General features: G+C 51.4%; 31 protein-coding genes and 1 riboswitch (2 of these 32 cut by a window edge). Of the genes, 28 read left to right on the forward strand and 3 right to left on the reverse strand.

Features of this window, described 5'->3' with window-relative positions:
- Both BUB30_RS34300 and BUB30_RS34305 read left to right on the forward strand, forming a co-directional pair.
- Positions 1–546 carry the 3' portion of an ATP-grasp domain-containing protein gene (locus tag BUB30_RS34300; protein WP_073143569.1) on the forward strand. 444 nt of this gene lie to the left of the window's left edge, so only the last 546 of its 990 coding nucleotides appear in the window; its start codon lies beyond the left edge, outside the window; its stop codon occupies positions 544–546.
- On the forward strand, positions 543–1574 hold the full coding sequence (locus BUB30_RS34305) for an LLM class flavin-dependent oxidoreductase (RefSeq protein WP_073143570.1): 1032 nt from the start codon (positions 543–545) through the stop codon (positions 1572–1574). The genes BUB30_RS34300 and BUB30_RS34305 overlap by 4 nt, the downstream gene beginning before the upstream one ends.
- A gap of 34 nt (positions 1575–1608) precedes the next feature.
- Here BUB30_RS34305 and BUB30_RS34310 read toward each other — a convergent pair whose 3' ends face one another.
- Entirely contained in the window at positions 1609–2547 is a 939-nt protein-coding gene (locus tag BUB30_RS34310) for a DUF1684 domain-containing protein (RefSeq protein ID WP_073143572.1), read from the reverse strand.
- 267 nt (positions 2548–2814) lie between these two features.
- Between BUB30_RS34310 and BUB30_RS34315 the strand changes: the two genes are divergently transcribed.
- The 7 genes from BUB30_RS34315 (at position 2815) to BUB30_RS34350 (ending at position 16241) form a co-directional block, all read left to right on the forward strand.
- Entirely contained in the window at positions 2815–3429 is a 615-nt protein-coding gene (locus BUB30_RS34315; RefSeq protein ID WP_073143574.1) for a YceI family protein, read from the forward strand.
- A 173-nt stretch (positions 3430–3602) separates the two neighbouring features.
- The gene (locus BUB30_RS34320; protein WP_073143575.1) at positions 3603–4058 is read left to right on the forward strand and encodes an RrF2 family transcriptional regulator; all 456 of its coding nucleotides are present in this window, start codon (positions 3603–3605) and stop codon (positions 4056–4058) included.
- A gap of 78 nt (positions 4059–4136) precedes the next feature.
- Positions 4137–4244: riboswitch (SAM riboswitch) on the forward strand.
- 342 nt (positions 4245–4586) lie between these two features.
- Positions 4587–6893 carry an arylsulfatase gene (locus BUB30_RS34330; protein ID WP_073143579.1) on the forward strand — a complete coding sequence of 769 codons (2307 nt, stop codon included), beginning with the start codon at positions 4587–4589 and terminating at the stop codon, positions 6891–6893.
- 35 nt (positions 6894–6928) lie between these two features.
- On the forward strand, positions 6929–9247 hold the full coding sequence (locus tag BUB30_RS34335; RefSeq protein ID WP_073143628.1) for a sulfatase family protein: 2319 nt from the start codon (positions 6929–6931) through the stop codon (positions 9245–9247).
- 110 nt (positions 9248–9357) lie between these two features.
- Positions 9358–10797, forward strand: a complete 1440-nt coding sequence (locus BUB30_RS34340) for a sulfatase family protein (protein ID WP_221408841.1) — start codon at positions 9358–9360, stop codon at positions 10795–10797.
- A gap of 30 nt (positions 10798–10827) precedes the next feature.
- Positions 10828–12678: a sulfatase-like hydrolase/transferase gene (locus BUB30_RS34345; protein WP_084138559.1), complete on the forward strand. Its 1851-nt coding sequence runs from the start codon at positions 10828–10830 to the stop codon at positions 12676–12678.
- Between the two features lie 509 nt (positions 12679–13187).
- Complete coding sequence (locus tag BUB30_RS34350; RefSeq protein ID WP_084138560.1) at positions 13188–16241, forward strand: lantibiotic dehydratase; 3054 nt, start codon at positions 13188–13190, stop codon at positions 16239–16241.
- A gap of 18 nt (positions 16242–16259) precedes the next feature.
- On the opposite strand, the gene BUB30_RS34355 is transcribed toward BUB30_RS34350, so the two are convergent.
- Positions 16260–16658, reverse strand: coding sequence for a LytR/AlgR family response regulator transcription factor (locus BUB30_RS34355; protein ID WP_073143585.1), 399 nt, complete (start codon positions 16656–16658; stop codon positions 16260–16262).
- A gap of 271 nt (positions 16659–16929) precedes the next feature.
- On the opposite strand from BUB30_RS34355, the gene BUB30_RS34360 reads away from it, so the two are divergent.
- Positions 16930–17982 carry a sensor histidine kinase gene (locus BUB30_RS34360; RefSeq protein ID WP_178377257.1) on the forward strand — a complete coding sequence of 351 codons (1053 nt, stop codon included), beginning with the start codon at positions 16930–16932 and terminating at the stop codon, positions 17980–17982.
- Between the two features lie 75 nt (positions 17983–18057).
- Positions 18058–18753, forward strand: a complete 696-nt coding sequence (locus BUB30_RS34365; RefSeq protein ID WP_245804224.1) for a LytR/AlgR family response regulator transcription factor — start codon at positions 18058–18060, stop codon at positions 18751–18753.
- Between the two features lie 35 nt (positions 18754–18788).
- Here BUB30_RS34365 and BUB30_RS34370 read toward each other — a convergent pair whose 3' ends face one another.
- Positions 18789–19391, reverse strand: coding sequence for a hypothetical protein (locus tag BUB30_RS34370; RefSeq protein WP_143165200.1), 603 nt, complete (start codon positions 19389–19391; stop codon positions 18789–18791).
- Positions 19392–19482: 91 nt separating this feature from the next.
- Between BUB30_RS34370 and BUB30_RS34375 the strand changes: the two genes are divergently transcribed.
- The 17 genes from BUB30_RS34375 to BUB30_RS34455 form a co-directional block, all read left to right on the forward strand.
- The gene (locus tag BUB30_RS34375) at positions 19483–19998 is read left to right on the forward strand and encodes a UpxY family transcription antiterminator (RefSeq protein ID WP_178377258.1); all 516 of its coding nucleotides are present in this window, start codon (positions 19483–19485) and stop codon (positions 19996–19998) included.
- A gap of 104 nt (positions 19999–20102) precedes the next feature.
- Positions 20103–20702, forward strand: a complete 600-nt coding sequence (locus tag BUB30_RS34380; RefSeq protein WP_073143594.1) for a D-sedoheptulose-7-phosphate isomerase — start codon at positions 20103–20105, stop codon at positions 20700–20702.
- Positions 20677–22140 (forward strand): D-glycero-beta-D-manno-heptose-7-phosphate kinase, encoded by a 1464-nt coding sequence (gene rfaE1 / locus BUB30_RS34385; protein ID WP_073143596.1) that lies wholly within the window; start codon positions 20677–20679, stop codon positions 22138–22140. The genes BUB30_RS34380 and rfaE1 overlap by 26 nt, the downstream gene beginning before the upstream one ends.
- Positions 22141–22164: 24 nt before the next feature.
- Complete coding sequence (locus BUB30_RS34390; RefSeq protein ID WP_073143597.1) at positions 22165–22713, forward strand: D-glycero-alpha-D-manno-heptose-1,7-bisphosphate 7-phosphatase; 549 nt, start codon at positions 22165–22167, stop codon at positions 22711–22713.
- Positions 22714–22748: 35 nt separating this feature from the next.
- Positions 22749–24962, forward strand: a complete 2214-nt coding sequence (locus BUB30_RS34395; RefSeq protein WP_073143599.1) for a bifunctional alpha,alpha-trehalose-phosphate synthase (UDP-forming)/trehalose-phosphatase — start codon at positions 22749–22751, stop codon at positions 24960–24962.
- An 11-nt stretch (positions 24963–24973) separates the two neighbouring features.
- Positions 24974–25804, forward strand: a complete 831-nt coding sequence (gene otsB / locus BUB30_RS34400; RefSeq protein ID WP_073143601.1) for a trehalose-phosphatase — start codon at positions 24974–24976, stop codon at positions 25802–25804.
- 54 nt (positions 25805–25858) lie between these two features.
- Positions 25859–28309, forward strand: coding sequence for an ABC transporter permease (locus BUB30_RS34405; protein WP_073143603.1), 2451 nt, complete (start codon positions 25859–25861; stop codon positions 28307–28309).
- A gap of 153 nt (positions 28310–28462) precedes the next feature.
- Positions 28463–29194: a class I SAM-dependent methyltransferase gene (locus tag BUB30_RS34410; protein ID WP_073143605.1), complete on the forward strand. Its 732-nt coding sequence runs from the start codon at positions 28463–28465 to the stop codon at positions 29192–29194.
- A 30-nt stretch (positions 29195–29224) separates the two neighbouring features.
- Positions 29225–30034 carry a cupin-like domain-containing protein gene (locus BUB30_RS34415; RefSeq protein WP_073143607.1) on the forward strand — a complete coding sequence of 270 codons (810 nt, stop codon included), beginning with the start codon at positions 29225–29227 and terminating at the stop codon, positions 30032–30034.
- Between the two features lie 62 nt (positions 30035–30096).
- Positions 30097–36576 carry a non-ribosomal peptide synthetase gene (locus BUB30_RS34420; protein ID WP_073143609.1) on the forward strand — a complete coding sequence of 2160 codons (6480 nt, stop codon included), beginning with the start codon at positions 30097–30099 and terminating at the stop codon, positions 36574–36576.
- Positions 36577–36636: 60 nt separating this feature from the next.
- Positions 36637–37632 (forward strand): 2,3-diaminopropionate biosynthesis protein SbnA, encoded by a 996-nt coding sequence (sbnA, locus tag BUB30_RS34425; protein ID WP_073143610.1) that lies wholly within the window; start codon positions 36637–36639, stop codon positions 37630–37632.
- Positions 37633–37679: 47 nt separating this feature from the next.
- On the forward strand, positions 37680–38642 hold the full coding sequence (locus BUB30_RS34430) for a 2,3-diaminopropionate biosynthesis protein SbnB (RefSeq protein WP_073143612.1): 963 nt from the start codon (positions 37680–37682) through the stop codon (positions 38640–38642).
- A 72-nt stretch (positions 38643–38714) separates the two neighbouring features.
- The gene (locus tag BUB30_RS34435) at positions 38715–44624 is read left to right on the forward strand and encodes a non-ribosomal peptide synthetase (RefSeq protein WP_073143614.1); all 5910 of its coding nucleotides are present in this window, start codon (positions 38715–38717) and stop codon (positions 44622–44624) included.
- A complete protein-coding gene (locus BUB30_RS34440) occupies positions 44624–45988 on the forward strand; it encodes a hypothetical protein (RefSeq protein WP_073143616.1) in 1365 nt (454 codons plus the stop codon). The genes BUB30_RS34435 and BUB30_RS34440 overlap by 1 nt, the downstream gene beginning before the upstream one ends.
- 54 nt (positions 45989–46042) lie before the next feature.
- Positions 46043–49102, forward strand: a complete 3060-nt coding sequence (locus BUB30_RS34445; protein WP_073143618.1) for a non-ribosomal peptide synthetase — start codon at positions 46043–46045, stop codon at positions 49100–49102.
- Between the two features lie 21 nt (positions 49103–49123).
- Positions 49124–54790: a non-ribosomal peptide synthetase gene (locus BUB30_RS34450; RefSeq protein WP_073143619.1), complete on the forward strand. Its 5667-nt coding sequence runs from the start codon at positions 49124–49126 to the stop codon at positions 54788–54790.
- A gap of 38 nt (positions 54791–54828) precedes the next feature.
- Positions 54829–57671 carry the start of a non-ribosomal peptide synthetase gene (locus BUB30_RS34455; protein ID WP_073143621.1) on the forward strand. The gene runs 5107 nt beyond the window's last position, so 2843 of the gene's 7950 nt are visible here — the first part of the coding sequence; it begins with the start codon at positions 54829–54831; the stop codon falls past the right edge of the window.

Genomic DNA, 57671 nt, shown 5'->3' on the forward strand with positions numbered 1-57671 from the left:
GGCGCGGGCATCGTCCGGTTCGATACCCTTGATGGGTTGAAAAAAGCAGTAGACCAGGGCCAGATCAATTTGGGCATCGATCACACCGCGCTCGTGCAGGAGTACATCGCCCCCGCCGGTAATCATATTGTGAGGATTGAAACACTGAATGGAAAATTTCTATATGCCATCAAAGTGCATACGACGGGCGAAAGTTTTAACCTGTGCCCGGCAGAACTTTGCCAGGTTCCCGATCCAAACGATGCCCAGGCATGCTTAACGGAAGCTCCTAAAAAAGGCATCCAGGTGGAGGGCTACACACCGCCCGCGGAGTTGGTGCAAAAGGCCGAAAAGATTTTTAAGACGGCAGGCATCGACGTGGGCGGCATCGAATATTTGGTGGACGGCCGCAACGGGCAAGCGTATTTCTACGACATCAACGCGTTATCCAATTTTGTGGCCGATGCCGTGAATGTTGTCGGCTTTAACCCGTATAAAAATTTCGTCGACTACATTGAATATCGCCTTCAAAAACATTATCAAACTCAACCCGCCTACGCCTTATGAAATTTGGATATTGGTTACCCGTATTTGGCGGGTGGCTTCGCAATGTCGAAGACGAAAACATGACGCCCACCTGGGACTATGTGAAAAAATTGGCGGTACGGTCCGAAGAGCTTGGCTACGACACCACGCTGATCGCCGAGCTCAACCTCAACGACATCAAAGGCGAATCCGCCCCATCGCTGGATGCCTGGAGCACGGCGGCGGCCCTGGCGGCCGTGACCAGCACGCTTGAAATCATGGTGGCGGTCCGGCCCACGTTTCATTCGCCCGCGTTGCTGGCCAAGCAGGCGGCAAACATCGATCACATCAGCAACGGACGGCTCACGCTCAACGTGGTGTCGTCGTGGTGGCAGGATGAGGCGCGGAAATACGGTGTTCATTTTGAACAGCACGACGACCGCTATGCCCGCACGGCCGAATGGCTTCACATCGTGGACCACCTGTGGAAGCAGGATAACTTCACCTTTGAAGGCAAGTACTACAAAGTGGATGACACGATCTTGCAACCCAAGCCCATATCCAAACCACGGCCGTTCCTATATGCCGGCGGAGAATCTGAAGCCGCCAAGGAACTGATCGCACAGCGTTGCGATGGGTATGTCATGCACGGAGATGCTCCCGAGGTGATCGGCAAACGGATCGACGACATGCGCCGGAGAAGAGAGAAACATGGACTGCCTCCCATGAAATTTGGTGTGGCCGCCTATTCCATCATCCGGGATTCTGATCAGGAAGTAAAGAAAGAACTGGAACGCATCACGAACGTGAACAGCTTTGCCGCGGGCTACAAGAATTATCAGCAGTGGCTGGCCGGCACACAACTGGAGAAGCAGGTTTCTCTGGAGGAATATTCGGTGTCCAATCGTGGGTTGCGCACCGGTTTGGTGGGCTCACCCGGATTTGTGGCGGACCGGATCGGTCAATACGAAGACATTGGTGTCGATTTTTTCCTGCTGCAATGCAGCCCGCAGTTGGAAGAAATGGAACGCTTTTCCAAGAGCGTTATTCGTGTTCCGTCCTATTCATAAAAAATAAAACACAACGGCCTTTGTCCACCCCAGATCAGTGGACAGAGACCGTTGCGTTTCCGGAGTGGCTCCCGGCTGAATAATTTTTCTCGCCGGCTTTCACTTCCACCGTCAACGCGTTTTGGCGGGGCGGCAGGGGACATGTGGCATAGGGCGTAAATACGCACGGTGGGTTGTAGGCCTTGTTGAAGTCGATGTAGACCGCTTCGCCCGCTACGGGCTTTTTCACATAAACAAAGCGGCCTCCTCCATAGGTTTCATTGCCGCTGGTGACGTCCGCGAAAATGACAAAGAACTCGTCTTTGTTTCCCTCCAAAACATCCAGCCGATGTTTTTTACCCAGTAAGTCAAACACCAGCGTGCCGGGCGACCGTTGGGCGGTCGTTTGCCCCACGATGTTGGTAATGTCGATGGTGCGCGACGAATCCGCTTTTTCGAACCCAGCCTCTACGCGAAAAGCCGGATCGACCGGGTAGCGCTCGATACCGGCGAAGGATTTTGTTGCTTCACTATCCAGGTCGCGCAGGCGAACGGCGAGTTTGGTGTCGCGCCGGATAATGTTCCACCGCAAGGATCCACTTTCCACGATGATGGCACTGGAGTCGGGATGAAAGACAACTTGTTCTGTGGTTATGGGCTTTCCGTGCACCGTAATGGTCACGTTATTATCTGCCCGCAGGATAACACGATTGTCTTGCACAATGAAATAACCGGCATGCTCCGCGATTTTTCCACTCGGAAAAACGATGTTGTTCTTTTCGCTGCTGCCAAATGTATTCGGACCGGGTTCAAGCCAGTAGAGTCCGACGAGGTTTAGCCATCCGTCCGGTGCCTTTACATCTTCCAGCCGCCGCGTGTGCCAGGCGTTGAGCGAAGCCTCATAAGCCTGGCGTTCCTCCGGCGTAAATTCTTTCTTTGGTGAACAACCTGCGATCCAGGCCAGCAGTGCCAGCCCTAAAAATTTTCTTTTCATGCGTATAAATACATCAACCCGATGGTTCCGAAAGATAAGAAGTTTGTTAAAAAATATAAAATCTATAGAAATAATAGATTTTATATTTTGAAAATAAAATTTAGTACTATTTTTGTCTTATTCTTTGACGACAGTCTCTGACTGTTGTTGTTAGTTACACCACCAATTTTTATTCAATGGACGTATGGCCACGGCAATGTGGGTGAAAAAAAATTGCCTCAGTATTTATTAATGACTCAATGAAATTTTAACCTAAACCTAAACACTATGAGAAACAAGCTCTTTAAATTCGGCGCCTTGGGCGTAATGGCTTTTGCGGCATTTTCGTTCGCAGAACGTCCAGCCGTTCAGGCGTACAAAGTAAACCCCAAGGAAAGTTCATTACAATGGAAAGGAAAGAAAGTGACGGGCGAGCATTCTGGGAAGATCAACCTCGCCTCCGGCTCCCTCAACTGGGACGGGAAGACTTTGAAAGGAGGAAATTTTGACATCGACGTCACCTCCATAACGGTAACCGACATTACAGACGCAGAAACGAATGCTAAACTGTTGGGGCACTTAAAGTCCGACGATTTTTTTGGCGTGGAGAAATTTCCCAAAGCTTCTTTTGTCATCACATCGGCCACGCCGACTGGAGATAACAGCTACCTGGTGAAGGGCAAACTCACGATTAAAAGCATTGTGAACGACGTAGAGTTTCCGGCCCAGGTGAAGGCTGAAGGAAAAAAAGTAACGGCGACCGCAAAGATCACCGTAGACCGCACGAAGTATGACATAAAATTCAGGTCGACAAATTTTTTCGAAAATCTTGGGGATAAGGCAATTGCCAACGATTTTGAATTGGATGTCAAGTTGGTTGCGTCTTCTTCGGACGGGGTATAAGGCTTTGGATGGGGTTGGATAAGTAAGAGGGAAGGGAATTCATCGCGCTGTCTGGTTGCGTTTTTGAATTTCCTTCGCCTTTTATTGATCCATTATGCGAATACCAGAAGGATGATATCCGATGGCAGCGTGCCCTTTGCTGCAGAAGAATGTGTCCACTATAAAATATCGTTATGTTATCAAAAAAATGTCAATACGCGTTGCACGCGTTAAAGTTTATGGCGCAACATCCGGTTGGCCAACTCCTGCACATAAAGGAAATTGCCAGCCAGGAGCATATCCCTAAAAAATTTCTTGAGTCAATATTGCGGGATCTAAAAACGGCTGGAATCTTGGGAAGTAAAATGGGCAACATCGGTGGGTATTATTTTATAAAGAAACCATCGGACGTAACGTTGCTCGAAGTGATCAGGACAATTGACGGAGCGGTGGCCATGCTCCCCTGTGTTTCTCTGAATTATTACCAGTCCTGCGGCTTCTGCGAAGACGAGTCCACCTGTGGGATCAATTCCGCATTCAGTAAAGTTCGGGACGAGACGTTAAAGATATTGTCAGCAACCACCATCCGTGACCTTAGTCCCGATTTGATCACCGTCGGGAGGGATTGGGGAGGGTATAAAAAAAGTTAAAATATTATTTGGATCGACATGGATATAAACTACATTTGTCTATCGACTTAATAGAGTAATCAATTTCCCACCGGATTGATTTTATAGAAGAAGAAAGAGAATAGGCTCGATGAACTTCTGGCAACCTGTCGCCACCAAGGACAAGGTGCTAAATCCAACTATAAAATTTTTGAAGTCCAATGAAAACCAAGACAGACCTTCCGGGGACGATCGTGCATGCTCCACATTTACTCCATTCTTATAGCAACTATTGCTGTTGCTGATTCTTAACGCCTTCGTTTATCCTTTTTATCGCTGGGTAGTATCCGGGATTCGGATGCAACCCTGTTGACGGATCCGTTAGTGGCGTATCTACAGACAACGCGCAGGCTGTGGCCTGTTTGAAAATCAAAAAAGCTGGGTTGTTTGATGTCGATGAGGTCATTCCGGCGTCATCGTTTTTTAGCCGCTTATTTTCCTGGAAAGGCAAGACGAGTTTGATGCAGCCGTCTTGAACCAAAATTAAAGACCAAATAAAATTCAAAGTCAATGAAAAATTTATCCGCTCACATAACCCGCAAAGGGAAGTTCATCGCCCTCAGTATCTTGTTGGCCGGGGGCGCGGGCTTTCAAGCCGTTGCGCAGCAGGAGCCGCTACAGCCCTTCAAAGGCAAATTGGGCAAGACCTTTGAAGAGACACAACAAGCATGGCCCGAATTCACGAAGGCCAAAGCCGATTCGCCGAACGTTATCTACATATTGATCGACGACATCGGCTTTGGTGCGGCGTCGGCGTTCGGTGGGTTGATCCCCACACCCACGTTTGACAGCCTGGCGAACAACGGCTTGCGCTATACAAATTTTCATACGAATGGTGTATGCTCTCCCACGCGTTCGGGTTTGTTAACGGGTCGCAATTCGCACTCGGTTCATATCGGAAGTAACTCGGCCGCGGGGACACCGGGTTATGACCGGTATATGCCCTTTGAAAAATCGACCATCGCCGACATCCTTCGAGAAAATGGTTACAATACCTATGCTGTTGGCAAGTGGCATTTGACACCTTCCAGCGACCTGACACAGGCAGGCCCTTTCAATCGCTATCCTACCGGAAGGGGATTTGATCACTACTATGGTTTTCTGGGTGGCGCTACAGATCAGTATCACCCGCAGCTTTGGGATGATACGCGCAAAGTTGAACTCGCCGACAACAACAAAACGCACATCACGACTTTGCTCACCAACAAAGCCATCAGCTTCATCGCAGAGCAAAAGTCGCTGGCGCCTGAAAAGCCATTCTTCCTCTACTATGCTCCCGGCGCAACGCATTCTCCCCATCAGGTTGACAAGAGCTGGGTAGACAAGTTCAAGGGCAAGTTTGACCAGGGTTGGGACAAGTACCGCGAAGATGCGGTGGCACGTCAAATTAAACTGGGCGTCGTTCCGGCCAATACGGTATTGCCTCCGAAGGACAAGGATGTGCCGCATTGGAATGAGCTCAGCGCCAATGAAAAGAAACTCGCCATCCGACACTTCGAAGTGTATGCGGCCTTCCTGGCGCAAACGGATTATGAAGTGGGTCGCCTGATAAATTTCCTGAAGAATATCCATCAACTGGACAACACACTCATCTATCTTTCCATCGGCGATAACGGCGCCAGCAAAGCCGGGACACCGTTTGGCAGGATCAAGATCTATGATCCCGCCCTCACCGAAGAGCAACGGCTGCAGCAAAGCCTGAAGGACATCGACCTGATCGGCACTGAAGACTCCAACTCCGACTATCCGTTGGGATGGGCACAGGCCACGAACACGCCTTTTCGTTATTTTAAGGCCGATGCAAATTCAGAAGGAGGAACCCACAACCCGCTGATCGTGTTCTGGCCAAAACGAATCAAAGAACGCGGCATCCGGACGCAATACAGTCACGTCACCGACATAACCCCCACGACACTCGAGTTGGTGGGTGCCAAAGTTCCCACCGTCATCAATGGCTATCAGCAGGAACCGTTTGAAGGAACAAGCCTGGCCTATTCCATCGACAACGCCAATGCGCCAACCCGCAAAACCGTTCAGTACTATGAGATCAACGGCTCCCGTTCTATTTATAAAGACGGATGGAAGGCTGCGGCCTATCACGTGAAAGGTCAAAGTTTTGATGCGGACAAATGGGAGTTGTTCAACCTGAATGAAGATCACAACGAACGGTTTGAGCTTTCGGCAAAGTATCCCGAAAAGTTAAAGGAGTTAAGAGAACTGTTCGACGCGGAGGCCGTGAAATACAATGTTTATCCCTTGAAGGACGGTACCGAACCGGCGCCCCGCACACCAACGGCATTTGATGGGAAGTCGCAGTTTGTATTCTATCCCGGCATTTCTCAAATCACGGAAGTGCCCACGTTCATTAATCGCTCGTTCGCGATAACGGCCCAAGCGGAGATTCCGGCTGCGGGGGCGGAGGGCGTATTGCTTTCTTTGGGCGGTCGCCCGGGGGGAATAAGTTTCTTTGTGCAGAACAAGCAATTGCATGTTGTCTATAATTATGGGCTTGACAAAAAAGTGATCAGCTCAAAAGGAGCACTTCCCACGGGAAAAGTTGAATTGCGTTATGAGTTCGAATCGGATGGTGATCCTGCCAAGGCCACCGGCAACGGAACCTTATTTGTGAACGGAGTAAAAGTGGGAGAGGGCCGCATTGCCAAACCTGCGCGGGGCAGCGCCTTTGAAGGCCTGTCTATCGGCAAAGACATTATTACGCCCGTAGCGGATACCTATAAAGCACCGTATGAGTTTACGGGTAAGCTTAAAAGTGTGACGGTTGAATTGAAGGAGCGATTCAATGTGTCCAGCAGGTAACCAATCAACTATAGCGTTCATCAAAAATGTACAACATGAAAAAGAGAAATATTTTTAAACGAAGATATAGTGCGATGGGCAGAGGACTAAGTGTGCTATTGCTCAGTGGAGCGATGACGTCACTGCACGCCCAACACTCGCCAACGCCAAAACATACCGGCAAGCTTGGCAAGACACTCACGGAAACCGAGCAAGCATGGCCCGAACGAAATCCGAAAGCTCCGGCGGGGGCGCCCAATGTAGTGTGGATTTTATTGGATGATGTTGGCTTTGGCGCCATCAGCACCTTTGGTGGGTTGATCAAAACGCCCACGCTGGACAGTCTGGCCAACGCGGGTCTGCGCTATACAAACTTTCACACGACGGCAATTTGCTCGCCAACGCGCGCCGCGTTGCTGACAGGACGCAATCAACACTCCGTTCATATGGGCCTCTTCACCAATACGGGAGGGGGAACTCCGGGATATGATGGATACATCCCGTTTGAAAAAGCTACGGTGGCTGAAATCCTTCGCGAGAATGGCTACAATACCTATGCGCTCGGCAAGTGGCACCTCACACCAAACAGTCACGCTACACAACTGGGACCGTTTAACCGCTGGCCAACCGGACGTGGCTTTGATCATTACTTTGGCTTTTTAGGGGGCGCTACGGATCAATACTTCCCGGTGCTATGGGAAGACACCAAGAAGGTTGTGCCCGACGGCAAGAAATTGTTCAGCACGCTGATTGCCGATAAAGCCATTCGCTACATAGCAGAACAAAAATCCATTGCGCCAGAAAAACCTTTCTTCCTTTATTTTGCTCCCGGTGCCGGACATGAGCCGCACCAGGTTGATAAATACTGGAGCGATCAGTACAAAGGTAAATTTGACCAGGGCTGGGATAAGTATCGCGAGACCGTAATCGAAAATCAAAAACGATTGGGTGTCATCCCCCAAGACGCCGCATTGCCCGACCGCGGGCCGGGCGTTAAGCCATGGGAATCCTTGTCGGCGGATGAGAAAAAATTATACGCCCGCTTTCAGGAAGTATATGCTGGATTTCTTTCCCATGCCGACTATGAGATCGGTCGCGTGATCCGGCACTTGAAAGACTTGGGCCAATTGGAGAATACGCTGGTGATCATTTCCGTCGGAGACAACGGCGCGAGTAAGGAAGGGACATTTGAAGGCACCGCGAGCCGTAACTACGCTCCGGACATCACCCCGGAAGAACGTTTGAAGAAAAACCTGGCACAAATTGATCTTATCGGCACGGCGTACTCCAGACCAAACTATCCGCTCGGATGGGCACAAGCCACCAACACGCCATTCAAACATTGGAAACAGGATGCAAACTCCGAAGGCGGAACACACAACCCGTTGATTGTCTTCTGGCCCAACCGCATAAAGGATAAGGGCGGCATTCGGAATCAGTATGCGCATTTAATTGACATCCTTCCCACGACGATTGAACTAACCGGCGCGAAAGTGCCAACGGTTATCAACGGCTACCCGCAGGCACCCATCGAAGGGACAAGCCTGGCGTTCAGCATCGACAATCCGTCCGCGCCGAGCCGTCATCATATTCAATACTACGAGATCATGGGATCGCGCTCGATCTATAAAGATGGATGGAAAGCGGGCACACTCCACGTGAAGAAGGAACCCTTCGACAAGGATGTTTGGGAACTCTACAATCTCAATGAAGATTTTAACGAGCGAAACAACCTGGCATCCAAATACCCTGAAAAGCTGAAAGAGCTTCAGGATCTTTTTGATGCAGAGGCTTGGAAGTACAATGTGTATCCGCTCAAGGATGGCACCGTTCCTCAGAAATCCCTCGGTGCGTTCGACAACCGCGATCGCCTGGTTTTGTATCCCGGGACACTGCAATTGTTTGAAGGCACAGCACCGCCGATCGGGGGAAGATCATTAAGCATCACGGCCGACGTCAATGTGCCAGCGAAAGGTGCGGAGGGCGTGTTGCTTTCCATCGGGGGTCGTACGAACGGATTGAGCTTATATGTGCAGGCGAATCAATTGTGGTTTGCCTATAACAATGGCGACGAGAAAGTGTATGCGTCTTCTGCAGAATCCATCAAGCCCGGAAAGAACCTGTTCAGGGTTGACTACAATTATGAAGGCGTGACCGGCGCACCCACCGGACCGACCGGCCCGGGCACTGCTGTGTTATACATCAACGACAAGAAAGTGGGGGAAGTAAAAGTAAAACGGACATTGGGAGGCGGCATCGGCACGTACGAAAGTATTGAAGTAGGCCAGGACGTGATCACCGCGGTCACGGATAAGTATAACGTTCCCTATGCCTACACGGGAAATATAAACAATGTAACGATCGACTTAAAATAGCCACAGTTTTTTCAAAACATCACCGGGCACGGATTGAATGAGGGCCAGGTGATGTTTTTAAAGTAGGTCAAACAAAACGCATCCACTGCAAATCAATGATCCGTTCTTTTTTGAAAATCAATTTAGTTGTGCTTATGCTCGCCTCCCCGGCAGCACTTTCCGCACAATCCAAGAGCAAACAACAACCCCCGAACATTCTTTTTTTGGTTTCGGATGATCATAGCGCGCCTTACCTGGGTTGCTACGGTTATCCGGATGTAAAAACACCAAACATTGATCGACTGGCTGCGGAGGGAATTCGATTCAGTCGCGCGTTCACAACGGCGCCGCAATGCGTACTTTCGCGCGCAGCGATCATGTCAGGTCGCTCCACGCTGGATGTTCGCATGACGCGCTTCTCCGCGCCTTTGCCGGCGGACGTCGTTGCTTATCCGGAAGTATTGCGAAAGAGCGGTTACTATACAGGCATCTGCGGAAGGAATTTTCATCTAAATGGCAACCGGGCCGTAAAGGAATCGGCTGATGTATATGATGCCTATCATCTCGAAACGTTTAAGGATCGCGTAGACTATCTTAAAGTTTCGCAGGTCATGGATAGCATCTTCGCCCAATACAACCAGTTTCTGGATCGTGTTCCGAAGGGCAAGCCTTTTTTTCTGCAGCTCGGGTATAGCGATTCCCACCGGGTATTTGATGCAAAAGAATTTGAGCCGGATCCTTCAACCCTAACCTTGCCCTCGCTTTGGCCGGACACGAAATTAGTGCGTCAGGATTTTGCGGCATACCTCGGTGAAATACAACGTCTCGACAGAGAAGTGGGACGCGTGCTGGACGACCTGAAGCGAAGAGGACTGGATAGAAATACGCTTGTTGTCTTTATGGGCGACAATGGCGGCGCGTTGCTTCGCGGAAAGGGAACGTTGTATAACACGGGCCTGCATGTTCCGCTCATCTTCAGACATCCTGGATTGATCAAGCCGGGGCAGGTGACCGAAGCGCTGGTATCCGGTGAAGATATTGCGCCCACATTCCTCTCGGTTGCAGGCGCGCCCGTTCCGAAGGAAGTAACCGGAGTAAGCCTGAAGTCCGTTTTTCAAAATTCAAGTGCGGAGCCACGGGAATATGTTTACGCCGTTCGCGGTGCGCATGGTTCAGGGCTGCCGACGAACACTGCGAATTTTGATTTGGGAAGAACCGTGTTCAACAAAAAATACAAACTGATTTACAATGCGTTGTGGCAGCTTCCCTATTATCCCGTGGACTTTGCGGCTCAGCCCTTCTGGTTGGAACTTAGTCAGCTTCATGCCGAAGGAAAACTGGATAAAAAATTCGATGGCATATTGTTTTCCGAAAGAAGGGATATCTTTGAACTGTTTGATGAAGAGAACGATCCCAATGAAGAGGTGAACCTGGCGGGCGATCCACGGTACAAAGAAACAGAGGATACGTTAAAGGCGAACCTTCAAAAGTGGATGATTCTCAACGAAGATTACCTGCCGTTGCCCCTACCGCCACCAACGGCAACGGCTCCCCCCACTTCGGCGAAATAGAAGGGACTTATGAGTTAACGCACCAGGTCTATGCAAATACTATCCACCAAACTGAATTGCGTTCGCATGGCGTCGACACTCGTAGCGGTGTTCTGTTCGCTTCTGGCGATGGCACAAAACGTTGACCGGCCGAATATTTTGTGGATTGTGAGTGAAGATAACAATACCGATTTGATCCACAGTTATGGTAATGCCTTTGCCACCACGCCTAACATCGACAAGCTCGCCACAGAAGGCGTCCGATACACAAACGCGTTTTCCACGGCTCCTGTCTGTGCACCCTCGCGTCATTCGCTGATCACCGGGATGTATCCGCCATCCATGGGTACCGAACACATGCGCAGTACATATCCGGTCCCTGATTTTGTGAAATTCTTTCCAAGGTATTTGCGTGAAGCAGGATACTACACAACAAACAACTCGAAAAAGGATTACAACACGATTGATCAACTGGAAACCTGGGATGAGTCGAGTGATAAGGCTACCTATAAAAATAGAAAACCGAGCCAACCGTTCTTTGCCGTATTTAATCTGGGGGTGTCGCATGAAAGTAGTATTCACATTCGCCAGGATTCGTTGCGGCATGATCCCGCGAAAGTTCCGCTTCCGCCTTATCATCCCGACACCAAAGAATTCAGAGAGGATTGGGCGCAGTATTACGACAAAGTGGAAACCATGGATCAGCAGGTCGGCCAATTGTTGAAGGAACTCGAGGACCAAGGACTTTCCGATAATACGATCGTATTTTATTATGCCGACAACGGTGGTGTGCTGCCACGAAGTAAACGCTTTATGTATGAGTCGGGATTGCATGTTCCCTTGGTCATTCGGCTGCCGGCGAAGTACAAGGGTCTTTCCCCCCATAAAGCCGGAACGACCACGGACAGGATAGTCACCTTTGTTGATTTTGCGCCAACGATATTGAGTCTGACGGGAATTAAAATTCCGCAGTACATGCAAGGCAAGGCATTTCTGGGAACGCAACAGCAACCGCCGCGCGACTATGCCTATGGTTTCCGGGGAAGAATGGACGAGCGAATTGATATGTCGCGCGCCCTGCGCGATAAAAGATACCGGTACATCCGAAACTACCTGCCCCATCTACCGTATGGTCAGCATTTAATTTACCTGTGGCAAGCGGCGTCCACGCGGTCGTGGGAAAATGAATTCCGCGCGGGTCGGTTGAACGAGGTGCAATCGGTTTTCTGGAAGCCGAAACCGGCGGAAGAACTATATGATGTCGTGGCGGACCCCTACAATATAAACAACCTTGCCGGAAAGCCGCAGTACGAGAAAGTGTTGCTTCGGATGCGCAAGGACAATCATCAATGGTTGACGGAATCCAGAGATATAGGTTTTATTCCGGAAGCCATCCTTTACCAACGTGCGCAGCGCGCCGAATCATTGTACACACAAGCTCAACAAGAGAAGGATATGGACAGGATCATTGAAACCGCTGAGATGGCCTCCTCGCGGGATGTGAAACATCTCCCCGAAATCATCAATCGGTTAACGGACGCTAATCCGTCTGTGCGCTATTGGGCTGCCGTTGGATGTACCGTGTTGAGAGAACAGTCCTTGGTGGCAAAAGAATCCTTGCTGAAACTTCTGGCAGATTCGGAAATGGCCGTCCGCATAGCAGGTGCGGAAGCCCTTTATAACATTGGCGAAAAGCAGGTGGCCGTGCGTGCCTTGGGTGAGTCTCTAAAAAGCGACAATCCATTTGCGAGACTTCAGGCCTTAAATGTACTACAAACCATTGGCGATGATGCTTTGCCGGCGCTCGAGCAAGCCAGAAGTTTGATACCGGCCGATCCTAAGCTGGAGGATTACAATGCACGCGCAGCAAAAACATTGATTGAGACGGTTCCGAATAGATAAATGGCCTGGCAAGGGCCATCGCAAAATGCCTTGTCCTGCAGGATGGTCGCTTATCCGAGGTTGACCACTTCTTTTAGTCAGCCTGTTACCTCCTGATTTCGCCGCCATGTGATCACAAGTTCCGTCATCAATGGACCATTGTCTCCAGTGGTTTTGAAGCAGATCTTTCTTTAAAGGCAAGCAAATTCGAAGCCTGGCAGTAATTCAATATCTCGTCATCGCTCTTCAGGTTCACCTCGACCTAAAATGGAAATCCTTTCGGTTGTCGTTCATCCTTTTCCTACACGAAGCGTATGGGTTATGTACCTGCTTTAAGGGGCTTTTCTTAGGTCAAGAACAACTGTAACTGTCTACGGGTCAGAAGGTTTGGGGTTTGAATCCCACAGGTCCACTGAAAACCAAGGAGTTACGAAGATGGAGTCACCTGATTTTCGAAATCTTTTTCTATCTTTCATTACCGTATTCCCCACCCTCCGTTGTAGGTGCAAATAATCCTCTAATACGCCAGTATGTTGGAATGTGAAGATTATTTTATCGTTCGTACCCCCATGCTTTCTTACGGAACAGCCAGCCTCGTTTCGGAAGACAACCTGAGAATGCATTTCAGTAATCCTGCTGTACAGGAAGCTTTATGGCTGGCATCGCCCGATCTTTATGACTGTCTGAAACCTTTTCTTGCGGCGCAGCTAACAAAAGAGGAAAACCTGCGTGTAGTCCTGTCGTTGAAAAAATACTGGCTGAGGCTTTCCTCCAGGCCTACACCCTTTGGGATGTTTGCCAGCGTGTCGGTGGGTCAGTGGAAGGAAAAGACAGAAACCCTTTTACTTGACGGTCTGCGTCGCTTCACAAGGCTCGACGTGGAGTTTATGGCCGGCGTGATCGAGAGGATTAGTGGTTTGCCCGAAGTGAGCGAAAAAATCCGGTACACGACCAACAACACCGTATATCACATCGCCAATGCGTTCCGATATATTGAGTATACGGTGAAGAAGGGAAAGCGAATGTACCAACTGTCGGATGTCGATGATGACCGAGTGGTTTCGATGGTACTGGAAACCGCACGGAACGGTGCTACGCGTGAAGATCTTGTGCAACAAATCATGAAGGAAGGTTTTTCTGTAGAGGAGGCCGGTGATTTTTTAAATGAAATGATTGAGAACCACCTGCTCATCAGTGAGCTCGAAATCCGGTTGACAGGAGAGGACTTTTTTTCTGGCGTTTGCGCGGTCTTACAACGGCATGACATCGACATTCCCGTGTTGCTAGATATTGCGCAGCAGCTGCGGGAGTTGGATGGCCGTATGCCCAGCGAAAATCTTGACAGGTATTCAAAACTTTCCGACACCATCAGGCCGCTCTCCGTACACGAACAGGGCAGGAGCTTTCTCCAGGTCGACGTTTTCCGCGAAGCGTCGATTACCCTCAGTAAAAAAGTGCAAGCGTCGCTGGTGCACCTCGTTCACGTCTTGGCGGGGTTGTTTCCGGGACGAAGTAATACGGCGCTCACGGCTTTTAAAAAAGCATTTCAGCAACGTTATGGGTTCCGCCCCGTGAAGCTCTGCCAGGTGCTTGACCCCGAAACAGGTATCGGTTACCCAACCGGACAGGACGTGGCATTGGGGGAATGCATGCTTTTGCAGGATATCGATTTCGCCGAAGGCGCGGTACCTACGCTGGCGGAGATCACACCCTTTCAGGAATTTCTAGTGGCCAAATACAGCCAGGCCCTGGCAGCGGGGAGCGTATTGCAGTTGTCGGATGCGGATGTGAAACCCTTTATGGGTTCGTATCGCCTTCCGTCTTCCCTTTATGCCATGCTGTCGGTGGGATCGCCAAATGCAGCGGCGATTGATGCGGGGCACTATCGGCTACTGTTTTCCGGCGCCTATGGACCCTCGGCGGTCAACGTGATGGCGCGGTTTTGTCATCTCGATCCCACGCTTCTCCAGTGCGTCAGACAAACGTTGAAGAAGGAACAATCTTATGCAACGCCGGTTTACGCAGAGATCGTACACGCCGACCAGGCGCGAACGGGCAACATTTCGTCGCGTCCGGTTTTGCGGGATTTTGAGATCCCGATCCTTACTCCAGGTGGTGTGGACGAGGCGCATCGTTTGCCGCTTAGCGATCTTGTGCTCCAGTGCACGGGTGAGGAATTGGTACTTTATTCCGAGAAATTAGGCCGGCAGGTCATACCCCGCCTCAGCTCGGCGCACAACTATTCGGCAGAGGTTATTTCCCATTATCGTTTTTTGAGCGACCTGCAACATCAAGGTGTCCTATCGGCTGTGCGGTGGGATTGGGGTGTTCTGGCATCGGCACCCTATTTGCCGCGGGTCGTGCTGAATCAAGCTGTGGTGTCGCCCGCCCGCTGGAAATTGACAAATGAAGATAAGAACCGGTTTGCCGCAACGTCTGCGCTGGCCGATGAAATAACGGCCTGGCGTGCGGAACGAAAGGTACCGCGACACATTTTAACAGGCGAAGGAGATCATAGGATCCCCATCGACCTCGAGTCTGTGGATCAGCAACAGGTTTTTAAAAACATCCTTCGACGGGCAGACGTTTTGGAGGAGTTCTTGGGACAGGAGCACCAGGTTTTTACCGATGCCAAAGGCATGGGATATCAGCATGAGTTGGTGGTGCCCCTGCTCAATACCGACCGTGTGGAAGAGACGCGGGTGGCGTGGCCAGCTCCGCCGGCTTCCCCTGGTTTTGGATTGGGCAGTGAATGGCTTTACTACAAACTATATTGCAATGCAAAGGTAGCCGATGCCGTGTTGATCGGGTTTGTGAAACCCTTGGCTGAAGAGCTGTTGCGCGACGGCATTATTGATCGTTGGTTTTTTATTCGCTACAACGACCCGAAGCATCATCTGCGCATTCGATTTCATGGAAGTCATGATTTTTATCAAGTCATCGCGGCACGTTTTTATCGTGCGATAGCGCCTTTCCTGGAAGCTGATCTGGTGCAGGATTTCTGCACCGATACGTATCGGCGCGAGTTGGAACGGTATGGAGATGATGACATACAGCATGCGGAGACGATTTTTTTTGCTGACAGTATCTGTTTGCTTCCCTTATTGGCCGAAGTGCAGGGTGACGAGACGATGCGATGGGTTTTGGGACTGCGGTTGGCGGATCAGCTTCTGGAGCTCTTTGATGTTCCGCTGGCCGAGCGAGCAACCTTGATGAGTTCACTCCAGCAAAATTTTGCCGACGAGATGGGAGGTGTGCAGCGCTTGAAGCCCTCTTTGTCGGCCGTCTACAGGACCCACCGTCCCGAAGTAGCCGCCATCCTGAACAACGAAGGGCTTTCCGCCCCGGTAGTAAAACTGCTGACGGAACGACGGGCAAATATGGTTGCACCGGTCCGGGCGTTAAAGTTCGCGTCGCCGGCGTGTCGCGACGCGGCGGTGCTCCGAAGTAGAATTCAAAGCTTTTTGCATATGACATCGAATCGTTGGTTTGCTTATAACCCACGGCATTACGAACTGGTGGTGTATGATTTTCTTTGCCAGCACTACAAATCGATCCTGGCCAAAAGCCGGGTGAAGGCTTGATAGGAAGGCGGGTAACCCCTACGTTTTTGACGACAATATTTTGTTCACGGCAGCCTCGAAACTGGAAAAGGCAATGGGCTTGGTTAAATGGTCGATGAGCACAACGTGGTTTTCGATAAATATTTTTTTTGTATCAATGGATTCGGCCAGTGTAGCGGAGGTGATGACGATATAATACCGATGCTCGGACCGTTGTTTCAGTTTGCTGATCAGGTCGGTGCCCCAGGAGGCCTTGAGTTGCATGTCGAGAAAAACGACATCAACTTCCTGGGCTTTCAATACGGTGAAAGCCTCATCGACGCTTTCGCATACCGCCACCAATTTAAGGGAATTCATCCGGAGGATGTAGTTTTCCAGCACCTGCTGTCCCAAGGGTTCGTCTTCAATAACGATGCAAAGGAGGGGTGCTTCGTTCATAGGTATGGGGAGGGTTGCAATTCCCATTAATTTTTAAGGAAAATGCCTTATCTTTATTGATAAGGCAGTTGTAAGGAAAGAATTCCCGGGTTCGTTAAAAAAAAATGTCGACAAACCCATAAAACAATTCGACGAACGCGGGCTGACTTTAGACATATATGCTGGGCTTTTTTCAAGAAATACACATCCTGTATCCTAACGTGACTAATTTTTTTGTACCCTCTCGATGTTGATAGCCTTTTACAAGCGATTACATTTTGAAGATCACTACGTGCGGTGGGTTCTCCATGTTTTGTTTTGGGTGGTGGTGTACGTCTTCTTTATCTATCTCAAGAAGCCGCTGTTGGGATTGTCGTATGAAGAAACAGGGCTGGTGGTGTTGAAAGACCTGGTGACCATCGGCGCCATCTTTTATTTCCTTTCGTATGTGGTCATTACGCAGTGCCTGTTGAAGAAGCGATTTTTGTTGACGCTGCTTTCGATCATCCTCATCTATTACTTTTATGCGACCACGGTTTACCTGGAGTTTAAGTTTATTTCCCGGCTGATCGTCATTCCCGGGCGGGGCTATCAAGCCTATGGGCAGCGCATTCTGTCTGCCGGTTATCGGGGCATATTGACGTTGCAAAATGGTGCCGAGATTGCACTGGACCTGACGTATCTGCTGGCACCCGCCCTGATTGTGAAATTGTTTGTTGCGCTTGTCAAACTGAGCCGGCAGGCGTTGAAACTGGAAATGGACAATCTGAATTTGGAGCTGGCCTTTTTAAAAGCCCAGATAAACCCTCATTTTTTGTTCAATGCCCTCAACAATGTCTATTCGTTGGCGCTTGTGCGCAGTGAAAAGACGGCCGATACGGTGCTGAGACTCTCGGACCTGATGCGCTATACGCTCTACGAATCAAATGCATCCAAGGTGCCGCTGGAAAAGGAAATCCGGTTTTTTCGAAATTATGTCGAGCTGGAACGCATCCGACACAGCAGCCGTGTCACCATCTCCTTTGAGGTGGAGGGGGAGCTTGACGACTTGGTGATCGCACCCCTCATCATCTTTCCATTTCTGGAAAATGCATTCAAACATGGCATCAACAGTTCCATTGCCAGCTCGTGGGTGAGAATAGACGTGAAAGTTGCCGATGGCAAACTGCGTGTGGAGATAAAGAATACGCGTTTCCCCAATGCACACGCACCGAGAACAGTGGGTGGGATTGGAATTCCCAATACAAAAAAGCGTCTCAACCTGCTTTACCCCGATAAGCACTCCATTCATATAGTAGGTGAGGAAGACGTATTTTTAGTTACTCTGGAGATCGGTCTGGTGTGACCAAACGATTTTTTCGTATATTGTCCGTTACTGGACAAAGCGTTATCACAAGTCAAATGATGGATGATTAGATGCATGATAATCGATGACGAACCGCTCGCTCAAACCGTTATCGAAACATATATTCAACGTGTAAGCTACCTTTCGCTGGTAGCGAAATGCGAAAATGCAGTGGATGCCTTCGATGTCTTTCAGAACGAGAGCATCGATCTTATTTTTTGCGACATTCAGATGCCGCAGATCACCGGCATCGAATTTGTGAAGTCCCTCAAACAAGCGCCGCACGTCATCTTCACCACCGCCTACTCCGAATATGCCATCGAAGGATTTAACGTCGATGCGGTAGACTATCTCCTGAAGCCGGTCGCCTTTGATCGGTTTCTTCGTTCCGTGCAAAAAGTGAAACACTTATTGAGTGTGGAAAGCCCGTCGGCCGCCAAGGTCGAGGCCCCGGTCAATCATCTCTTTGTGAAGGAGGACTATAAATTGGTCAAAATCAATCATAGCGACATCCTCTACATCGAGGGTATGAAAGACTATGTAAAGATCTATGCTGCGCAGAAGATGATCATTACGCACATCACCATGAAACGATTGGAGGAACTATTGCCCCTGAACAGCTTCTACCGGTCTCATAAATCCTTCATCGTTCGCCTCGACGCCATTAACTCCATCAATGGCAACGAGATCGAAATCATTAACAAATCGAAAATACCCATCGGGGTTAAATATCGCGATGGATTGATGGGTGTTTTAAAGAATATCAATTGAGGCGCAGCCCGCGCCAGCCGTTGTTTTTCGCATTTTTAGCTTGAAAGCCCGTTTGCTCTGAAATGGAGCAAGAGAACTTGTTTTCCCTTTAACCGTTCCGACAGTTTTGCGTCCTTTTGCCCTTCGTTTGGAAAGGACATGTCTGGCGGCTCCTTCTGTATGTCTAATTCCCTGCTGCGTTGGTCTAAAACTTTTCCTGAAGTGCGGGATTCTTGATTGTTTAGAATCATCAACGCAAAAATAATAGCCCGCGCTAGTGTTTTTAAAGGGTGATTTTGAAACAGGATACTTTTAAACAAAAATAAACTACCCATGAAAGCCAAAAAACTAACCCTCAGAAAAAAAACCATCGCCACTTTCAACAGCCAACCGAAGTCTGACAGTGCGCTTATTTTGTTATCGTTGCACCCCATTTGCACGAGGGCAGGAATGTATTGAACCGCAGTAGCAGCACCGCACCAACAAATCATGCCAGTTGCCGAACGAACATGAAACGTTTGGTGCGGACGCTTCTGTGATGATACGCGACGGCCGCCAGGCCGCAACCGATTTTGCATCGTCGCTTCGAACCACCGGCTGAATACACAGCACGGAATGACTTCCTTCGAAGAATTACCTAAACATCTTATTTTTCTCAAATGACCAGCCGTTGTGGGTCATGGCGGCGAAGCCCTGCGAGCGCGATGATTTTAATTTGACTTCACTTCATTTAACAAAATGCATAACGCAATGGAAACGACAGCTTCAAAATGCGATTGGCACGTTGTCTATACTTATCCGCAATGCGAAAAGAAAGCTTTTGATAAGCTGGCGGCAAAGAATATTGATGCTTATCTCCCTTGTCAAACCGTTGTGCGACAATGGAGTGACCGCAAGAAAAAAATGGACGTGCCGCTGTTTCCGAATTATGTCTTTGTCAGCGTGAACCCGAAGGCGCGGCACGAAGTCCTGAACGTTCCCGGCATTACCCGCTTTGTATCCTTTGACGGGCAGCCCGCGATTTTGTCCGATCGGGAGATCACCACGATCAAAATGATGCTGGAGGGCAATGGGGACTTGACCTGCGAATCTTTTTATGCCGTGGGCGATCGGGTCAGGGTCATCAGTGGTCCCCTGCGTGGACTGGAGGGGATGCTTCTGGAAAAAAAGGGAGCCCATCGGTTTTACGTGCGATTCCATTCCTTTGAGCAAGCCTTGTCTATTGAGATTCAGGCAAACCGACTCGAAAAAATTACAAGTCATTAACATTACATTTTAAACGGGATTTTCACAACCGTATAGACGTGCGTTGTTCGCCGCCTGCTTTTTCGTTGTTAACTGAAAAGTATAAAATACTAAACCAACTATAAATGGTTACCGTTTCTGCGTCCGAAAAAAGCCTTCGTATCGCTCAGTTGATTCACGAGCACCAGCAAGTGATCGAGAATTTATTGCGCGTGAATCAAACGGCCATTGCTTACCTGTGCGAGGAAGTGAGAGGTCGTATGGAGAAAGGTGCAAAAATCTTATTGGCCGGCAACGGTGGCTCGGCGGCAGACTGCCAGCATATCGCTGCCGAATTTGTGGGCCGCTACAAAAGGACGCGATGCGCCTTGCCTGCGATTGCGCTCACCACCGACACGTCTATCATTACGGCGATCGGAAATGATTTTGGCTTTGCCGAGATTTTTGGGCGCCAGGTTTCGGCCCTTGGTTGTGAGCAAGACATCTTGATTCTTATTTCGACCTCGGGCAACAGCGAGAACCTTTTGCGGGCTGCCGCCGCGGCCCGGCAAAACCGTATGTTCACGGCGGCCTTTTTGGGGAAGGACGGTGGTGCCTTGGCGGCCTGCGTCGACTTGCCCATTGTAGTTCCGGGGACTGAAACGGCCCGCATCCAGGAGGCTCATATCTTAATTGGACATATACTTTGCGAATACTGCGATGACTGCACTGCTATCCATTCTTAAAAATCTCCATCGCGCCACCGTCCTGGTGGTCGGCGATGTGATGTTGGACAATTATGTTTACGGAACTGTGGACCGGATCTCTCCGGAGGCCCCCATTCCAATACTAAAAATTCAACGTAACAATGAAATGCTTGGCGGTGCCGGAAATGTTGTCGCCAATCTCCACGCCCTGGGCGTGCAGTGCTTTGTGGTTGGTGTTTGTGGAAAGGACGAGAACGGCATCAAACTGAGGCGGTTGCTCGCGGGCCTTGACCGTGTAGAACATCATATGCTGTCTGTGGATGATATGGCTACCGTGACGAAAACACGCTATGTATCCGGAAGTCAACAAGTGCTTAGAACCGACATTGAGACACCCAGCGCGATTCTCTCAGAGCGTTCGGGCGACATTTTTGCGCTTGTTTCCGGGGCGATCGATAGATGCGATGTGGTCATTTTGTCGGACTACAAAAAAGGGGTCATTACACCTGCACTTTGTCAATCCATTATCAGCCTGGCGCGTGATCGTGGCATTCCCGTGTTCGTTGATCCCAAGGGAAGAGACTACTCAACGTACCGGCAGGCTACCCTGATAAAACCTAACCTGAAAGAATTAAAAGATGCCTTTGGATATGAGGACATTACCGGACGGGAAGTGGACTATGCGCGAAGGCTATTGGCAAAATATGATATTGAATATTGTCTGCTCACCGTGGGCAAGGAAGGAATGAAACTGATCAGTAGAGATCATGAGATCTCTTTTTCTTCGGCACGTCGCGAAGTGTTCGATGTTTCGGGTGCTGGCGATGCGGTCATTGCCACCGTGGCGGCGGCGCAAGCTGCCGGTGCCAGCCTGGAGGACGCTTGCTATTTGTCCAATCTCGCGGGTGGCATTGCAGTGACCAAACCCGGTACTTCACCCGTGTCGAACTTTGAACTGGTCACGGAGCTGAAAGCCCGCAATAAAATTTTTACGCTTCCCGAGTTGATGCTCCAGGTGGAAGCCTGGCGGGCAAACGGATCTTGTGTCGGGTTCACAAACGGATGCTTTGATCTGCTTCATGCCGGGCACATTCAAACCTTAGATTATGCTCGAAAAAATTGCGATAAACTCATCGTCGCCATAAACAGTGATAGTTCCGTGAAGCGCCTCAAGGGCGAAGACCGGCCCATCAACTCCGAAGATCAGCGGCTGACGGTGATGGCTGCGCTGGAAAGCATTGACGCGCTCATTCTGTTTTCAGATGACACGCCGGAAACCATCATTGAATGGATTCAGCCTAACGTCCTGGTGAAGGGCGCGGATTATGCGCTGGCGGATGTGGTGGGAAAGAAATGTGTGGAGGCTTCGGGCGGGAAACTGCTACTGGCCCCGGTCGTGGAAGACCTGAGCACCACCCGCGTGATCCGTCGTATTCAGGCGACGTTGGAAAAGGAAAAACTTCACCCGGTAGCCTAGCTCGAAAAGAACCACTCACCTTCGATGAATCACGCCGTATTCCTGGACAAAGATGGAACGCTTCTGGAAAATATTCCCTACAATGTCGATCCGTCGCGAATCACGTTTATCGCTGGCGTGACAGAGGGATTGAATGTTCTTAAAAGAATGGGGTACTTACTCATACTCATTAGCAATCAATCCGGACTGGCGAAAGGTTACTTCGACGAGAAGGCCCTTCATATTAAATTGGACGCCCTGCAAACGGCGCTGACGCGCGAGCGTGCTGGCCTTGACGGCATGTATTACTGCCCACATCACCCCGACGGCACCTTTGAAAAATATAGCATGGTGTGCAGCTGTCGCAAACCCCGACCCGGCATGCTCTACCGGGCGGCGGCGGAGCATGACATCGATCTCTCTGCATCCTGGATGATCGGTGATACCCTTTCCGATATTGAAGCCGGCCATCGCGCGGGGTGCAAAACGATTTTGCTTTCCTGCCCGAACACACTTCATGGTGCTTCGGGAGCCACGGCCGAGGTGACAACGTTTCAGGACGCCGTGGCCGCTATACGGACCTCTAAAATTTAACGACGCTGTTTTGTGAATCTCCACCCTTCGACGGCATGCGACTGATTATTGTTGCCAATCGACTTCCGGTCACCACCGTGCGCCGCGGCACGACCCTTGCGTTTAAGCCTTCTATAGGAGGGTTGACCACGGGGTTGAACGCCTTGTTGCGCGCCGGCAACCCCAAGGGGTTGGATGACTATTGCTGGGTGGGATGGCCGGGTTTACCGCCCGCAGGATTTGATGACGAAGCGTTGCGTGCCGCGCTGGCAGAGATGCCCCGGTATGTTCCCGTGCTCTATTCAAAAAAACTATACAAGGATTTTTATTCAGGATTTTGCAATAGCTGTTTATGGCCTTTGTTTCATGCGTTGCCGACCTTGACGACGTATCAGGAGTGGCAATGGACGCAGTACGTGCGCGCCAATGAGCTTTATCTGGAGGCGCTTGCTCCCATGCTCCGGGAAGATGATGTGGTGTGGGTTCACGACTATCACCTGATGCTGCTGCCGCAAATGATCCGGCAGAAGTTCCCCCGGATCACCATCGGCTTTTTTTTACACATACCTTTTCCCCACTACGAGATTTTTCGAATCCTTCCCAGCGCCTGGCGGTCACAATTATTGAAGGGCATGATGGGCGCTGATGTTGTGGGGTTTCATACCAACGACTATGCGCAGGATTTTCTGAAATGTATTTTGAAGATTTCAGGCCTTGAGAACAAGGACGGTCTCGTGATGACGCAGAATAGGATTGTCGCCGTCCGAAACTATCCGATGGGAATTGCTTACGATGACTTTCACCGCGCCGCCTTGGAGACAGAGGCCTCGGGAAAGAAAAATGAATTTTTGAAGGACTTTCAAGGACAGAAACTAATTCTCTCCGTCGATCGCCTGGACTACACCAAAGGCGTGGTGAACCGGTTGCTTGGCTATGAACAATTTTTGGCGAAGCACCCGGAATGGCATCAGAAAGTGTCACTCATCATGGTGTTGGCGCCTTCGCGCACAGACGTAAGCCTGTACGGCCGGATGAAGAAAGAGATCGAGATGCTGGTTGGAAAGATCAACGGTGCTTTTGGTCAGCCGCACTGGACGCCCGTGCTCTATCAATATCAGACAAAGTCTTTTGACGAATTGAGTCTCTTGTACGTCACTGCGGATGTTGCCTTGATCACACCCTTGCGCGACGGCATGAACCTGATCGCCAAGGAATTTGTTGCGTCCCGCAGCCGTCAAAACGGCGTGTTGATCTTGAGCGAGCTGGCCGGTGCGAGCCAGGAGTTGATTGAAGCGAAAATCATCAATCCCTTCCACATCCGCGAAATTGCCGACGCCATTGACGAAAGCCTGAACCTGACGGAAGCCGAGCAGCACGACGCCATGACGCGGATGCGGCGACAGATCAAGGGTTATGATGTAGTGCGTTGGGCAGATGATTTTGTGGGTGACTTGACAAAGTCGCGCAAGACCATGGATGCATTGCGGCAAAAAATGTTTAGCCGAAAGGCCAGTGAACAATTTCTGGAGGCTTTTCTCCAATCTGAAAACCGTTTACTGCTCGTGGACTACGACGGCACGTTGGTCAGATTTGAACAATTCCCAAAGCAAGCTGCGCCACCGCCGCGGCTTTTGGAAACGCTTAAACGGCTAACCGAATGCTCAAATACAAAGGTTGTCGTGATGAGTGGGCGTGACCGTTTCACGATGGAGAAATGGTTCGACGGCACCGGTCTCGGCTTTGTTGCCGAAAACGGCGCCTGGATAAAAGATGGCCCGGCCTGGCAGATGATCGATTCCGTCACGGCCGATTGGAAGCCGATTGTTTTGCCTTTCATACAAGAATATAGTATCAGGCTTCCGGGATCTTTCCTGGAAGAGAAAGAATTCTCGATGGTCTGGCACTTCAGGAACTCTGATGTGGCATTAAGCCGGATGCGATCCGCTGAACTCCGGAGAGATCTGATGCCGATTCTGCAGGAGCATATGTTGGATTTTTCGGATGAGATCAAATCCGTGGAGATCCGTAAACGAGGCATCAGCAAAGACAAGGCGGTGGAGCGTTTTCTACAACGCCGGAATTATGATTTCGTAGCCGCATTTGGGGATGACTATACCGATGAAGGTGTTTTTCAAATGATACCTGCTCACGGGTTTACGTTCAAAGTAGGGATAGAACCCACGCACGCGCGGTTTATGCTGTTCGACGATGCACGTGTCGAATCCTTGTTGCGTTGGGTGACAGAAAATATTGGGCTGGAGGTTCGCTAATAAAAAACGAGATGGGCGGACATCGGCCAGAGTTGTTGATCGAACGGCAGTGGGCCATGCTGGAGCAGAAAGCCCGGGAATCGGAACGAAGAAGTTTTTTTCTCGATTACGACGGCACGCTGGCTCCTTTTCAGACCGATCCCGCGAAGGCGGATCCCACGGCGGAAGTTCTTTTGATCCTGGAGCGGCTTTGCCATAACCCGGCGAACCAGGTGGTGATTGTCAGCGGTCGCGATGCGATGACGCTCGATCGGTGGTTTGGAACGCTTCGCCTCACAAAGGTGGCCGAGCACGGAGCCTTTATAAGTCGCTTTGGAGAAGCATGGCAAGCGCTGCCGGGGATAGACCTATCGTGGAAAGAGCGGGTGCGGTCGTTGATGGAAGATGCTGTGGCCCTTTATCCGCTTTCTTCCGTTGAAGAGAAGGAACGATGTCTGGTCTGGCATTACCGCCGGGTGACCGGAAAATCGGTGGACAAGACAGCCCATCATCTCCTGCAGCAGATCGCGCGGGCGATCCCGCAGACGGTGGAAGTGATGGCAGGAAAGAAAATTGTAGAAGTGAAGCCTGCGTTTATCAATAAAGGAACAGCGCTACGCATGCTTGCGCTCGAGTTTTGTGCCGACTTTGTGATCACCGTTGGCGACGACAAAACAGATGAAGCGATGTTCGAAGTTTCGCCGGGATTTACGATAAAGGTTGGTCCCGGAGCTACCGCGGCCCGTTATCGGATATCCGGTACGCGGGCGGTGTTACAGATACTGAAGCGCCTGGCGGGCATACCCCCATTAGCGGGGATGGCCCTATGGAACGGTCAAGTGGACAGCCACACGGATAAGTGACCGGCATGTATTTATATTTTTTATTAACTTTCATCTAACGTTTGCTATAACCCTATGCTCCTCAACTATTTCAAGATCGTCTATCGGAACCTGCAGCGTAACAAACTTTACGCAATTATCAACATTGTGGGTTTATCCATCGGACTGGCCGTCTGCGTGATCATTATGCAATACGTAGAGTTTGAAAAGAGCTTTGATCGTTTTCATGCCAAGAGCAAAGAAATTTATCGCATCATTCTGGCCATGCCCAGAGACGATGGTTCTCTTCAAAAAGGTGCGGCGAACTATGCGCCGACGGCCCCTGCATTGAAGAACGATTTCCCTGAAATTGTAGACATTGTTCGCATCACGCCGGAGTATGGGCGCACCGTATTTAATATCGACGATAAAACGTTTGAAGAGAGCAAGGTTTATTATGCGGACTCAACCCTGTTTTCGGTGTTTGATTTTAAACTCATCGACGGCGACCCGCGAACTGCACTGGCTGAGCCGGGCTCGGTAGTGATGTCGTTGACCAGTGCTGAAAAATATTTCGGACCTCGTAGCGCGTGGAAGGAAAGTCCCGTGAATCAGTTGGTGCGCATGAACAATAAAGAGTTGTTGAAAATAAGCGGCATCATGGAGGATATTCCTGCCAATTCGCATCTGCAATTAAACGTGATCCTTTCGTTCACCACCTTTCTGCGTCATAACGATCCATCGAAAGAATGGGGATGGGACGATTTCTACACCTACATTGCCCTGAACCCTCAGGCCGACTACAAAGCGTTTGAAGCGAAGCTGCCGGCGTTTATCCGAAAATACAAAGGCAGTGAGGCCAAGGAGCTCATGCTCTTGCAGCCGCTGGAAGACATTCACCTGCACTCGGATGTGGGCTATGAACTTGAGCCCAATGGCAGTTACCAAACGGTTTACTTTCTTTCCGTAATCGCTTTTATTATTCTGGTCATTGCCTGGGTCAACTATGTTAACTTGGCCACGGCCCGGTCCGAACGACGCGGCAAGGAAGTGGGGATCCGCAAAGTCAGTGGAGCAAACCGGAAAGAAATTGTGCTACAGATGTTGCTTGAATCGTTCTGCATGAACCTGATTGCCATGGCGCTAACCCTGGCTGCGGTTTACCTGACCTTGCCTGCCGTGGGAAAAATGTTGGATAAGCCGCTGGAGTTTTCGTTGATGAACGACACGCGATTCATCACCACGGTCGTGATGTTGTATATCGGCGGCAGTTTGTTGGCTGGTATTTACCCGGCACTGGTGTTGTCGTCTTTCCAGCCCATGCAGGTGCTGAAAGGGGCCTCGCAAGGCATTGCCAAAGGCAAAACAATTTTGCGACAGGCCCTGGTGGTTCTCCAGTTTGTCATGTCCGCCGGACTGGTCACCTGCACGATCCTGATCCACTATCAACTAAAATATGTGAAGACGCAGGATCTCGGTTTTCATTATCAGGATATCCTCTTTATTAATTCGCCCAGTACGATCGACGATGCGTCGGAGTTTCTGAATAGCTATGACTATTTCAAAAAACAACTCCTGGGTTTCCCGGAAATTGCCAAAGTATCTATTTCCTCGGCCTTGCCCGCAAAGTCGTATAACGATATGGACATGCGCGGTCCGATCAAAATGGTCGGTCAGAGCGAGGATGCCGGGACTTCTTTTGCGGTGTATCGCGTGGATAAGGATTTCTTTGACGTCATGGGCATTAAGATGATTGCCGGAAAGAACTTTACCAACGAAGCCTCCAGGGCTCAACTTATCGGAGACAGCACCGAACACTTTGTGCTGGTGAATCGAAAGGGCGCAGCGTTGCTTGGCTATGCCAACCCCGCCGATATCGTGGGGAAGCAAATGAGCCTTGACGGCAATCCGAGAGAGGTGATGGGGGTGTTTGAAAATTATCATCACAAGTCGCTAAGGAACGCTATCGAACCCATGATTGTGAGAAACCGGATCGCCAGCATGCTTTACATTTCCATCCGCCTGGCCGACAATTCACATCTCGATATAAACACCGTCATCGGGAAAATCCGAAGAACATGGAACGAGGTCTACCGCGAGAGCCCATTCATCTACTCGTTTCTCGATCAGCATGTGGAGGCGCAATACAAAGACGACGATCGGTTCAATAAGATATTTACTTTGTTTTCTGTATTTTCTGTTGCGATTGCCTGCCTGGGATTGTTCGGCCTGGTTTCCTATTCCGTGTCCGTGCGCATCAAAGAGATCGGGATCCGCAAAGTTCTCGGAGCGTCTATGGGAAATATCGTGACCTTGTTTTTTAATGATTACTTAAAATTGCTGGGCATCTCATTCATCATTGGCATTCCGCTGTCGGTCTATGTTATTGACCTTTGGCTGCAGAATTTCGCCTACCGGGCGCCATTGCAGTGGTGGTTATTTTTCATCCCCGCATTGATCGTTACGGTGCTGGCATTCTGCACCATTATTGGTCAGGTGGTGAAAGCCGCGATGTCCGATCCCAGCAAAACGCTGAAAGCGGAATAATTCTTCTCCTCATCCATTTTTTCTTTCATCGGTTTTAGACAAGCTATCCTTGTCGGTCGGTTGCAGACCGGAGTGATTGCACGTGTCTAGTTCCTTCCTGGAAAGCTTTAAAGCTTACCGGTATCCTTTCGTTACCCATAAAATCAATTTGATATGAACATCGCTCAATTTTGGGAAGCCTGCCTCAAGGTTTCTTACAACGAAAAAAAATTATTGACGTCCCTGGACGGGATCTTAAAGAACCGCCAGCCCAGGAGAATTCTGGACTGTGCCTGTGGCACCGGGTTTTTAACCCTCGACCTGATTGCCCGTGGTTATGACATTACCTGTTCGGACGGAAGCAAACAGATGCTGCGTGAATTCCGAAAAAATGCCCAGCGAAAAAAAGTATCGGTAAAGCCGCGCCTGTTAAAATGGGAGCAGCTGGCCAAGAACTTTCCACAGGAGTTTGATTTCGTTATGTGCCGTGGTAGTTCCCTGATCTATGCCAGTGGATGGGATCGCTCCCGGAAACAGAACGAGCACGTGATCCGGGAATCGATTTCGAATTTCTATCAGTGTTTGTCACCCGGTGGTGTCCTCTATGTGGACACGACCGCTGCTACAAACCTCAAGGCAAGCCGTCCGGAGCGGAACCGGTTAAAGCGGCAGGTGGAAGGCTCTGTTATTTCGCTGGACGAAACCGTGGTTACCGACAAAAAGAACGCGCTTCGTACCTGGGAGTCTTCCCTTGAAGTGGATGGAGAATCCTTTAAGCTGAGACGGTATTCCCATTATCTGCCTCACGGGCGGTTGAAGAGCTTGCTCCGCGGATGTGGTTTTAAAAGAATCAGAAAAGTGGCTGTTTCGGGAGAGCATTATGATGTTTTTCTCGCGGAGAAGTAAACCGAAAGACACTTAAAAAAAATTATTCGCATGGAATTACCTTATAAAAAAATGGAGTGGGTCGAAGCATGCTCCGATCCCACGCCCTCTTATTTCGAAGAGCACTTTGCCAATGCCAGTTTGCCTGCGCTGATCCACAACGTGGCAAACCACTGGCCGGCGATCGCCAAATGGAATCCGGAGTTCTTTTCAAAACGCTATCCCGACCTGACGGTAACGGTAACGCGATTCCGAAAATCGGAAGTCAAGAAAATGAAGTTGGCCGATTTCTTCGCGTACATGGCCACCACCAAAGACGAGAACCCCTTCTATCTTAGCGAGTGGGAATTTGAACAGGAATGCCCGGAGCTGATGGACGATTACGTTGTGCCATCCTACTTCCATAACTGGATCGACAAGATCGACAAATCCCAACGGCCTATTTGGAATTGGTTTTACATTGGGCCTGCGGGAACGGGCTCCCCCATGCACGTGGACGTGATGGCTTCCAGTGCCTGGAACGCCGTGATCACGGGACAAAAGCTGTGGGTCTTTTTTCCGATAGACCAGCTTGAATTTATCTATAACGGTCAGATCAATGCCTTCAAGCCTGATTTTGATGCGTTCCCGCTTTTAAAAAATGCACGGCCCTACTATTGTGTACAGAATCCTGGCGACATTGTTTTTACACCCAGCATGTGGTGGCACCAGGTTTATAACGCAGAAGACACCATCTCCATCACCGGAAATTTCCTGAATCACACCAACGTGAAGGATGTGGAGAGCTTTATGACGCGTAACAATCTTTCGCAAGAACTCAGTGTTCTTCGGTTGCTCAAGAAATCGTTCCTGGTTTCATAAGCTTTAAACCTGAAGCCATGAGATAGGCTTCCAATCTGTCCCTATAACCTGTTTGCCTCAAGATGAATTTTCAGCATCCCGCCACGTTGGTTGACATTATCCGTCAGTCCAGCGAACTCATGCCAGACAACGGCATGGTCTTCATAGAAGGAAGTGGAACCGAGACGTTTGTTTCGTATCGTGAGCTCTACGCGAAGGCGCTTTCGGCGTTATATCAGTTGCAAACGCAAGGGCTTCGTCGCGGCGACGAGGTGATCTTGCAATTGGACAGCAACCGCGATTTTGTGGTCGTGTTTTGGGCTTGCGTGCTTGGCGGATTGATTCCAGTGCCTTTATCGGTTCTTCAGACCGAAGAAAATTTTACAAAGCTGTGCAACATATGGCAGCTGCTGGCCCACCCCAGCATTGTTACGACGAATCAAAACTGCGGGCGCATACCCTTGTATGGCGCGCGTCTTGCAGCCGACGAAGAGATGGTGAAGGCGATGGTGAATTGCGTGATCGTAGACGACATTGTGCTGCATAGTGGTGGTGAGGGAGAGGTGTTCTGCCCTTCGCCCACCGACATCGCTTATGTCCAGTTTTCGTCCGGCTCGACCGGCGATCCGAAAGGGGTGATGCTGACGCACGACAACCTGATCAGCAATATTCAATCTATTCACGGGGGCATTCAGTCGCCGCCGGCGGGCGACAAATTTTTCAGCTGGATGCCGCTGGTACACGACATGGGGCTAATCGGATTCCACCTGACGCCGCTTTACAGGGGTTGGACGCACTACCTGATGCCCACGGAGTTGTTTATCAAGCATCCCTCGCTATGGCTGACAAAAGTATCGGATCACCGGATCACGTTCACATCGTCGCCGAATTTTGGATACCACTATGTTCTCGAACACTTTGATCGCCTGCACCGATCGTCGCTTGACCTTTCGTGTCTTCGCGTCATTGTGAATGGCGCCGAACCGATTTCAAGTGAGCTTTGCGAAAGCTTTAGCAGCGCGCTGGCACCCTTTGGATTGAAACGCGAGGTGATCTTTCCCGTCTATGGCCTGGCCGAAGCCAGCCTGGCCGTTACCTTTTCGAAAGTAGAACAGGCCTTCAATTTTGTCACCGTCGACAGAAACCAGGTGAAGGTAGGCGACCCCCTCATGAAGACAGAAAGAAACGGAGTGTCGTTTGTGAATGTTGGGCAACCGGTGCGCGATGTGGCTGTTCGCCTGGTCGATCAGCATGGAAAAATGGTCGGCAGCGACACCATTGGCAAGATCGAGATCAAAGGCCGTTCCGTCACGCAAGGGTATTATAAAAATGCCGAAGCCACAAGAAGAATAATGCGCCCCGACGGATGGCTCGATACGGGTGACCTCGGTTTTTTTGTTGACGGCAACCTTTACGTCACGGGACGTCATAAAGATATCTTTTTCATCAACGGAAGAAATTATTACCCTCATGACATCGAGAAGGTGGCACAGGAGGGAGCGAAGCTGAAATTAAATGCGGTGGTCGTTGTGGGGTATCACAACGAGGGCCTTCAACGCGATGAGGTCCTGGCCTTTGTTTCCTTCCGCCGCAGTCCCGAAGAATTTGTGCCCGTGGTTTCTCGTCTGAAAGAGCACGTGGCACGGGCGACGGGCGTGGTCATTGATCATGTGTTGCCGGTCGGTCGTATACCAAAGACCACGAGCGGCAAGATTCAGCGCTTCAAATTGCTGGAGCGTTATCAGCAAGGAGAATTTGATGCCCTGCAGCAAAACCTGGCGTCGATGGTTGGGGTAAACCAATCTTCCCTCGACGCGGAAATGCTGGACGATGTTTCCCGTTCGATTTTTCGGGCCTGGCAGAGCGTTCTCAATACCCCCGTGGCGTCTGTTGACGAGAACTTTTTCAGCGTCGGTGGAACCTCTTTGAAAGCCGGGAAACTGGCGGCGCTACTCGCACAGCAATTTCAACAGGACGTGCCCGTGGAAATCATCTTTCTGCACCCCACACTGCGGAAGCAAGCCGAATATATGAGCAGCTGCGCCGCGCTGAGGATACCTGAAATTGAACCATCGTCGTCATCACGGGAGTATTATCCGTTGTCGGCGGCCCAAAAAGGGATGTTCTTTCACAGCCGTGCGCAGCAATCGAAAGCCTATAACTTATCGCGCGTCGTCACGCTGAGGGGAACTCCGGACGAAGCATTGTTGGAAGCCAGCTTGCAGCTGTTGGTGAAGCGATATGAGATCCTTCGGACAACTTTTTACCTGGTGGATGACGAGCCCGTTCAAAAAATTCAGCCGGCCCCAACGGGCAAGCTTTTGAAGCACGTGGTTCTGGATCGTGCGGTAACCGACGAAGACCTGTTGCAGCACACGAAGATCTTTGACCTGGAGGAGTCCTTTCCCTGGAATTTTACACTGTTTAAAACCGAGACCGAAGACTGCGTCCTGCTGCTGGATATTCATCACATTCTTGTGGACGGTCTTTCCCTAACAGCGCTCGTGAATCAGTGGTGGGACCTCTATCAAAACAAGACGGATCAGCAGACAGCCCCCCTTCAGTTCAAAGAATATTGCTGCTGGGAGCAGCGCATGATGCAAACGGATCTATGGCAAAGCCAGAGAACTTTTTGGATGGAACAGCTGGCAGGCGCGCGCCCGGCCATTACGTGGCCCGCAGATTTTAACCGTCCTGCCCGCCCGGCCTACACAGGTCGAAAGGTGCGTTTTTCTGTTTCGGAAAGTCGCTATCATGCATTGAAGCAATTGGCTGTCAGGAACCAGGTGACCTTGCACATGCTGATGTTTGCCCTCTACCAACTTTTGCTTCACCGGTTTACGGGCAATCGCCGGATTTTTACAGGCGTTGCTGTCGGGGGCCGGCGAACGCCACAGTTGGAATCTGTGCCCGGCATGTTCGTGAATACTTTGCCGATTGAAAGTACCTATCCGTCGCAGCAGTCGTTCCCTGAATTTCTCGCCGACATAAAGAATAAACTCATCGATGCCTATCGGCATGCCGATTATCCCGCGGAGGCATTGCTAAAAGAATTCAATGGTGCTGGCGGTGCGCCGCGGGCAACCCTGTTCGACACGATGTTCCTGTATCAGGACTTTGGCGAGGTGACGTCGCCTGATGACTTTATTTGCGAGGAACGTTTTTTTGACCCCGGTGTCGCACGTTTCGACATAACCCTCGAAGTGGTTGCAGCGCGCGACCAAATGCAATTTTCCCTGGAATATGCCGACCAGCTTTTTGAGGGGCGCTCCATCCAAAGCCTGGGACACTACTATCAAATGTTGTTGGAAAATGTTGTCCGTCATCCCACCAGTTTGTTGGCGGACCTTCTCCTATACTCAACGGAAGAAAAAGAGAGACTTCTCGCCGCGGGAAGGGGAAGATCGCTGGTGGCAGACGCGGTGTTGCAGGAGACGGTCCATCGCCAGTTCGAACAACGGGTTCATCTCAACTCGGCCGATAGCGCGGTGAAAACAGCTGCACGCGCCTATTCTTTTTTGGAAATCAATGAGAAGGCCAATCGATTGGCGCATACGTTAATCAAAAACGGCGTCAAGCCGGACGTGCCTGTGGGCATTGTTTGTGACCTATCTGAAAATCTTGTCGTTGCCATCCTGGCGGTCTTAAAAGCCGGCGGTGCCTATGTTCCCATGGATTCGGATTATCCGGTGGCACGAAAAAAATATATCATCCAAGACAGTGGCATGCACGTGTTGCTGGTCAGTGCTTCACAAGCCCATGACGAAAAGATCTTTGGGGAAGCCGGTGCAGAAAAAATAATATATATCGATCGCGACGAGGATTATGATGCAAACACCGTTAACCCGGAGGTTTGGAGTTCGCCGGAAAATCTGGCCTATGTTATCTATACGTCGGGAACTACCGGTCAGCCCAAGGGGGTAGCGGTTACCCACGGCAACCTCATGGCGTATCTGCGTTGGGCCTCGCCGCTCTATGCAGGGGAGACGTTTGCGTTGTTCACCTCCATTGCTTTCGACCTCACCGTTACGTCGGTGTTCGTTCCGTTGGTAGCAGGGTATTGCATTCGGATCTATCCGGCGGTGTCTTTTGACCGGGTAACGGTCATTCAGCAAATTGTCGAGGACGACGATTGTGCCGTCGTAAAACTTACGCCATCGCACCTGAAGATCATTAATGAACTGGATAGCTCCAGCTTGTCGCGTGTGCGTAGACTTAAAAAAATTATCGTCGGCGGGGAGCAACTTGACGCGCCCCTGTGTCGGGCGATCAGTGATAAATTTCAAGGGAAGGTAACCATCTTTAACGAGTATGGCCCGACCGAAACCACGGTAGGGTGCGTCGTTCACGCCTTCGATCCAGTGGGCGATGTCGGCGACGTTGTGCCGATCGGTGTTCCACTGGGCGGTAATCATGTGTACGTTCTGGACGATAGGCTTGCCCCCGTTCCGGCGGGCGTGGTGGGAGAATTATACATTGCCGGCGACCAGGTGGCCCGGGGTTATCTGTCGAAACAGGAACTTTCCCATCAACGCTTTGTCCCCAATCCATTCCTCGATCATGAGCGGATGTACAAAACGGGTGACCTGGTGAAATTACAGCATGACATGACCATTTTATATATCGGTCGCATAGACGATATGATGAAGATCAATGGCTATCGCGTCGAACCCGGAGAGATTGAAAGTGAGATCAAGCGTTTTGAAAATATACGCGATGCGGTAGTCGTTTCCGGCGACGCATCGAAGCAACCGAAACTTTGTGCGTACTACACATCGCCTGCGCCGGTAAATGAAGAAGATCTCCGTTTCGCGTTGCGCAGGGCATTGCCGTTCTATATGGTTCCCACTGCCTTTCGGTGGCTTGCCCGCATCCCGCTGACGGTCAACGGGAAGATTGACAAGCTCGCACTGCCTGCCTTCGATGCGGGTGACACCGCTGTTGCAGCGCCCCGAAACGAGACGGAAGAAACCATGGTCCGGATTTTCAAAGAAGTACTTCGGCTCGACACCGTGGGCATCGACGACAATTTTTTCGAATTGACAGGCGATTCCATCAAAGCGGTGCAGATCGTTTCGCGACTTCAAAGAAACGGATACGCGCTGGCCGTAAAAGATTTATTGACGGCACAAACCATTCGGCGCGTCAGCGCCATGGCAACGCCAACATCGGGTGTCCGGAACAATGACCTGGTGACCGATACGAAGCTATTGACGCCCATTGAAAGATGGTTTTTTAGAAAAGTGCAACCCGATTTGAATTACTATTGTCAGTCGGTGTTGCTGGAATTTTCAGAACGGCCGGACCGGGCGATTTTGGAACAAACCTTTTCAATCCTCTTACAGCATCATGATGGTCTGCGTCTTAATTATTCTGCAACCGACCATAGATTTCATTTTGACACATCCTGTTTGCGGAGCCCTTTTGTTGTGGAAGAGCACAATGTGGAAGGACATCGGTTGTCGCACCGGGCTTATGAGGCAATAGGCATGCACCTGAAAAGAAGCCTGGACATAACGTCCGGTTCCCTCATGCGGTGTGCCCTCATTCACGATGTTTTATTCGATGCCGTACTCATCGTGGTGCACCACCTGGCCACCGACGGCATTTCGTGGCGGATCCTTCTGGAAGATTTTAGCCAGGTGTACGAAGCGCTGCGACAGGGAAACAAAATTTCGCTGCCGGCCAAGACGGCTTCGGTCGTGGACTATGCCCATACGTTGTCGATGCTCCAGACGCAGGCCTATTTCGAACACGAGATACCTTACTGGAATGAAATAGAGCGAACGCGCTTCCGGCTTCCGGACGATTTCACATTTCAAACTTTTCAGGCCCCAGGATCGGGAGAGATTTCAGCTGACTTTGACGGTGCCACCACGCGATTTCTTTCGCGGGAGGCCGTTCAGTTCTTTCGCACCGACGTTCAGGTACTCTTGTTAACGCCGCTCGTTCTCATCCTGCGGGAATGGACGGGCAAGCAGGATATTGTTGTCGAACTGGAAGGTCATGGCCGTGATATCGAAGGACTAAATACTTCGCGGACAGTAGGGTGGTTCACCACGCTATTCCCCGTAGTATTATCGGTAGAGGAGGGCAGCATAAGCCGGCAGATCTTGAAAATAAAAGAGCAGCTGCGGGCGGTTCCTCATGGCGGTCTGGGATACGGCATACTCAAATCGTATTCGGAGAGCCCCCTGCAGGATAGCCTTCACCCGCCGCAGATCCGTTTCAATTACCTCGGCGAATTTGAAGACGAGATCAATAATTCCCTCTTCACGCTTTCTTCGCGCCCCAGCGGCGCAGACAGCGCGCCGGAAAACGAAAGCACGATCCACGTGGAGATCAATGCCATGATCGTGAGTGGTAGTTTAAGAATCAACTTGCGCTACGACCGCCAGTTTCATAAAGAGCAAACCATGCGATGGTTTCTGGAAAACTACCGGAAACACCTGGCCACGCTCGTCGATCATCTTCAAAAGGAAAATAGCTATCATTTCAGCGAGTCTGATTTCGGCGCCGTGGCACTGGATACGAACGATCTCGCGGTGCTATTCAAAACATAACGTCGTTGCGCGCCGTTTGCTTTAGCCCTGTTTTGTGTTTGCCATTCTAACCAGCGTTCTATGATATTCAATTCTGTTCTTGACCTCGTGGGCGAAACGCCTGTGGTTCACTTGCCCATGCCCGAGCTTGACAACATCAATGTGTTTGCCAAGTTGGAATACGCCAATCCCACCGGGAGTATAAAGGATCGCGCCGCCGCCTACATCTTGCGGAACATTCTGAAGGACCAGACCATTAACCGGGAGACGACCATCATTGAATCGTCGTCCGGTAATTTTGGCATCGCCCTTTCTTCCGTGTGCCGGTCGTTGGGATTAAAATTTATTTGTGTGATAGATCCCTGTATCTCGCCGGCCAATGAGTTTTTGATCCGTTCGTTTGGGGCCACCGTTGTTAAGGTTCAACAAGAAGACGAATATGGCGGCTACCTGCTGACCCGCCTGGAGAAAGTGAGAGAGCTGCAGTCGACGATCCCTAATTCGTATTGGGTGAACCAATACGGCAACCCGCTCAACGCCCGTACTTATTATGAATCGTTGGGCCAGGAAATTCACCGGGAGTTTGAGACGCTCGGGCTGGACTACATTTTTCTCGGCGTGAGCTCCGGCGGTACCATTGCCGGTCTCTCGCGGAAGCTCAAGGAAAAATTTCCCAACATCGCCGTGGTGGCCGTTGATGTGGAGGGGTCGGTGATCTTTGGCAACAAACCAAAGAAAAGAAGGATCCCCGGCATCGGGTCGAGCATGGTGCCGAGCATTCTAAAGTATGCCCAGATCGACGATGTGGTCATTGTGAATGAGCAGGAGACCGTTTCGGCTTGTCGCGAGATGCTGTCCGACAACTTTATTTTTGCGGGAGGCTCATCGGGGTCGGTGTACGCGGGCATGCGCAAATATTTTGCGACCCATCGTGCGCTATATACCTGCAACGCCTTGTGCATTTTGCCCGACCGCGGCGAACGATACCTGCACACCATCTACAACGATCACTGGGGCATTGAAATTTCCGAGCGCAGAGTGGCCGAACCTGCCGGCGAAAAAGACACCCACCTCTGACGTCGCCCATACCCAATGACATTCTCATCCGCATTTTCAATTTTCTTATGCGATACCTCAACGAAATTACCCTGAAACGCATCGGCATTGCCTGGAGCGAGACCATTTCCGTCATCGAAGACGCCACGCGGTGCTTGAGCAACCATGACTATGCGCAGCCCATTAAACCTTATCTGCGCTACAATACGCTGACCAACCGCATCATTGCCATGCCGGCATTTGTGGGAGGCGACGTTGCCACCGCTGGTATCAAGTGGATTGCCAGTTTCCCCGACAACTATAAGATCGGACTGCCCCGCGCGCATTGTGTCGTCATCACCAACGATGCCGACACCGGAAAGCCGATGGGCATCATCAACGCATCGCTGATAAGCGGTATTCGTACCGCGTCGGTGAGCGGCGTTTTTATCAAACAATTCGCCGCCGCCCGTTCCGGCACTCCGCTGCGCGTTGGCATTGTGGGCTTTGGGCCGATTGGACAACTGCACTTGGAAATGTGTTTGCAATTGTTGGGTGACCAACTTGCCGAAGTAACACTCTACGATACGCGCGAAATCGATCCGGCGCTCCTTCGCGGCAAGAACGTTCGCGTTGCCGACTGCTGGCAGGACGCTTATCGGGATGCAGACATCTTTATGACCTGCACCGTTTCGAAGGCGGCCTACATTGACCTCCCCCCAAAACCCCGGTCGCTGCACCTCAATGTATCACTGCGCGACTATAAACCCGAGGCTGCGGCATGGTTCGAGGGCGCTATTGTGGTCGACAACTGGGAGGAAGTGTGTCGTGAAAAAACCGATATCGAATTTATGCACCTCGAGAAAGGTCTTGCCAAGGAACACACCTTCTCCATGGAAGAGGCGGTAGACACCCCGCTAATTCAAAGTCTGAACGATCAGCAAAAGGCGATTATGGTCAACCCCATGGGCATGGCCGTATTTGATATTGCGATAAGCAAATATTATCTCGACAAGGCCGCTCAAATGAATCTGGGCAATTTGTTGGACTAAAAATAAAAAACGCGTGATGCCACCGGACGGTGCTGAACCGCGATGCTTACATGACCCTAAATTTTAAAATCAATGGAAAAGCTGGACAAAGCCAACATTCTGGACAAAGCCAACATTGAAGATATTGTGTATCTCACTCCACAGCAGGAAGGACTGTTGTTTCACTATCTGCACGACGACGACCGTTCGCTGTACAATGTCCAATTGTCGTTCTCCCTGGAGGGTGACATCGATATCGACGTGCTGCGCGATGCCATTCACACAGTCGTACAGGCCAATGAGTCTTTGCGCTCTGTTTTTCGATGGAAGGGACTCAAGAAGCCTGTGCAGGTGGTCCTCAAACGTCTTGTGCCATCGATGACGTTTCATGATGTGAGCGCCGAATCGGAAATCGTGCGCGAACAGACCTTGAAAAAAGTCTACGGCGACGACCGCCAGCAACCCTTCGACCTGGAGATGGGCGCGTTGCGCTATTTGCTGATCAGAAAAGCGCCTGACCTGCATATATTGACCATCAGCAGCCACCACATTTTGTTCGACGGCTGGAGCACCGCTGTGATGCTCAAGGAATTGGTATCGGCTTATGCGGCAGCCCGGCAAGCGCAACCCATTTCTCTTCCGGACAAGAAGCCGCTTCGCACGTTTCGAAAAATGACAGCCAACGGCGTACCGGGAGAGTCCTTTTGGAAAGAATATTTAAAGGAGTACGATCTCCGTGATTTCACGCCGGTAAAAGAGCAACCCGACGCGTCAACCGCCGGGGGAAAGATGACGCGCAAAATGCTCTTCATGAAAACCGAGGAGCTGACGCGATTTTGCGCGACCCGCAAAATTACTCCCGCGGCATTTTTGTATACCTGCGTGGGCATCCTGCTGCAACAGTATAAGAATTCACAAGACGTAATTTTTGGCACCACCGTTTCTACCCGGGCGCATTTTGCGGACGCGGAAGATACCATTGGTCATTTTATCAATACACTTCCCGTTCGTATGAAGTCCGTCAAATCCGAAACGCTGGAACAGCTGTTCCAGCATATGCAGGAGGGTTTGTCGAAACGAACGGAATTTGAAAACGACGCCGAGGGCGATATCAAGCGCAGTCTGCAGATTAATCCTGCCGATGCCTTGTTCGACACCATCGTGGTGGTTGAGAACTACCCGGTAGATGAAACCATCGCCCATGCCATTCCGGGTGTGACGGTGAACCTGCTGAACACAAAAGAACAAACCCACTATCCGCTTTGCCTCACCGTCTACCTGCGCGAGTACCTGGAAGTAGAATTTCTCTATCAGGATAAATACTTCACAGGATCTTCCATCCAACAACTCTCATCGCATTTCAGCAATGCATTGCAGCAAGCGTTTTATTATCCGAACCACACCGTTGAAACATTGTCCGTTTTGAATGAAGACGAAAAACGGGCGCTGCTGGCGGGCACGGAAGAAAATGTCGACGATCTTCACCGCGACCACACCATAGATGAGGCGTTTTTGGAAATGGCTCGTCGTTTTCCGAGCCGCGAAGCCATCAAGCATGGTGAACACGTGCTGACCTATGAAACCTTGAATCAACAGAGCGACAAGGTCTGCCGAAACCTCGTTTCTGCCGGCGTGAAGCCTGGCAGCATCGTGGGGATCATGCTGCCCAAATCCATCGAATTTATTGTCGGCATCCTCGGCATTCTGAAAGCCGGGGGCTGCTACCTGCCCATCGACCCGGAATATCCCGACGACCGGAAGACGTATATGATCAACGATAGCGGATGCGACCATCTGATCGTACATGGCCTTTCACCCGGCGACCTGCCTTGCCGCGTACTGGAATTCGAAAAACTGCTGATTGCGCCCGACGACGCCATCACCGAGCCTGTTTCGAAAACCGTGCACCATCCGGCCTACATCATCTATACTTCCGGAACCACCGGCAAGCCCAAAGGATGCGTGGTAGAACATCGTAACCTCATGCATCTCATGTTTGCCCAATCGCCTTTTGATTTCCACGAGCGCGATACCTGGTGTATGTTTCACTCACAGTCTTTTGATTTTTCTGTCTGGGAGATTTTTGGGGCGCTGCTCTGGGGTGGCAAAGTCGTTATCGTCGACAAAACGGTATCCCGAGACCCCATGCTTTTCATGGAACTGATGGAGAGCGAAAAAGTGACGGTGCTCAATCAAACACCGTCTTCGCTCACCAACCTGGTGGGGGCTGGCTTTTCGCAAGGTGCCTTTGTCAAGAATCTCCGCTACATCATTTTGGGCGGCGAAGCCCTCAATCCATCGGTGCTTCACGAATGTCTGGCCCTTCATCCGCATCTGAAAATTATCAACATGTATGGCATTACCGAAACGACCGTGCATGTTACCTATAAACAGATCACCGGCTCCGATACACTTTCGAGTGTGAGCAACATCGGTAAACCGCTGCCCCACCTCTCGCTGTACATTCTGGGAAAGAACCTGGAGTTGCTACCCGGTGGCGTTATCGGCGAAATGTATGTGGGCGGGCATGGTGTGAGTCGTGGCTATTTGAATCGTCCGGAGCTTACGCGACAACGATTCGTGGCCGACCCTTTCAAGCCTCACCAGGTTTTGTATAAGACCGGTGATCTGGCAAAATTATTACCTAACGGCGACGTGCAATACATTGGCCGCGCCGACCGCCAGGTCAAACTGCGCGGCTTCCGCATCGAGTTGGGGGAGATCGAAGAACAACTGAGTCAGTATCCGCAGATCAGTGACGTCCATGTATCGCTGAGACAGGATAAATCGGGAGACCATTATTTATGTGCCTATTACATTGCAGAGGCACCGATAAGCGAAGCCGATGCCCGTAAATTTTTGAAGACGCGTATTCCGGATTATATGGTGCCGGTCAGCTATGTGCACCTGCTCCGCTTTCCGTTGAACGCCAACGGAAAAATCGACGTTCGCGCGTTACCCGATCCCAAGGCAAGAGACAACAGTCACTATGTGCCGCCGGCCAATGAACTGGAGAACATGCTGACGTCGGTGTATCAGGATGTCTTGGGTGTGCCCAAGATCAGTGTGGAGGACAATTTCTTTTCCGTGCGAGGCGATTCCATCAAGTCGATTCTCATTGCGTCGCGCCTTCATATTCAGGGCTACAACGTGTCGGTGAAGGACATCATTTCTTTGCCCACCATTCGGTTGTTGGCCGAAAAAATGAAACACGCACAAGAAACGGTAGCAGCGCCTGCGGAGGAAAGTATCGGTCAGATCCCGCTTACGCCGATACAGCACTGGTTTTTTGAGCATACCGAATGGGACCTTGCCCATCATTTTAATCAGGCCGTCATGTTGTCCTTTCCAGGACGGGAAGACACGGAACGCTTTCAATCCATTTTCGCCGCCTTGCGGCAACGTCACCCGGCCTTGCGCACGACCTTTAAATGGGTTGATGGTGCGATAGTGCAGACGGTAGGGGACCAGGTTGAAACGCCAGTTTCCATCCAGGAATACGACCTGTCGCAGGAGGCCGAACCGCTGGCACGAATGAATGAAATTTCAGGACAGGTCCAGGCAGGTTTAAACCTGGAAGAGGGACTGTTGCTTCGTCTCGCCGTTTTTCGGTTGAACGAGGGCACGCGCTTGCTGGTGGCCATCCATCACCTGGCCGTGGATGGTGTGAGTTGGCGGATTTTACTGGAGGAAGTGAACACCCTTTATACGCAGTTGAAAACAGGGCAATCGGTAACGCTTTTGCCTACCACGACAACTTTTGGAACCTGGGCACGAAACCTGGAAAGCTATGCCCACAGCAAGCGCATCGAAGAAGTGTTGGAGTATTGGTCGCAGCCGTTGTTTGACGGGTGTCAAACCATCAAAACGGATTTTGAGGTCTCTGAAAATAAAGTAAAAGACCTCGGCAAACTGACCCGAACGTTAACGGCCGGCGTGTCGGAAGCATTGATCGGTGCAGCGAACCGGTTTTTAAATACACGCGTCAATGACCTGCTCCTGAGTGGTCTCGCGCTGGCGCTTCAAAAAAGTTTTGGCGTCCGCAAAGTGGCCGTCGATTTGGAGGGTCATGGCCGCGAAGAAATCGACGCGACAATAGACCTCGGCAAGACCGTGGGATGGTTCACGTCTATTTTTCCGGTATGCCTTGCCGTGAACGACCCGGATGATGTTATCGGTGTGATTCGCACGGTGAAGGAAACCCTGCGGGCCATCCCCAACCACGGCATAGACTATGGCATAGCCCACTACCTGACGGCCCCGGCAAGACCTGAACTGACCTCCCGTCTCGCGCAGGTGAAATCGCATATATCTTTTAATTACCTGGGGCAATTCGATGATATTTCGGCGACGGAAAATTTTTCCGTCGATCAACAAGGCATTGGCGCCAGCGTTGGCGACGCATGGGATCGTCCGCACGCCCTGGAGATGATCGTCCACATGGATCGGGGCGCCCTTCAACTTGAAATTTGGTATAACACAAAGCAATACAAGCGCGCCACGGTGGAACGTTTGCTGAGCGACTATGACAACGCGTTGCAACAGATTGTTCACGTGTGTCAGCACGCCACCCGGAGGTTTACGGCAAGTGATTTTAATCATGTGAACCTGTCGGCGGAGCAATTGCGGGAAATTGAAAAGCAGTGCGGGAACAACCTCGCACAAATCTATCCGCTCTCTTCACTCCAGAAAGGTATGTTGATAGAAACCCTCCGTCAACCGGACCAGGCGTTGTACATCCAACAAGCGATGTTTGATCTGGAAACCCCGTGGGACCTGACGGAAGATGGCATTGCCGCGGCACTTCAATATCTTTTTGAACGGCACGAGCTGCTGCGAAGCATCATCTGTTACCAGTCCTTGCAGGAGCCGGTTCAGGTGGTTCGTTCGGAGGTGACACCCAAGATGTTGTTTTTGGACCTCTCATCGTTTTTTGCCGATCAGCAAAAAGAAATGCTGGAAGAAATCACCCGCAAGGACCAGGTAATGCCGTTCGATCTCAGTCACGACAATCTGCTCCGCCTCACGGCGATAGCGTTGGGCCGCGGACGAACGCGGTTCATCTGGACCTTTCATCACCTGCTTATGGATGGTTGGTGCATGGGCATTCTGAGCCGGGAATTTTTGATGCGATGTGAAAGTCTGCTCAAAAAAGAAACGCCGCGCCACTTGCCTGCGCCGTCGCCCTACGGCAATTACCTGACGTTTTTGAAACGCATCGACCGCGACCACGCGAAGCAATTTTGGAAGCAATACCTGGACGGCTACGACGACCGTGTCGAGTTTCCACAGACACAAACGCCGGCGGAGGCGAAAGTGGTGTTCTATCACCATGTGCTGGATACTGACTTGAGCAAGCAATTAAGACAGCAGGCAAAGAAAATGCAGATCACCGTAAACGTATTGTTTCAAGTCGCGTGGGCTGTTTTGCTGGGCAAACTGAATCAGGTCGAGGACGTCGTATTCGGAACGGTATTCGCCGGCCGGCATCCGCAGGTGGAAGGCATCGACAGCATGGTGGGCCTCTTTATGAACACCGTGCCCTTGCGCGTTCGGTGGGATGATCATCGTAGCTTTTCAGGGCTGGCCAACGAAGTGCAAAGCGATCTTCTTGAAATAGAGCAGTACCAATATCAATCGCTCACCGACATACTGGACGGGCGCGATGAGACGGTGATCAACACCCTGATCGTGTTCGAAAGTTTTCAGCCCGGCGTAGAAGAATACACGGGCGAAAGCCTCCGGAAGAGCATCACCAACACCGCGTCCTATGTACAAACCAATTACGACCTGTATCTGGTGGTAAGCTATGGGGAGACCATCACGCTGACCTTCAAGTACAATAAAAAAGGATATCAGAAAACGGTCATCGAGAACTGGGCCCGCACCCTCGAACGGCTTCTTCGACAGGTGGTCGAAGGTGACCCGCGGATCGGCAGCTTGTCGATGCAAGACAGAAAATTGCAAACCGAACGCATCAAAGAATTCCTGGAAGATTTCTGATGAAAACGCCTACCTACTCGCAGCTCTCTCCGGCGCAAAGTCGTTTGCTGAGTTATGTTCGGACAAACAACCTCTTGCGTACGGCCGATTACCGTGACATCATACAACAGCAGGCCGGCTTTATGTTCCAGCCGCTGCCGATTTTCCTGGAACCCGCGTTGGGCGCGTCGCTCGGTTCGCTCACCCGGGGTCTGTTTGAACTCATCAAACAGATCCCCAGTAGGATTTTCAATTTGCGTGCGGCTGACATTGGGGCCTATTATTCCATTCCTGAAAAGCTGGCTGCTCAGCAGCTGAAGCATTTTGATGTCGGCACGCTAGACAACCTGCTGGGCCGCGCCGATGTGTGTTTGACACCGACGGGTTTTAAGTGTATGGAATTTAATATTTCATCCAATCTCGGCAACATGTTGGAAATTCACCAGGCGCGCAGACGATACGTTGAGCATGCTTGCCTGAAGGAATATTTCCAGGCGCAGGAGGCAACTTTTGCACCGAACATACTCGATCAATATTTTGATTTCATCGCGGCCCAATGTTCAAAAATAAGCGATGACGACACTTTTCATGTCGTGTTTGCATGCCCTGCGCCGGCAGAAAGTTTTGTGAGCGCGCTCCGGGACATGGGTCTCCGTGGAAGTCAGGGGCACAGATTCACTTTCAATGCCTGTTCTTATTATGATTTGGAGATCCGTGATCGAAAGATCTTTCACCGTGGAAAAAGAATACACGCCCTTGTCGATCGATATGAGGGATTGATGCCCGATCAGCTTGCAGCCCTCGGGCGTTCTGGCAGTGTTGTATTATTTGGCGGTAACCTCACCACCTTGCTGCAGAACAAAATCAGCCTTGCGCTTTTATCAGAACTTTCCGACAGCCACTTGTTTACCGACGCCGAAAGAGCGCTGATCGACAGGTTTGTGCCCTGGACCAGGAAGCTGACAAAGGAGCGGTTGACCCCCGGCAACTATTTTCTTGAATTCCTGATGGATGAAAAGGACAGCCTCATTCTGAAGCAATCCAATCTCAGTTCCGGTGAATCGGTGCACATTGGAAAGGAATGCCCCATCGAACGCTGGCAAGCCGTGTTGCACCAGGCGGGCACAGACGCCAACTGGTTAGTGCAGACCTTTGCCGATTCGATCCGGTATGAATTCCTGGACGACAACGACGGGCTGAGCGACTACATGGGACGCTGGGGCGCTTATGTCTTCGGCGACAAAATGGGCTACAAAGATCTTATCCTGAAACCCATGGACCAAAATGAAAGTGTGGTCAACGTTCATCACGGGGCACGATATACCTACGTGTTTGAAATGTTGGAAGAACATTCTCACATCCGCGAACAACAGCAAATCGCCTGAGCTTGCCAGGCACGTCAACGCGCCATCAAAAACATTTCCCATAAAACGATCGCAATGGAAACTACCATTCAAAACCTGATACTCCAGAGTCTGACTACCCATGCCGACAGAATTGCCCTGAAGTCGGGAGCAACCGCCCTGTCGTACGCGGACCTCGACGAACAGTCTACGCGTTTTGCCAACTACCTTTGTGCTTCCGGGGTCTTGCCCCAGGCGTTTGTGGGTGTTTATTTGAGTCAACGCACAGAAATCATCATTGCCCTGCTGGGCATTCTCAAGGCGCGTTGTGTGTTTGTGCCACTGGATCCGGCGGCCCCGCATGAACGTGTACTGAAACAGATTCAAAAGGCGAAACTTGCTTTCCTGGTGGGACAGCCCGACACATCGCCCGAGATCTTATCGGGGTGCATTCAGGCCGGCGTTTCCTTCGGTGATTTTTTATCCGGTATTCATTTTCCGGCAGCCGCCTTATGGAGTCACAATTTTTCGCCGAACGATAGAGCCTACTTGTATTTTACTTCCGGATCAACCGGGCAACCCAAAGCTATTCTGGGCCGGAACGAAAGTCTTCATCACTTTATCGATTGGGAGGTTCGCGAATTTGGAATACACGAGACGGACACGTTCGGTCAGCTCACGGTGCCCACGTTCGATGTTTTTTTACGCGACGTGCTAACGCCGCTCGCAGCCGGTGCTACGCTGGTGATTCCGGAGCGAAATGAAATTTCCCTGGCTGATTGGGTACAAAAAAACGAGATCACCTTTCTTCATTTGGTACCCAGCCTGTTCAAGGCCATGATGAAAGATGCCGGAAGCCGCTTCGATAAACTGCGCTATGTGTTGCTGGCCGGCGAAAAACTATTGCCGGCGCTCGTGAAGCAATGGTACACACATTTTAACAGGCAAACACGGCTCGTCAATGTTTATGGTCCAACGGAGACAACATTAGCCAAGGCGTTTTACGTCGTCACCGAAACGGATGGGGACGGCGCTTCGGTTCCTGTGGGTAAACCTATTCCCGGGGCGCGGTTCATTGTGTTGAATGATGCCCTGGAGGTTTGCGATGTGATGGAAAAAGGAGAACTCTACATTCGCACCCCCTATATGAGTTTTGGTTATTACGACGACCCGGCGCTCACGGCCAAAGTCTTTGTGCCGTCGCCATTCGGAAAACCGGAGACCATCTACAAAACCGGCGACATGGCCTGTCAGCGACCCGATGGAAATTTTGAACTCCTTGGCCGTCGTGACCGGCAGGTGAAAGTGCGCGGTATAAAAGTAGAACTGGATGAGATCGAAAAGCTGCTGCTTCGCTGTCCCTTGGTCGATGAAGCGGTGGTGGTGCACGAGGATACTGAAAAGGGCGTTGTTATTAAAGCCTTTTTAAAATCACGTGAACCTGGCCGCGCGGATTTTCAAGACGTGATCTGGAATTTTTTGCACGAGGCATCGCCGCGTCACATGATGCCGCAGAAATTGCATAGGTTGTCGGACATCCCTCGCACCGTGAACGGGAAGGTTGACCTGGAGAAATTAAGACGGATGGAGACGCCTTCTGCGCCCGCGCAACGCAAAAGCCCGGCGACCGAAATGGAATCGAAACTCGTGGCGATCTGGAAAAACATTCTCGAACAAGAAGATATTGGGCTCGACGATCGCTTTTATGAAGCCGGGGGCAACTCCTTGAATGTGATGTCGCTGCTCTACGAGATAAACCGTTGCTTCCAGGTGCGTGTCAGTGTAGAGGATTTTTATAAGAACGACACCGTTCAACTATTGGCCAGGCACTTGGAGATGGCCGTGGCAGCACCCGTTGCTGCAGCGCCGTCAGGTGAAGCCGGCTATTATCCGTTAACCCAAATGCAGGTGCAACTGTTTTCCTCTCTGGAAGAAAAACATCCGCTCACGTACAATATTGTGAATTGCTTTACCATCAAAGGCGCGAATGTCAGGTCGATTGACTATGCGAGCATCATGAACATGCTGGTGCAACGACATGAAAGCCTCCGTACATATTTTGATCGCGTAGACGGAATGCCCGTGCAACGGGTCCTGCCACAAGGGCGGGTAAGCATCACAGAACTTTTTGCCCACGAAAATGCCGAAGACAGGCTTCAGCCACACGACGTGTATAGCTTTCCGCTTTTTCGCGTCTATGTGAAGCGCTCCAAGCCTGATGTCCACCGCGTCACGATTGATATCCATCACCTCATCTCCGACGCCTTATCACAGAGCATTCTGATGAAAGAATTTCTGACGTTGGCGAAGGGTCAAATGTTGCCGGAAGTATCGCATCAGTTCAGGGATTTTATTGCATGGGAACAGGGCCATGCGCCCGAGACCGCTGCCGGGCATACCGAATTTGCAGACACGTCACTGGCCATCCAGTTTCCCTACTACAAAAAGGAATGGCATCACGAAGAAAACCACGCCGGGGTGTTGGCCGAGGAAATTTCCGAAGCCAGCCAGCAACGCCTGAAAGCGCTGGCGAGTGAAAATGGGTCTACCCTGTTCAACGTGCTGTATACGGCCTATTTTATATTGATGGCGAAGATCTCGGGTCAACGGAATGTAGCCGTGGCCGCGCCGGTTTCTTTCCGGCACGAGCCGGCCTTTCAACAACTGGTTGGACCGGTATTCAGCATGATGATTGTGCCGGCACGAATCGACGACGGCACCCGGTTTGTGGACTTGCTGCAGGTTGTCACTTCCAAGGTAGCCGCCGCACAACAAGGGCACTACCGGCTGGACGCGGTGTTGCCGGCCCTTCGGGCAACACGCGATGAAGCGGTGAATACGATTTTCTCCTTCGACGTCTATGAACCTCAAGCACAAGACCGTGAATTCACCGTCGAGCCGGTCTTCCACAACAAGCAGACGGCGAAGTATCCGTTCTACGTCGAATACGTTTCCCGACCACATGAGGGTTTGATCACGTTTCGATGGGACCGCAGCACGTTCGACGACCAGGTGGTAAAGCAATTTGCGGCCGACTTTCGGATGATATGGGAAACCGTACTCGACCATCCTGAAGTGTCTTTTGCCGACATCGTTCTTCATCACGGCCTGGCCACGCAAGTTCAAAATCCCGTCGCCATTGAATTTAATTTTTGATATACCCATACCGTTGAATCTATGAATACCGAGCGTTCCCTGGACCGGTTGAGGATCTATGCCAGCCAACACGTAGAGAAATCGCGCTACTGGCAGCAAGCCCTTCACCACGCCGATCACCGGCCAATTTTCGAGGATGTGAAAATGTTTCCCGCAGGCGATATTGAAACCGCTACGTTTCGCTGGGAAGACGAAGGCATCAGACCGGTCGGAAAAATTGCGCCCGACCCGGGATCGCTGTTGATACTTTTGCTGTCGGGCCTTCGCGTATTGCTTTGGATGTATACCGGAGAACGCAGTCGCATTCTGTGTACCCCCGTGCCGGGCAATCCCGGCGAGCATCCGGTGAACCGGGTGATACCCCTGCGAAACACTGTCGCACCGGACTCGACCTTTAAACAAATGCTCTTTGATGAGAGGGACCGTTTTCAGGAAGCCCACAGGCATGCCGACTTTCCCACGGAAATGATGGTGGAAAACCTGGTGGCCAGCCATGCGATCCAATCGAGCGACGATCTTTTTACCGTGGGGCTTAGCGTGTCCGGTTTGCAAGACGCCAAGATCTTTGACAACCTTAACCTGGAGTTGCACTTTCGTTTCAGTCAATCCGAAAAAGGCTTGACCGGCCAGGTGCAATACAACACGGGTCGCTATACGGAGGCGCGCATTCAGCGCATGATCGGACATTTCAGACAGCTGCTCTTGCAGGTCTTACGCGTTCCCGACACGCCGCTGACAGCGCTGCACATTCTCACCGCCGCCGAAACCACGGCGCGGCAACAGTTTAATAACACGGCCACGCCCTTGTCTGATCAGTCTGTGCTAAGCCTATGGCTGGATTGGGTTGAGCGCGCGCCACATAAAATTGCCGTAACGCACGGCGACACGCGGTGGACCTACGCGGATCTGGATAACGCTTCCAACGCCATAGCGGCCACCCTCCGCCAACGGGGCTGCGCAACGGGTAGCCTGGTGGCGATCTCGATGCAGCGGTCGCCTGCGATGCTGGCCGGCATATTGGCCATAGGCAAAGCAGGAGGGACCTTTCTGCTCATCGATACGGCCCTGCCCGATGAAAGAGTGCAGTACATGCTAGAAGATAGCCAGGCCACCATGCTGCTGTGCGATCCGTCTCGCGACGGACGTTTTGCCAGTGTGTGTCCCGAGTTGGTCGTCACCGAAACGCAGCCGGTTCCGACGCAACTCGTTATCGTGCCTCAGGCATCTACGGCCTATGTTCTCTATACATCGGGTTCGACGGGCATGCCCAAAGGCGTGCGGATTTCACAGCGCGCGTTGTCCAACTACATCCAATGGGCAGCAGATCAATATGTGGAACGGGAAGAAAGTGTCTTCGCGTTGCACACTTCGATCTCGTTTGACCTCACGCTCACATCCATTTTCGTTCCCCTGGTGTCGGGTGGATGTATTTCGATTCCCAGACATACCGACGCGGAAACCGGGTTGCACCAGGTTTTTGAAGAGGGTGTGTTTGACATCATCAAACTAACGCCATCACATTTGCGCGTGATCCAGACCTTGGACGATAAATATCTCCTGAAGTTCGCGGATCGTCGCCTGGTGTTCATCGTTGGCGGCGAAGATCTCGACGAGCATCTTGCTCGGTCAATCGATGAAAAATTTAAGGGCAACATCACGATCTACAATGAATACGGTCCCACGGAAGCAACGGTGGGCTGCATGATTTTTCAATACGGTTCGGGCCCCACCGAGCACAGTTCCGTTGCGATTGGCAAACCCATTGCAAACACAACCATCGATTTGCTGGACGAGCAACTGCGGCCGGTTCCCACAGGACTGGTGGGGGAGATCTACATCGGCGGCGCAGGTCTCGCCGAGGGCTATCACAACCAAGATGCGGCCACGCGTCGTGCGTTCATCATCCACCCTGAATCAGGCGTGCGCCTTTACAGATCCGGCGACTATGCCCGGCAGTTGGAAAATGGCGACTTGCTTTACCTGGGGCGCAAAGACGGTCAGCTCAAAGTGCGTGGACATCGCGTCGACGCAGGGGAGGTGGAGCACTTCATCCGCCAATATCCGGGCATTGCCGATGCCGCCGTGACGCTGATCAAAGGCAATATAACCGGAAGCGCGCTTTGTGGCTACTACATCACGACAACACACATCGACGACGAGGCACTCGTTGCGCACCTGGAAGGTCATCTTCCGTCCTATGCCATACCCAGCCGGTTTTGCCGGATGGAAAAATTTCCACTTACTGTGAATGGAAAATTGGACAGGGAGAAGCTCCCAATACCCCAGCACCATGCAGACTCACGAAAGGCGCCCCGCACCGAACCGGAGCGCGCCATGGCACAGATCTGGCAACAGATCTTGCAACTCGATCGCGTGGCGATCGACGACAACTTCTTTCTGCTGGGCGGCGATTCCATAAAGGCGCTGCAACTGGTTTATAAAATGCGTGCCGTTGGTTATGGTGTTACTGTATCGGATATTTTTCGCCACCGTACGATTGAGCGCATTGCCCGTGGAGTCGCCGTACTGACCAACTCGCCGGAGACAACTGAAAAGGTGGAAGGCATTGCGCCGCTAACACCCATTCAAACATGGTTCTTTAAAAATCAGGTACACGACCGGCATCATTACGTTCAATCGGTGGTGTTGCGTTTTGAAAAAAACATAGCTGCCGCAGTGGTGCGCGAGGCGTTCCAAAAAATTATGGATCACCACGACGCCTTGCGAACAACGTTTACCACGGAGCCCGATGGATCGGTGACCCAGCGGACATGGCCCGCCGGCGCGGTATCGCCCGAGGTAGAAACGTTTACTGACGATCCGGAAACCTTCGATACCGCCATGGCCCGCGCGAAAGCTTCGCTCGACCTGGCCCACGGGCCGCTGATCAAGCTGGCACTGTTTCAGGCACCGGATCATGCACGCCTTTTCGTGGCGATCCATCACCTGGTGGTGGACACCGTGTCGTGGCGCATTCTGATCGAGGACCTGACTGCGTTGCTGGAACAAAATGAAAAAGACATGCCGTACACGCTGCCGTCAAAGGGCGTTGCCTTCATGGCATGGTCTGGTGCCATACGCGACTACCAGGGGCGGCCAAAGTATGATCAGGCAAAAAAATATTGGCAGGAGGTCTCTCAGAAAAAATGTGATGGACTACCCCTTGATTTTCCGCAGGGGAGTAATACACAAGCCGACCAGCAGGTGGAGACCCTGCGCCTTACCGAAGCCTTGAGTGCGCAATTGCTGACGAACGCAAACGGAGCCTTTGGCACCCAATTGCACGAGCTGTTGCTGACGGCGCTGACCGACGGCCTTCGGAAAACGTTCGACCTGAAGACGATCCGCCTCGACGTCGAGAGTCATGGACGCGAGAGCGCGTTGCTAAATAAAGATGTTAGCCGAACCGTGGGATGGTTCACAACCTTTTATCCCGTTGCTTTTTCAGGAGCCGCGCATGACACAGTTTCCGACAGGATCTTGCTCGTAAAAGAAGCGTTGCGGCAAATTCCGCAAGCGGGTTTCGATTACGGGATCATTACGCAACTGGAATCGGTCGTGGCGCCCACGCCGTCGGAGATCAGTTTCAATTACCTGGGACAGGTGGATGCCGATCTCCGGCAGGCGACCTTTAGCGTGACGTCAGCACCCGGACCGGATGTCAGCGCCAGACATCGTCGTTGCTATAGCCTTGCGGTGTCGGGAATCTTTTTGAACCAGGCGCTCGAGGTGAGCGTTGCGTACAGCAACCAGCAATATGCGGCGGAAACCATCCGAACTTTGCTGCATAACGTGGCGGAGGCTGCGCAATCCATTGTATCGGCATGCCTGTCGACCGCCAAGCGGATCTTTTCGCCGTCTGATTTCTCGTACAAACGGTTGTCACAGGATGTGCTGGACATGCTCACAAGCCGCTATACCATCCAAGATATACACGCTTTGTCGCCCATCCAGGAAGGCATGCTGTTTCATAAGATCATGCACCCTGCGTCGGCGGTTTACGTTTCGCAGTCGTCAAGTCGCATTCGGGGCGATTTCGACCATACTTTATTTTTACAGAGTTTGAAAATACTGGTCGGGCGTCACGACACATTGCGCACGGTATTTATACACGAGGGTCTCGACAGGCCAGTGCAAGTGGTGCAGCAGCCAGGCGAATTATTTGCCACCAGCGTCGACCTCACCGATGGCACCGGCAAGCCTTTGACAGAAGAGGACCGGTCGCGACGTGTAACCGAATTTCTGGCGCGCGACCGTGCGGCCGGATTTGACCTTGACCGGAATGGCTTTCGCGCTACCGCCCTCAAGCTTGGCCCTCAGGATACGGAAGTGATTTTTAGCTACCACCACATCCTGATGGACGGCTGGTGCATGAGTCTCCTGTTGACACAACTCCTCGAAATTTACAAAGCCGGCGCCCTTGGGCAGTCGCCAGCGCTTCCGGCCCCATCACAATTTGGGGAATATTTAACGTGGCTCCAGGACCGGGATGTCCAAAGCGGCATGACCTTCTGGAAAAATTATCTGCAAGGGTTCACGGGCGCGACAGCGATCCCCCGAACAGCAGAACCCACGACAGCCGACCGTCTGGATGCTTCCCGTTATAAGGATTTGAAATTGAACCTTGGCGCCGAACTGACGGCTGGCCTGCAACGCGTCGGTCGCGAATCGCAGGTTACTTTGAATACCCTTTTTCAAGTGGCTTGGGGCCTGCTCCTGAAACAATACAACAACAGCGATGATGTGGTGTTTGGAACGGTGGTCAGCGGAAGAGCCGCGGATATTGCCGGCGTCGAATCCATGGTGGGATTGTTCATCAATACCGTTCCGAATCGTATACGTTTTTCGGGATCGGATACGCTGCGTAAAACGTGGCAGCACTACCAGGACGTCGCGTTGACAACAGAGTCGCACCACCATATTTCCCTGGCGGAGATACAGCAGCAGGTGTCGCCGAATAAAATGTTGTTCGATCACATTTTTGTATTTGAAAACTACCCTGTCGACCCCCTCTTCAAAAAAATCAGTCACGACAACGCCCAGGGTGTCGAGTTCTTCCCCGGCTTATTCATTACGGGGAATAACGTTTGTGAAGCCACACACTATGATCTCGCCCTCGTGATTCTGCCGGGGGAAACGCTGACGGTCAACTTTAAATACAACCAGTCGGCACTCGATGTGGCGCTCATCCATCAATTGTATCATGAGTTTGTCGGTGTACTCCAGGCCATGGTGAAGGACCCAGGCCAAAAGATTGGCGACCTGCAGAGGGTGCCAGCAAAGGAGGCGAAATCGCCGCGCTATTTTATACGCCGGGAGAGATTACCCCTTGCCGTGAAAGGCGCGACACCCACGGAAACAGAACTTCCGGCTCCATTAGCGCAACAGCCTGCGAGCACTGCGTTGGCACTGCACGCGCGCATGATGCGGGTTTGGGCGAACGTACTGGAGATTGACGCCGGAACCATTTCCGCTGACGCCAATTTCTTTGACATCGGGGGACATTCCCTGAAAGTCACGCAGTTGGTAACACACCTTCAACAGGAATTTGGCGTGCGGGTTCCGATCGCCGAAGTCTTTAAACATCCCACCGTCGAAGAACTCGCGCTCTTTATAGAAGTCAACGCGTGGCATGAACATCGTGAGCGCGTACCGGCCGCCGCAATGCGGGAAGTAACGATAGAATAGGTTCGGAGGAAAAAAAACAAAATTTTAGCGGCACGCGAATGAATAACGTGAACGATCTTTTATTACGGCTGATGCAGCGCGGCATCAGACTTCAGGAAGAAAACGGCAAACTGAAAATTGCCGTTCCCGAAGGCGTGGCGACCGACGATCTGCTGGCAGAAGTGACGGCGCTGAAAAAAGATTTGCTGATCCACCTGCAACAACAGAAGGTGGCAAAGGGTAGCCTGGCTATTCCTGCGGCCGCCGTAAGCGCAGACGGCTACCCGTTGTCAAGCCAGCAACGCGGTCTCTATACGGTTCACGCCATGTCGCCCGATTCCACGGCCTATAATATTTCGATGGCGCTTCAATTAAACGGCGTTCTGGAGATCCAAAAAATTGATCGCGCCTTTCACCAGCTGGTGGAGGCGCATGAAAGCCTGCGCACAGCCTTTCGGATGGATAACGGCGCACCCCGGCAGTGGGTGGAAGCGGTTCGCGATTTCAGGATCGAGCACGTTGTCTGCCAGGCATCGGAGCGCGACGCACGCATGGCGGCGTTTATCCGTCCATTTGACCTGACACGGCCGCCGTTAATGCGTGTGGGCGTGTTCAGCACCGATGCCACCGACCATGTGTTGGTCATCGACGTACATCACCTCGTATGCGACGGCGCATCGCTGGCCATACTGACCCGGGATTTTATGACCTTGTATAATGGTCAGAAGCTGACAACATCGCCCTTGCCCTATAAGGACTATGCGGTATTTCAGCAAAAAGAAATGAACACGACGGCTGTGGACGCAGCGCGTGGATTTTGGAATGATTGGTTTGCGGGTGATTTGCCAAAGGTCCACCTCCCCCTGGATCATCCCCGCCCGCTGCGGATGAATTTTGCCGGCGACACCGTGCGTCTTCAATTGACGAAAGAAGAAGTGAGCGCGCTCAAAACGCTCTCGGCAAAAGAGGGCGTCACATTATACATGACGTTATTGTCCGCTATGCTGGTGTGGTTGTATAAGCTTTCCGGCCAAACCGACCTGATTGTGGGAACGCTCACCGAAGGCAGGGTCCACAGCAATGTGTCGGGCACGGTCGGAATGTTTGCCGCTACGCTCGCACACCGCGGCAGTCTCCACACAAACGACACCTTTATCGAACTGCTCCAACAAACCAAGCATCAGCTCGCGGTGGCCTGGGAGCACCAGGCATACCGTTACCAGGATCTTGTTGCCGATCTGGCGCTCCCCCGGGAAGCCGGCCGCAATGTGCTGTTCGATATCATGTTTGAGATGAGTCATGGGCTTCCATGGCAAGATACCGGCAGCCTTGCGATTACTCCCTATCACGTTCGTCAGGACACGGCCATTTTTGACCTGAGTCTGGAAGTGCAGGAGGATCCTGGCCAACGTCTCACGATCTTGTTTCGATACGCCACGAGCCTTTTCGAAAGAACGTCCATGGAGCGCTATGCGGCATGCTATCAGCAGACGCTTCGCGAAATTCTGAACGATCCGTCACAGTCCCTTGCCAGCATTTTTATATTGCCGCCATCGGAACAGGAACGCATTCTTGCGGTATTTAATAACACGGAGATATCCGCGGTGATACCGGAAAATTTTGCAGAGGCATTTGCCCGAACCGTAGAGTCGTTTCCCGACAAAATAGCCGTTGAATGTGACAGCACGGCCCTAACATACCGCGAACTACAGAGCAGAGTTGATGCATGGGCAGACGTTCTAAGGGCGCAGGGCGTGAGCGCCGGAACCCGGGTGGCGGTCATCCTTCCCCGGTCGGTCGACACTTTACAGGCTCTTCTCGCATTGTTGAAACTCCAGGCGACCTATATCCCGATCGAGCGCGAATTCCCGGAAGCCCGGATCATAAAAATAGTACAGCGGTCGGAGGCCGAGTTTATCGTCACCGATCCGTCATGGACACTCCCAGACGAAACGCAAGGTCTATGGCCTTATTTAAAAAAATATTTTATCACGCAACACGGCGAGATTCGCAGCCAGGATGTGACCACCCCAGCACAGGTGGCGCAGCCGTTGGCCGGACGCGCGGCCTATATGATCTATACGTCCGGCACGACGGGCGAACCCAAAGGGGCCATGGTCCACGAAGCCGGTATGATGAACCATCTGTGGGCCAAGGTCGGTGACCTGGCGCTCACGGCCGCGGATGTGGTGGCGCAAACCGCGTCGGTCAGTTTCGATATTTCCATTTGGCAATTCCTGGCGGCCTTGCTGGTGGGAGGCAAAGTGGTTATCATCGACAAGCGTATCATTCAATTGCCGGAACAATTTCTGGCAACGCTGCAAGCCCGGTGTGTAACGATCGCACAATTGGTGCCTTCCTTGCTCAATGTTTTTGTCGACACCGTGGCACGGCAGACAAAAACCGAATTGCCCTGCCTGCGCTGGATGATTCCCACAGGCGAAGCCCTTTCCGTTTCACTGGCCCGAAAATGGTATGTCGCTTATCCGGACATAAAGCTTCTAAATGCCTATGGCCCGACCGAAGCCTCGGATGACGTGACGCATCACGTGGTGCCCCGTCCGGTCCAGGGCCAGCGGACCATCTCCATCGGTCGGCCCATACGCAATACGCATGTCTATATCCTGAACCCTGACGGCCAGCTTTGTCCCATTGGCATAGCCGGTGAAATTTGCATCGCCGGCGTCGGCGTTGGCCTGGGATACTGGCGGGATGAAGACAAAACGAATGCGGTGTTTGCTCCCAATCCCCTGGTCGGAAGCATTGCTCAGAAAAACTACGATCGGCTTTATCGCACCGGCGACTACGGATATTTTACCGATACCGGCACCATAGAATTTTTAGGACGCCGCGACAACCAGGTCAAGGTAAACGGAAACCGTATTGAACTACAGGATATCGA

It is taken from the genome of Chryseolinea serpens, assembly GCF_900129725.1.
Taxonomy (GTDB): Bacteria; Bacteroidota; Bacteroidia; order Cytophagales; family Cyclobacteriaceae; genus Chryseolinea; species Chryseolinea serpens.

Coding starts and splice junctions, on each gene's coding strand:
- BUB30_RS34305 (WP_073143570.1), top strand. CDS start 543: ATGAAATTTGGATATTGGTTACCCGTATTTGGCGGGTGGCTTCGCAAT.
- BUB30_RS34310 (WP_073143572.1), bottom strand. CDS start 2,547: ATGAAAAGAAAATTTTTAGGGCTGGCACTGCTGGCCTGGATCGCAGGT.
- BUB30_RS34315 (WP_073143574.1), top strand. CDS start 2,815: ATGAGAAACAAGCTCTTTAAATTCGGCGCCTTGGGCGTAATGGCTTTT.
- BUB30_RS34320 (WP_073143575.1), top strand. CDS start 3,603: ATGTTATCAAAAAAATGTCAATACGCGTTGCACGCGTTAAAGTTTATG.
- BUB30_RS34330 (WP_073143579.1), top strand. CDS start 4,587: ATGAAAAATTTATCCGCTCACATAACCCGCAAAGGGAAGTTCATCGCC.
- BUB30_RS34335 (WP_073143628.1), top strand. CDS start 6,929: ATGAAAAAGAGAAATATTTTTAAACGAAGATATAGTGCGATGGGCAGA.
- BUB30_RS34345 (WP_084138559.1), top strand. CDS start 10,828: ATGCAAATACTATCCACCAAACTGAATTGCGTTCGCATGGCGTCGACA.
- BUB30_RS34350 (WP_084138560.1), top strand. CDS start 13,188: ATGTTGGAATGTGAAGATTATTTTATCGTTCGTACCCCCATGCTTTCT.
- BUB30_RS34355 (WP_073143585.1), bottom strand. CDS start 16,658: ATGAACGAAGCACCCCTCCTTTGCATCGTTATTGAAGACGAACCCTTG.
- BUB30_RS34365 (WP_245804224.1), top strand. CDS start 18,058: ATGATAATCGATGACGAACCGCTCGCTCAAACCGTTATCGAAACATAT.
- BUB30_RS34375 (WP_178377258.1), top strand. CDS start 19,483: ATGGAAACGACAGCTTCAAAATGCGATTGGCACGTTGTCTATACTTAT.
- BUB30_RS34380 (WP_073143594.1), top strand. CDS start 20,103: ATGGTTACCGTTTCTGCGTCCGAAAAAAGCCTTCGTATCGCTCAGTTG.
- rfaE1 (WP_073143596.1), top strand. CDS start 20,677: ATGACTGCACTGCTATCCATTCTTAAAAATCTCCATCGCGCCACCGTC.
- BUB30_RS34390 (WP_073143597.1), top strand. CDS start 22,165: ATGAATCACGCCGTATTCCTGGACAAAGATGGAACGCTTCTGGAAAAT.
- BUB30_RS34395 (WP_073143599.1), top strand. CDS start 22,749: ATGCGACTGATTATTGTTGCCAATCGACTTCCGGTCACCACCGTGCGC.
- otsB (WP_073143601.1), top strand. CDS start 24,974: ATGGGCGGACATCGGCCAGAGTTGTTGATCGAACGGCAGTGGGCCATG.
- BUB30_RS34405 (WP_073143603.1), top strand. CDS start 25,859: ATGCTCCTCAACTATTTCAAGATCGTCTATCGGAACCTGCAGCGTAAC.
- BUB30_RS34410 (WP_073143605.1), top strand. CDS start 28,463: ATGAACATCGCTCAATTTTGGGAAGCCTGCCTCAAGGTTTCTTACAAC.
- BUB30_RS34415 (WP_073143607.1), top strand. CDS start 29,225: ATGGAATTACCTTATAAAAAAATGGAGTGGGTCGAAGCATGCTCCGAT.
- BUB30_RS34420 (WP_073143609.1), top strand. CDS start 30,097: ATGAATTTTCAGCATCCCGCCACGTTGGTTGACATTATCCGTCAGTCC.
- sbnA (WP_073143610.1), top strand. CDS start 36,637: ATGATATTCAATTCTGTTCTTGACCTCGTGGGCGAAACGCCTGTGGTT.
- BUB30_RS34430 (WP_073143612.1), top strand. CDS start 37,680: ATGCGATACCTCAACGAAATTACCCTGAAACGCATCGGCATTGCCTGG.
- BUB30_RS34435 (WP_073143614.1), top strand. CDS start 38,715: ATGGAAAAGCTGGACAAAGCCAACATTCTGGACAAAGCCAACATTGAA.
- BUB30_RS34440 (WP_073143616.1), top strand. CDS start 44,624: ATGAAAACGCCTACCTACTCGCAGCTCTCTCCGGCGCAAAGTCGTTTG.
- BUB30_RS34445 (WP_073143618.1), top strand. CDS start 46,043: ATGGAAACTACCATTCAAAACCTGATACTCCAGAGTCTGACTACCCAT.
- BUB30_RS34450 (WP_073143619.1), top strand. CDS start 49,124: ATGAATACCGAGCGTTCCCTGGACCGGTTGAGGATCTATGCCAGCCAA.